This window comes from Pseudactinotalea terrae, from assembly GCF_009733845.1.
Classification (GTDB): Bacteria; Actinomycetota; Actinomycetes; order Actinomycetales; family Beutenbergiaceae; genus Pseudactinotalea; species Pseudactinotalea terrae.
In genome coordinates this window covers 57,672-115,342 of sequence record NZ_WNXZ01000006.1, presented here as the reverse complement: position 1 = coordinate 115,342, position 57,671 = coordinate 57,672, and the positions used below count along the sequence as shown (strand labels likewise).

Here is a 57,671-nt window from a genome sequence, read left to right as displayed (position 1 = left end):
GACCTCGCCATCCAGCGTGATCGCGGAGACCTGGGCCACCCGCTCCGGACCGGTGTCCCACCGATCTAGCGGCATCGGCGCGGCGACGGGCGGCACTCGCTCGCCCGCGTGGAGTGGCGTGAACTGCACGGCCAGCCGCACGTCGGTCACGTCCTGCAAGCGGATCGCCAACTTGCGGATCCCCTGGACCGGCGCCTGCTCTGTGGGGTCAGGCGAGAACCACAGCGGCCGGGCCTCGGCAAGGTAGAACACGGCCGGCCGGGGCTCGACGATGCGTGCCACCAACGACGCCCCGGGCCGGACGAGGGTGGCGCTGCGACCGTCTTCGGCGATGGTGACCTCAGCCGTGGTGTGCATGAACCACCACACCTCCGACGGTTCTGTGGTGACGAACTCGTCCTGGACCACCATCTGGCGCCGGTCGTCGTACAGTCGCCAGCCCCGGCGCCAGGAATCGACGTCGGCGCTGGCCGCAGTGAGGTCGGCGATGGCGTACGCCGCCGTCGGACCTGATTCCCGCGCGATCACCGTTCCCACCGCATCGAGGGACTGATCGTGTGGACCGCCTGGATTGAAGACCAACGTGTTCTGGCCCTCCGCCCGCTTGCGGTAATAGGTCCACCGCGGGCCTGCGTAGTCGAAGTAGCCCGGCAGGCCGTAGTCGTCGGCTCCGAGCTCTACGGCCCACCGCTGTGCCAGCGCGTCCAGGACGAAGCTTCCCAGGTCCAGGTCGCCGTGCTTGGTCGCGTTGTCCCCGCCCTTGCCGGCGACGAAGACAGCACCGCTGCTCTCCCATGCGCTGCGCATGGAGACCACCTCAGAGTGCCTGAAGTAGCCTTCCAGGGGCAGGCTCGCCTCGACGGGGCTGCGGCTGAGTTCGGGCTGGTACCAGAGCAGCGCCGCCGGGGCGTTGTCGGCCTGGTTCATGAGGTCGGTGCTCTGCGCGCCCCACCAGCCGAAGACCGGGTTGTCGTAGGTCCGCGCGAGCCAGAACATCTCGGGTGGTCGGGGCGCTGCCGTCCCGCCGTCGTAATAGTTGAAGCTGTTCCCGGTGGGTCCGGTGAGGTGGATCGGGAACAGACCCGTCGAGTCCAGGCCCGGTGACTGGACCAACCCTCGGTCATCCTCGGTCGCTGTGGTCAGCGCCTCGATCAGCAGCACCAGGTACATGGTGGCGTACTCCCAGTAGGAGCCCACTCCTTCTGGATAGCCTCCGTCAGGACCGTACTCCTCGACCGCTCTCGGCAGAGATCGCAACGCGAGGTCCAGCACGGTGTGAGCGTGATCGGGCTGGGCATCGGCCACGGCCAGTGCGCCGACGATCAGCCCTCCGTTGCACACGATGTTCCAGTTGTTGGTGTTCTCCGGCCAGCCGAGGCCAGCACCCGTACCGTTGCCTTCATGGGCCGCGATCCCAGGCAGCAGCCCGTGCCGCACGATGGCTTCTTCCATGATGGTCCGCTGCGATGGGGACCAGACCTCGTAGAGCCAGTCGTACCCCACCGCGACCGCATGGAGCATCTCTGCGGTATCCAGGAAGTGGCGGGCGTGGTTCCAGTTCGGGAAGGCGCACACCGCTTCCAGCTCCTCCCACATGCGCTGGGCGTAATCGCCCCCGCCTTCGACGCCGTGGGCGAACCCGAGTGAGTAGACCCGCCGCAGGGTCTGGCGACTGGTACTGAGCAGCCTCAGACCATCCGGGATCTCGTAGGTCCCCACCGGCTCTCGCATGATCCTGTCGGCGCCGGTCTTGATATCGGCGTACCACCGTGCGGCGGTCTCGTCACGCGAGACGAGTTCCTTGACGGGGTCGAAGCTGTGAAGGAGCAACCGTGGATGGGGGGCCAGGGCTGGCTGGGCCGCTGCGTTCGTAGCCGAAAGGGTGAAGTGCGCATAGGCCGCCATAAGGGCGGCGGCGCCGCTGCCGGCCAGGAAGGTTCGCCGTCGCATGTGCTCCTCGTCTCGTCGTTGGGACGGGATTCATACAACCAAGTCGGTTCTGTCGAAGCGAGCAGTCCGGACTTTGTTGGACATTTCACCGCATAGGCTGCGGGCTCATGGAGAAGATGCTGGCTCGTGAGCGACGTGAGCAACTGGCACGCAGAGTCGATTCGCTCGGTTCGGTTCGTACCTCGGCTGTCGCGAGCGAGTTGCAGGTGAGTCTGAAGACGGTCCAGAGGGACCTGCAGGTTCTGGCTGAGCGCGGACGGGTGGTGTGCGTGCACGGCGGCGCGGTGAGCCCACACCGTGTCCGGGTGCCGACGCCCGCAGCTCCAGAGGTCCGCACGCTGCGGCTAGGTCTGATCCTGCCGAATGACGACTGCTACTACAACGAGGTGCTCAAGGGCGTCGAGGAGGCTGCTGCATTGGTCAACGCCACCGTCGTGGTCGGCATGCACGGGTACTCCGACGACGTGGAAGAGACCCTCCTGCGCAGGCTGAGCGCACTCGAGCTAGACGGGATACTGATCACGAACCAGCAGTCTCACCGTGGCTACGCAACCCTGATGGGAGTGCAGACACCCATCGTGCTGATCGAACGCCCCATCTTTCCCCACCGGATGCTCGATGGATCAGACCCCATCCTGAGTGACGTTGATCGGGTCTACTCCGACCACTACGCGGGAGCCCTCCTCGGCCTCGATCACCTGTTCGGCCTCGGACACCGCTCGGTGCACTTTCTGATGAAGCAAACCCCTACCGCGATCGGACTTCTGCGAGGAGTACGAGACACACAGGAGGCGGACCAGTCCCCCTCGGACGCGCCTCGCTGGGGTCGGGTCCACGTCCACGATCTCGGACCCCCCACACCACCGATCCCTGAGGAGTTGATCGCCACGACGATGGCCGCCATGGGCGAGGACCTCTACAGCGGGGAGGCGACCGCCTTGTTCGTCCACTCAGACCTCGAGGCGGGCATGCTGCACACAGCACTGACCCAACGGGGTTTTGACGTGCCTGGCACGATTTCCTTGCTCTCCTACGATGACGTGCTCACCCCCGACGAGCTTCTGCCCCTCAGTGCCGTCTCACCACGGCGACGATGGATCGGGCGCATGGCCTGCGAGACGTTGGTCAACCGACTGCGGCGAGACGCCGGACCAGCCCGGGGCTCGCGGCCCGTCAATCACGTCACGCTGATCCCCGAGCTGAGGCTCCGAGGCACCACGGCGCCGCCGCCGTCCGGATCCCTTTCGTCCGAGCGGGTCGAGAGTGGACATTTTACGACACCCGATCTAGGTCCTTTCTGATCCTGCTGACGACCACCTGGAGGCAGCTGTCAAGAGGATGCCGACCGGGAGATTCAGGCCATGGCGGTGTCGCTGCCGGCCAGTGGCAGTCCTCACCGAGCGCGCGGATGGCCCACGTCCAGCGCCGGTCCTTGAGTTACGGTTTCTCCGCCTGAGCGCCCGAGAAAGGGCGCAGCGCTAGAACCTCTCCGACGACGCAAGGGGCCGCACAACTGATGTCCAGACGTGACACTGCGACTTTCGAGCGCAGGCCCTCGCCACGCACAGCGGTTCCGTCAGGGGTCTCAGCGCCAGCCGAGCCCTCGCTGGCGACCCGGCGGAGAACGCGGTGGCGTCGACTGACCCGAGACAAGTTGCTGCTGGGCATCGGTCTTCCAGGCGGGGTCCTCATGATCCTCTTCCAGTGGGTGCCCCTGGCCGGAAACGTGATCGCCTTCCAGGAGTACCGGCCCTACCTGCCGCTCACCGGCCAGACCTGGGTCGGATTCGAGAACTTCGCGTTCATCGTGGATCCGACCTTCCTCAACGCGCTCGAGAACACCCTCGTCCTCACCCTGATCCAGAGCGTCCTCGTCTTCCCGATCCCGCTGGCGCTTGCGCTCGTCCTGAACAGTCTGGCCGGCGAGCAGCTCAAGCGACTCCTGCAGTCGATCTTCTACTTACCCCACTTCCTGTCCTGGGTGATCGTGGTGGCGTTGTTCCAGCAGATGCTGGGTAACGCCGGCATTCTCAATACCTTCCTGCTGCAGAACGACCTCGGTGCGGTCCAGATCGTCGGCGAACCCGATCTGTTCCGCGTCCTGCTAACCAGCCAGGTGATCTGGAAGAGCGCAGGCTGGGGAACCATCATATTTCTGGCCGCTATCAGCAGGATCGATCAGGAGCAGTATGAGGCCGCGGCGGTCGACGGAGCAGGCTCGTGGCGTCGGATGTGGCACATCACGCTACCGTCACTGAAGGGCCTGTTCATCTTGCTCTTCATCCTCCAGCTCGGCGAGAGCCTCACCGTCGGATTCGAGCAGATCATCCTGCAACAGGGTGCCGTTGGCCGTGAAGCCAGCGAGGTGATCGACACCTGGGTTTACAACAACGGCGTGATCGATCAGAACTGGGGCCTGGCCGCTGCGGCGGGCCTCTTCAAGAGCGTCATCGGTGTCTGCCTCGTCATCGGGGCCAACAAGCTTGCCCACGTCTTCGGCGAACGAGGAGTTTACGAGAGATGACGAGCATGCCGACCACACGCGGGTCCTCACCCAGACGCAACCCTGCAGGCCGCTCCAGCCGTCCCGTCTGGATGGAATCACCCAGCCGGTTCGTCCAGGTCGTCAAGTTCGTGGCGTTGGCCGTCTGCGTCGTGCTTGTCCTGCTGCCGTTCTGGGCTGTGATCGCCACCTCACTGGCGGACCAAGCCACGATCAACGCTTCCGGCGGCGGCATGGTTCTGTGGCCAGACGGCTTCAGCTTCGCTGCCTACTCAGCCGTACTCTCCGGCGGCGTCGTCACCCGAGCCCTGACCATCTCCATCCTCATCACGATGGTCGGAACCAGTCTCAGTCTCGCTGCAAGCGCCGGACTCGCCTACTGGCTCTCCCGCCCGGGAGCCTTCGCTGCGCGCCCCGTCCTGCTGCTGCTTCTCGGCGCCATCCTCTTCAGTCCTGGCATCATCCCCAACTACCTGGTCGTCAAAGAACTCGGCCTCCTCGACAGCTATTGGTCGTTGATCCTACCGGTCATGATCAACGCTTTCAACGTGATCGTCATGCGCGCCTTCTTTCAGGAGTTGCCTCGGGAACTCTTCGAGTCCGCAGAGATAGACGGTGCGAATGCTGTCACGGTCCTGGTGCGAATCGTGTTGCCTCTGTCCAAGGCCGTGCTCGCCGTCATCGGCCTCTTCTACGCGGTCGCCTACTGGAACGCCTTCTTCAATGCTTTGCTCTACATCACCTCCAACGACAAGTGGCCGATGTCGCTGGTTCTACGAACCTATGTGGTCAACCAGTCGGCCATCTCCACAGAACAACTCAACGCCGAAGCAGTGCCACCGCAACTGCCGCTACAGATGGCCACGCTGGTCATGGCCATCGTCCCCATCCTCATCGTTTACCCCTTCATCCAGAGGCACTTCGCCAAGGGTGTGCTCATCGGTGCGGTCAAGGGCTGAGACGGGCGCGCAGGAAAGACCATATTCCCGCGCTTCACCACCGACCCGGAACTCACGCCCTGGCACAGGCGGACAGGGTGGGCACCGGTAACGCTGTGATGCACGCGCAGAACCTCGAGTCGCACACGACCAGGACGAAAGGAATCGAAGACGATGAATGACCATCGGACGTCGGGCGGTCCAGACATTGCCGAGCTGCTACTACCGAAGTCGCGTCGCAAGCCGCGGATCGGGCTTGTGGCTGGCGGCTTAGGCACCTACTGGCCGCAATTTCCCGAGCTACTGCCACAACTGCAGGAATCAGCGCGCTACGTTTCTGATCGATTTCAGAACATGGATGCCGACGTGATCGACGCCGGCTTCATCTCCGATGCCCACGACGGCGCGAAGGCAGCCGAGAGGCTACGTGGGGCAGACTGTGATCTGATCGTTCTGTACCTGACGACCTATCTCACTTCATCGATGGTGCTGCCGATCGCGCAGCGCTCCCACGCACCCGTACTGGTGATAGATCTGCAGCCGACGGAAAAGATGGATCATGCCGCTTTCGATACCGGCGCGTGGCTGGCCTACTGCGGGCAGTGCCCGGTGCCCGAGGTGGGTAACGTCTTCCGGCGCGCCGGGATCCCGTTTCGATCAGTCTCGGGATGGCTGCGGCAGGAGTCCGCGTGGCGCCGAATCGGGCGATGGATCAACGCAGCGCACGTGCGGGCAGCACTGCGTCACGCCCGTCACGGCCTGATGGGACACCTCTACCCTGGGATGCTAGACGTCTCCACGGATCTGACGCTGCTATCCACGACCTTTGGATCGCACGTCGAGGTGCTTGAATTCGACGACCTGCGCCAGCGGGTCGAGGCAGTGACCAGCACGGAAGCTGCCGGGCGGATGGATCTGGCCCGCCAGGTCTTCAACATAGACGACTCGGTGATCGACGACGACTTCATCTGGGGTGCGCGCGTGTCAGTCGGCCTCGATCGTCTGGTGCAGGACTTCGAGCTGGATTCGCTGGCCTATTACCATCGCGGCCTCGATGGTGAGCAGCACGAGCGGCTCGCGGCGGGAATGATTCTCGGCGCGTCGTTTCTCACGGCGCGCGGGATCCCCACTACCGGCGAGTACGAGCTGCGGACGACGCTCGCCCAGCTGGTGACGCATGTCGTGGGTGCAGGTGGATCGTTCTGTGAGATCCAGGCGCTGAACTTTGAGGACGGCGTCGTGGAGATGGGACACGACGGCCCGGCTCACTTGGCGGTGTCATCGCGCGAGCCGTTGCTCCGCGGACTTGGTCTCTATCACGGCAAGCGGGGGTGGGGGGTGAGCGTCGAGTTCGATGTGCGGCCGGGACCGGTGACGCTGCTGGGCCTCGGTCAGGACCCGGACGGGTCGCTGGCGTTCGTGGCCTCGGAGGGCACCGTCGTCACGGGCTCGGTCCTCGAGATCGGGAACACCACCAGCCGGGTCGATTTCCAGCGAGACCCGGGGGAATGGGTCGATGACTGGAGTGCTACTGGCGTCGGGCACCACTGGTCATTGTCGCTCGGTCACCGGTCGGACGACTACGAGGCTGCGGCGAGCCTGCTCGGCATCGAGTACCGGAGGGTGTGAAGAGATGGAACACGTGTTCCCACCCGAGGGGAAGCCAGTCGTGGCGCCGAGTTTCGAGGTCAGGGAAGGTGGAAGACCTCGGGGATCGGGTGCCACCACTGGCCGTCGGCGGCCTCGGGGACACGATCCTGCATGGGGTCGGTGACCTTCCACCAGCGCTGCGACTCGGGGTCGGCGGCGATGGCGGCCATGTCGGCCTCGTAGTCCTCCCCCGTGTACTCGAAATAGCTGAACAGCAGGTCGCCGTGCCGGTAGATGCTGTAGTTCGTCACGTGCTGCTGCCGGAGCCGCTCGAGCACGCTCGGCCACACGGCGGAGTGGACCTCCTCGTAGGCCTCCACGTGCTCGGGCCGCACGCGGATCACCTGGGCGACGCGCTTCACGACGAGACCGGCCGCACGCGCAGGGCCTGCATCCCGCCGTCCACCGCCACCGCGGTGCCGACGATCGCGCGTGAGCGGGGAGAGACGAGGTTGGCGACGGCGTAGGCGACCTCGTCGGCCTCGACGAGCCGGCCGGTGGGCTGGCGACCGGCGAGTGCGGCGCGCTCGGCCTCCGGGTCCTCTGCCTTGGACAGCAGACGACCGATCCACGGCGTGCTCACCGTGCCGGGGTTGACGCAGTTGACGCGCACGCCCTCGCGCACGTGGTCGGCGGCCATCGCCTGCGTGAGCGAGAGCACCGCCCCCTTGCTCGCCGAGTACAGCGCACGCTGCGGCAATCCGGCGGTCGCGGCGATCGAGCAGGTGTTGGTGATGCTGGCGTTGTCCGAGCTCCGCAGGTGCGGCAGCGCCGCGCGCGAGACCCGCACCATCCCGACGACGTTGAGGTCGAGCACCTTGTGCCACTCGTCGTCGTCGTTGTCCTCGACAGTGCCCTGGGCACCGATGCCCGCGTTGTTCACCACGGCGTCCAGACCCCCGAGGATCTCGACGGCGGAGCTCACCGCCTGCTCGACGCTCGCGGAGTCGGTGACGTCGCACCGCACGCCCACGAGCGGCTCGGCCACCTCGGGCACGATGTCGAGGCAGACGACCTTCGCGCCGCGGTTCGCGAGCTCGGTCGCGGTGGCGAGCCCGATGCCGCTCGCACCGCCGGTGACGATCGCGCGAACTCCAGCCAGCTCGGGTGTGCTCATCAGTGGGTGTTCTCCTCGTTCTCTTCCGCCCACACGATGCCGTGCGGGAACTCGTGGTCGGCGATCGACGACGCAAGCATCTCAGCACCGCTGCCGGACCGGCTCGGCGCGGCGTACGCGCCGTCCGTGATGCGGACCGGCTCGGTGAAGTGCTCGTGCAGATGATCGACGAACTCCAGGTAGCGGTCCTGCGTGGTACCCGCGAACGCCACGAGGTCGGCCATCGCCAGGTGCTGCACCATCTCGCAGAGCCCTACGCCGCCGGCGTGCGGGCAGACCGGGATGTTGTACCGCGCAGCCAGCAGCAGGACCGCGAGGAGCTCGTTCACGCCGCCCATGCGGGTGGCGTCGAGCTGGAACACGTCGACCGCGCCGGCAGCCATCAGCTGCTTCGCGATCACGCGGTTCTGGCAGTGCTCGCCCGTGGCCACCTTGATCCCGTGGTGCCCGAGCCCGGCCCGGATCGCGGCATGCCCGAGGACGTCGTCGGGCGAGGTGGGCTCCTCGATCCAGTACGGGTTGAACGGTGCCAGTGCCGTCATCCACTCGATCGCGTCGGCCACGTCCCAGCGCTGGTTCGCGTCGACCGAGATCCGGATGTGGGGCCCGACGGCGTTCCTCGCCAGCTCGAGGCGCCGCACGTCGTCGCCGAGGTCGTTGCCCACCTTCAGCTTGATCATGTCGAAACCCTGCTCCACCGCCTCCTTCGAGAGCCGGACGAGCTTGTCGTCGCTGTAGCCGAGCCAACCGGGGGTGGTGGTGTAGGCAGGGAAGCCACGCCCGCGGAGGTCGGCGATGCGCTCCTCCTTGCCCGCCGCACGCTCGGTCAGCAGCGCGAGCGCACCCTCGGGGGTGATCGCGTCGGTGAGGTAGCGGAAGTCGATGCAGGAGACCAGCTCCTCGGGGGTCAGCTCGCCGATCAGCAGCCACAGCGGCTTGTTCGCCTGCCGGGCGAGCAGGTCCCACGCGGCGTCGACCACCCCGCCGATCGCCATGTGCATGACGCCCTTCTCGGGTCCGAGCCAGCGGAGCTGGGAGTCGCCGATCAGCGCACGGGAGAGCTCGTTGACGTCGTCGAGGCCCCCGATCGTGAGGCCCACCACGTGGGTGCGCAGCGCCTCGAGCGCGGCCACCACCACGTCGTTGCCGCGGCCGATCGTGAACACCAGCGAGGCGCCGTGGTGCTCGCCGTCGGTCTCGAGGGTCACGTACGCGGCCGAGTAGTCGGGGTCGGCGTTCATCGCGTCCGACCCGTCGAGGTCGCGCGAGGTGGGGAACCGGACGTCGGCAGATGTCAGGTCGATGATCGTGGGCACGGTCTGTCCTCTCAGGTCTCCGCCGAGGCGGTGATGCGGTCGTGAGCAGCCGTTAGGTGCGCGGTCATCGCGGCCTGGGCGGCACGGCTGTCGCCCGCCTCGATCGCATCGACGATCGCACGGTGCTCGGTGAGCGCGCAGGCGGTCATGCTGGCGCTGAAGGCGTAACGGAACTGGTGCAGGTGAGCGCGGGTCCGCTCGAACGCGGCGAGTGCGACGTCGTTGCCCGCCAGCCGCAGCAGCATCGTGTGGAAGCGCTGGTCGTGCTGGGCGAGGGCGGCGTAGTGCGCGTAGTCCGAGCCCGTCGTGGCGGCGGGGGCCGAGGCGAGCTCGGCGCGCAGCGCGATCACGTCGTCCGCCGTGCGCCGCTCGGCTGCCTGCGCCGCCGCCCAGGGCTCCACCAGGCGGCGGAACTCGAAGACCTGAGCCAGCTCACCCGGGGTGAGCACGGCCGTCGTGCGGTAACCGCGCAGCGGCTCCTTCGCCACGAGGCCGTCGGACTCCAGGCGCGCGAGTGCCTCGCGCACCGGGGTGGGCGAGACCCCGAGATCGCGTGCGAGCGCCTCGATGTTCAGGCGGGTGTCCGGCGCGATCGTGTGATCCATGATCAGCGCGGTCAGCGTGGCGTGGACCTCGTCCCCGAGCACCCGCCGCGGCGCCAGCGGCTTGATCACATCCACGCACCAAACCCTATAGGATCTACGGTTCGCTGATGTGCGTCTGCCCGACCTGCGGCACTCGTCAGCCCGTTCGGCCTCCCGCGCCTGCCCCGCCGCCGAGATCGTAGGTTCGCGGCGAGCTCGTAGCTGCGGATCTACGAACTCGCCGGTTATCCACGATCTCGACGGCGAGCGACGCTCACTTGCCGGCCAGCGAACCTCCGATGCCGCCGACGCTGAAGTACTTGTTCAGCACCCCGAACACGATGATCGGGGGCAGCATCATGACCACGGCGACCGCCATGACCAGTCCCCAGTTGGTCGAGTTCTGCTGGAAGAACGTCTGCACCCCGACCGGCAGCGTGTAGTTGTAGTCCGATCGCAGGAAGACGGTGGCGATCAGGTAGTCGTTCCACGCCAGCAGGAACGCGAAGATCGCCGTGGACAGCACACCCGGCAGGGAGTTGCGCAGCACGATCCGCACGAAGCCGCCGAACACGCTGACGCCATCCATCCAGCCGGCTTCCTCGAGGCTGATCGGGATCGAGTCGTAGTAGGCAGCCATCATCCAGATCGCCACGGACATGGTGGAGCCCACGTAGACGATGGTCACACCGGTCAGGCTGTCCACCAGGTTGAGCCGGGCGAAGAGGATGAACAGTGGGATCACCGCCGTCACGATCGGCAGCGACTGGATCACGAACAGCAGCAGCGAGTAGCCGCCCACGAGCTTGCTGCGGCCGCGGGACAGCACGTACCCGGCCGGTGCCGCCACGGCGACGGCAATCGCCACCGTGATGAGGGTGACGACCATGCTGTTCTGGAGCCAGAGCAGCACATTGGTACCGGCGAACACGTTCGCGAAGTTCTCGAGCGTGAAGGGTGCGGTCACCTGGCTGCCCAGCGCGGGCTGCGTGGACAGGTAGAGCACGGCCGCGATCGGAATGATGGTGATGGCGGTGACCAGGAGCAGCACGGCGAACCGCCACCACTGCCCCTTCAGCTCCGCTTCGGTGGCGGTCAGCCGGCGCGACCTCGCCCTCGGCGACGTGGCCGGCACGGTTGCGGTGCTCATTCGGGGTCCCCGCAGCGTTGTTCGGCGGAGCGAAACGGAGGAGAAGAACTCTGTGTGGTGATCATTCGATGTCCACCTTTCGTACGCGTCGGTAGAGCACGACGGAGATCACCACGAGCACGATCGTCATGAGGAACGCGATGGCGACGCCGGGCCCGGTCTCGAAGTCGAGGAACACGGTTCGGTAGGCCTGCACCACCAGCGTCTGGGTGGCGTTGACCGGTCCGCCGCCGGTCAGCAGGAACACGGTCGGGAAGTCGTTGACGCAGAAGATCGTCATGAGGATCCAGCTGATGTACGTCGACTTCGCCGTGAGCGGCAGCGTCATGGTGCGGAGCAGCTGGGCGCCGCTGGCGCCGTCGACCCGAGCGGCTTCGTAGACGTTGTTGTCGACCGAGGCCAGCGCCGCGCTCATCATCATCATCATGAAGGGAAAGCTGATCCAGACCTTGAACACGCACACGGTGATCTGGGCCAGCAGCGGGTTCGCCAGGAACAGCACCCGCCCGAACCCGAGCGCCTCGGCGAGGATCGGCAACGGGCTCTGCGGTGTGGCCACGAGCCAGTTCCAGGAGGTGGCGGAGACCACCACCGGCACGACCCACGGGAGCAGCAGCAGCACCTTGAAGACGCCGCCGGCAGGGACACGTCGGCGCAGCAGGAGCGCCAGCGACATCCCCATCGCCCAGCTGCCGAACACACCGACCAGCGTGAACACCAGCGTGAACCGTGCGGCCTGCCAGAACACCGGGTCGGTCAGCACCGACTCGTAGTTGGCCAGCCCCACGATGTTGCCGGCGGAGATCAGGTCGCCGTCACGGATCGACTGCACCCCGGCGTACAGAACCGGGTAGGCGTTCAGCAGCAGCACCAGGATGATCGAGGGCAGCACGAGCGCGGCCATCGTGATGGTGCGTGGGGTCCAGAGGCGCCGCGGCCGGGCGTCCGGTGGTCGCCCGGAGCCGGCGACGCCGACTCCCGAGCGTGCGCGGCGCAACGACCGCGCGATCGTTTCGGTTGACATGCCACTCCTTCGTGAGCAGGGTCTGCGGGGCTGGTGCCGCGCCGGCGGTCGGCGCTGCCGGCGCGGCTCGGGCCTGTCAGCCCTCGAGAGCCTGCTGCAGCGTGGTGAGTGCTTCTTCTGCCGTTGCGGCGCCGGAAAGGACCGTCTGCGTGAAGGTGCTCATGGCGGGCGTGCCGTCGACATCGGTGACCCCGAGGAACAGCGCTTCCGATCCGGGCGCCGCCCACGTCTTCGAGATCGGCTGCCACTCGTCGATGATCTTGACGGCGTTGGCGTCGGACTGGAACTCCGGGGTGTCCGCGATCGACTTCAGCGGCGGCAGACCGATGCCGGTGTGCTCGGTCCAGAGCGACGCCATGTTCTGGTAGTAGTACGTGAGGAACGCCTCGGAGCCCTCCTGGCTCGGGGTGTTCGTGTACATCATGATGTTGTTCGGGAAGTGCAGCGCCCCCTGGTCACCGTTCGGTCCGGTGAGCGGGCTGTTGACGGCGAGCTCGGCTGCGACGTCGCCACCCACGTTCGAGGCGAGCCCGGCCCCGTCCCAGCCCATGCCGAACCGGCGGTCCTTCCACTGGGTCTGCACGTTGTCGCTGGTGTAGGTGACCGAGCCCGGGTCCACGTATCCCTTGGCGACCATCTCGAGCACGAACTCCATGGCCTCGATGTTGCGGTCGGTCACGCAGTCCGGCTCGTGGTCGGCGTTGAAGAGACCGCCGCCGTTGTTGATCATGAAGCTCGTCATGATGTGGCTGCCGGTGAAGCTGCCGGAGCCTGCTCCGACGCCGAACGCGTACACGTCGATGGCCTTCAGCTTCTCGGCCGCGGCCAAGTAGCTGGGCCAGTCGGTCGGCAGCTCTGCGCCGGCCTGCTCGAGCAGCGTGGTGTTGTACCACATCACCCGCATGTCGAGGTTGTAGGGGATGGCCGCATAGCCACCCTCGACCTTCATCGTGTCGATCAGTCCGGGCAGGAAGTCGTCGTAGAGGCCGTTCTCCTTCCAGCTCTCCAGGAGGTTGTCGGCGTAGGCGATCTTGCCCTGCGACTCGAACAGGAACGCCTGGGTGCCACCGCCCGAGCTGACGGCGGGGCCGGTGTTGGAGGCGACGGCAGAGGAGAAGGTCTGGGTGAAGTTGGCCCACTGGATCTCTTGGTAGACGGCGGGCGGCAGGCCGTCCGCAGGCTCGTAGGCCTCGGTGATCTCCTTGTCCGAGGGGTTGAACTCGGTGCCGCCCCAGGGCATGTTCCAGAACTTGAGGGAGTCGCCACCGCCACCGCTGCCGCCGTTGCCGCCGCCTCCGGCACCACCGCACGCGGTGAGCGCCGAGACTGCAGCCGCACCCCCGGCGGCTGTGAGGAATCCACGGCGGCTCAGGGTCGCCTTCGAAGCACGCTGTGACATGTCGGGTCCTTTCATGCGGCGGCGCCTTCGCCTACCGCTGGTTCGTCCTTGAACGTGGGGCCACCCTTGCGAGGTGAAGGGTGACCGGTGCCTAGCTGCTTCCCCCCTTCGCGATACGTCGGGATTCGTTGGTGGTCGACGGCGGAGCGGTGCTCCCCCGGACGACGAGTCGCGTCGCGAGCTCTTCCCGTGGGGCAAGACCGTCGCCGACGGATGCGTCGGCTCCGGCCCAGACCCGCAGCAGCATGCGCAGCGCGGCCGCCCCCATCTCGACGACGGGCTGGCGGATGGTGGTGAGCTGGGGTGAGGTCCAGCGCGCCTCGGGTGCGTCGTCGAACCCGAGGACGGAGAGGTCCTCGGGCACGCGGATCCGCAGTCGCCTGGCCGCCTCGAGGGCGCCGAGCGCCATCGGGTCGGAGCAGGCGAAGACGGCGGTGGGCCGGTCGGGCCGGTCCAAGAGTGTCATCGCTGCCGGGAGCGCTCCCACGAAGCCCCAGTCCGCGTGCACGCGGTCGCGGTCCTGCAGCTCGACGCCGTGCTCCCGGAGGACCGACGAGAAGCCGTCCACGCGCGCCTGCCCGTAGAGGTGGTTGGGTTCGCCGTCGATCAGCCCGATGTGGCGATGCCCGAGCGTGAGCAGGTGCTCGGCGGCCGCCCGGCCCCCGGCCCAGTTCCCGGCGCCCACGCTCGCGATGCCCTCGGGCGGTTCGGAGCGGGGGTCGAGGATCACGAGCGGGATCCTGGCCACGGCGAGGGCCGCGTACTGCTCCGCCGTGGGCTCGACGAGCGCGACCACAGCCCCGCTGGACCGGCGTGCGACGAGCCGCTCGGCCCAGTCGCGGTCGGCGGCCGGACGCGACACGGTCACCACGACATCGCGCCCTGCGAGATTCGCGGCCAGCTCCACGCCGGAGAGCGCCCGGTTGGCCCAGGTTCCCTCGACCCCGCTGATCACCAGGTCCACGAGAGCGCTCTCATCGTCGCGCGGAACGGGGGGACGCTTGCCGCGATAGCCGGTCTCGGCGACAGCCGCAAGAACGCGGGCGCGCGTGGCCGGCGAGACATCGGAGCGGCCGTTGATCACCTTCGACGCGGTGGGCACCGTGACGCCGGCGCGCTCGGCGACGTGGGCGAGGGTGACGGAGGACACGAACCGGACGTTAACAGTTGCGCAACCCTCTGCATAGCAAAGCCGGGATATTCATTGATCTACATGGAAATGAACTAAAAAGTCGCGCCCGGGAATCCATGCATCAGACAAATAGTTGCGCAACTTTGGATAACGCTCTCCGAGTCGTTGCTGGACTGAGTGTCATGCCTTCGCCGCAACGACCTTCGGCTTCTTGCGGGCCTTGAGCTCGGCCTGCTCAGCCGCCTTGGTCGCGGCGAACGAGCAGATCGGGCAGGTCGCGAACACGTGCCGCTGCGCAGGGCAGTACTCGCGACCGAAGTAGATGATCTGCAGGTGACGGCGGTTCCAGGTCTCGCGCGGGAACGCCTTCTTGAGGTCGGCCTCGACCTTCTCGACGGTGGTGGCGCGCGACAGGCCCCAGCGGCGCGCGAGCCGGAAGATGTGGGTGTCGACAGGGAACGCCGGCACGTCGAACGCCTGCGCCATCACCACGCTCGCGGTCTTGTGGCCCACACCCGCGAGCCCCTCGAGGAACTCCCAGTCGGGCTTGAGCTCGCCGCCGGCATCGACGATCTGCCCGGCCGCCGTCCACACGTTCCTCGCCTTGGTGGGCGCGAGCCCCACCTCACGGATCAGCTCGAGGATCCGCTCCGCACCCAGGGCGTACATCTCCGCCGGGGTGGACGCCGCCGCGAACAGGGCCGGCGTGATCTCGTTGACCTTCTTGTCGGTGGTCTGCGCCGACAGCGCCACGGCCACCAGCAGCGTGTAGGGGTTCACATGGTCCAGCGGGATCGGCGGCTGCGGGTACAGCTCCTCCACGATCGCGCCGATCCGTTCTACCTTCTCCTCGCGTCGCACGGGCGCCACGCTACTTGGCGCCGCCGACATCGAGATCTCTGACGAGCTCGGCCACGAGCTCGATGAGGCGGGCGCGGCCGGCGTCGTCGCCCAGGTAGGCCACGTGCTGGTAACCGTCAAGGGTGACGGCCCGGACGTCGTCGTCGGCTCCGCATGCCTTGAGGGTGGCGAGCATGAGGTCGGTCTGCTCGCGGCCGCCGGGGACGTCGTCGCCGGCGAGCACCAGGAGGGTGGGCGCCGGGCTCGTCTCCGAACTGATGTGGAACAGCGGCGCGGCCTCGTCGACGATCACGCGGTTGGGGTCGATGCCGCGCTCCCGGAGGATGCTGAAGTGGGTGGTGGGCTGGCCCGCGTCGAACAACCAGCCGTGGACGGCGTCCCTGCCCACCCCGTGCGCGCCCAGCCAGCGCTGGTCGAACCTGAGCATCATCGCGAGGTAGGCGCCTGCAGACGTGCCGCTCACGACGATGCGGCGGCCCGGCAGGTTCTCGATCGCCCAGGCCACGCAGGCGGCGGCGTCCTCGAGGAACTCCGGGTAGCGCGCCTGCGGATAGCGCCGGTAGCTCCCCGACACCACGCCGATGCCCGCGGCCACCAGCTCGGTGAACAGCTTCGGGTTGTCGGCCCGCGTGCCCGACTCGAGCCCACCGCCGTGGAAGTACACCAGCACGGGCGCATCGGGCTCGTCGGGGAGGTGGACGTCGGCGCGGTGCTCTGGCAGCGGGCCGTAGGCGACGGTACTCACTCGGCCATCCTTCCGCAGCCCGGGTCCCCGACCAGGAAGCCGTTCGTCCGGGCCCGGGGTTAGCGTGCTTGCCATGGAGATCACCAGCATGGTTCCGGTCCTCGACGCGGCGAACCTCGCCGAGGTCAGCGCCTTCTGGGCGGGTCTGCTCGGCGGCCGGGTCGACGCGAGCGAGGACTGGCACACAGTGCTTGTCGACGACGTGCCGCGCCTCGACGTCCAGCTGGCACCCGATCACGTCCGACCCGAGTGGCCCGGCGGGCAGCCCCAGCAGATCCACCTCGACATCTCGGTCACGGACATCGAAGCCGCGCACGAGCACGTGATCGGGCTCGGTGCGGTCCCGCTCACCGAGCCGGACCGCACCGCCGCCGAGGGCTTCCAGGTCTACGCCGACCCCGCCGGCCACCCGTTCTGCCTCTGCTGGGGCTGACCTCAGCCGGACTTGCGCGCCACCACGGTGAAGGTCGCAGGTGAGCGGTCTCGCTCACCCTCGGGCCAGGCCCAGTCGCCCTCACCCACGTCGACCATGCGCGGGCTGAACTTCCACGGCAGCCGCCAGCCCTCATCGAGCCGGAGCACCTGAAGGCCCGCCCCGATCAGCGCGTTGACGACCTCGGAGAGCGGATGTGGCCACTCGTAGGTGCGGGCCGCCACCAGCTTTCCCTCGCCCGCGTAGGTGTACTCGCCGTGCCACTGCTGGGCGTAGGAGTTCGGGAAGTAACGGTCTCGCTGACGCAGCTCGCCGGCATCCGGGTCCATCGTCAGCAGGATGGGGTGCGTGTCACGGATGTAGAAGGTGCCGCCCGGCCGCAGCAGCCCGGCGATCTGCGCTGCCCACCTGTCGAGGTCGTCCAGCCAGCAGATGGTGCCGATGCTCGTGTACACGAGATCGAAATCACCCGCGACGGCGTCCCTCGCCTCCAGCACGTCGGTCTCGACCCAGGTCACGTCCAGGCCGAGCTGGTCGGCCAGGCGTGCCGCGCTCGCGAGCGCGGCAGGCGAGAAGTCGACGCCGACCAGACGCGCGCCCGCCCGTGCGAGCGAGATCGTGTCGGTCCCGATGTGGCACTGGAGGTGACAGACATCGAGACCCGAGACACCGCCGTCGGGCAGGAACGGCGCGAGCGCAGCGAGATCGGTCCGCACGACCGGGCTCAGGTGCGCCGAGTCCTCGCGGTACCGGTCGAGGCCGTAGCCGGCCTCGTGGATCGGCACGCGCTCGTCCCAGTTCGCGAGGTTCGTGGCGCGGCCGGTCTCCCAGTCGATCGGGACGTCGGCGCCGTCGGGAGGGTCGGTCGTCATGCCCTCAATCGTCGCCGTGAAGTCCTCGGCTGGCCAGCGATTACCTCGAGACGCGGAAGTCGCGGGAATACCTCCGCCCCCGAGCTCCTTGTACGAGGCGTGCCAGCCCGGTGCATGTCCCCCGGGCTTCAAACTCAGCCGCTACGAGCGGCCTCGCGCCGTGAGGCGACTGCTGGGCTGGTACCCACGACGGCGGCCCTCCCCTAGCGGGGACGGGCCGCCGTGGTGCGTCGGCGCCGGGCACGGACCGCGCTGACCAGCAGCAAGGTCACGGGGACGGCGAGCGTGCTGAAGCCGCTCGGTCCGACGATCCACACGCAGAACGCCGCCCACAGACCGAGCACGATCGGCAGATACAGCGGCGCGGAGCCCCCGCGGCGGCCGGTGCTGATGAGCGAGAGCGCCAGCAGCGCGCCGATCACCACGAAGCTGCCGGGTAGCGCCCAGAACTGCGCAAACGCCTCGAGCGGCGGCTCCTCGGTGCGGAACGGACCTGCGAGCCACACTCCCCACCACGGCTGGGCGGCGAAGACCGCCGTGTGGAGCGCGCAGATCGCCAGCAGCGACCAGCCGCCCACGACGGTGAGGCGGTCGGAGCGGTTGGGAGCGGCGGAGGACCTCTCGGCCGGAACGGAGGTGCGGTCGGACTGCTTGATTGCCATGTCCATCAGCCTTCAGCGGGCCGGGCGACCGCCCATCCCCTGTCGGCGTGAAGCGGGTCCCCCGGGGAGGGGAAGTCGAGGTTGCCCGGCGGACCGTAGGCCTCGCGACGTCGACGAGATCGCACTTCTGGCTCGAGATCGCACTCCCGGGGGTGCGATCTCGAACAGAAAGTGCGATCTCGTAGCCGGTCAGGCCTTGGCGAGGGCTGGATCGTCGTCGGAGGCCTCCTCGACCGACTCGGCGTCGTCGGCGTGCGGCACCGGGTGATCGCGCTCGAGCGCGGCACCCTCGACGTCGACGTTGGGGAGGATGCGATCCAGCCAGCGCGGCAGCCACCAGACCTTGTCGCCGATCAGGTGCATCGCGGCGGAGACCAGCAGCAGCCGGACCACGAAGGCGTCGAACAGCACCCCCACGGCGAGGCCGAAGCCCAGCGGTCGGATCATCGTGAGGTGGGCGAAGGTGAAGCCACCGAACACCGCGATCATGATCGACGCTGCCGCGATCACCACGGCGCGGCTCTGGTGCCGACCGATCGTGACGGCCTGGCGCGCGGGCTTCCCGTGCACGTACGCCTCACGCATCGCCGAGGCCAGGAACAGCTGGTAGTCCATCGCGAGCCCGAACAGCACACCGGTGATGAGGAGCGGTGCGAAGCTCAGCAGCGGACCAGGTGTCTCCACCCCGAACACCCCGCCCAGCCAGCCCCACTGGAACACGGCGGTGATCGCTCCGAGCGCCGCGACCAGCGAGAGGACGAACCCGGCGGTCGCGAGCAACGGCAGCACGAGCGAGCGGAACACCAGCACGAGGATCAGCAACGACAGGCCGACCACGACCAGCAGGTAGAGCGGCAGGGTGTCGGCCAGCCGCTCCGAGATGTCGATGTTGCCCGAGGCGAACCCGGCAACCCCGAGGGTCGCTCCGCCGTCGAGCACCTCGAGATCACGCAAGGTGTGGACGAGCTCCTCGGTGGACACGGCGGAGGGTCCATCCACCGGGACCACCTGGAAGGCGATGAAGTCGGCGTCATCAGAGATCCCGATGGGTGCGACGGCGACCACGTCGTCCAGGTCCATGAGCGTCTGCGCGATCTCGACCTGCGTGGGGAGCTGGTCGATCTCCGCCATGGGGTCGTCGAGGGAAGCGGTGACGAGCAGCGGCCCGTTCTGGCCGGCCCCGAACTTGTCGGCGGTGATGGTGTAGGCCTGGTACTGGGTGCTGTCGGAGCTCTCGGTCGAGCCGTCGGGGAGGCCGAGACGCATGTCGAGCGCGGGCAGTGCGACCACGCCGAGGACCGCGACACCGGCCACGATCGACGCCACCGCGTGGGACGTCTTCATCGGGCCCGGGGCGGTCTGGTGGATCGGGTCCGCGCCACGCTCGGAACGCCGCAGCACCCGGGTACCCATCAGCCCCAGCACCGCCGGGGTGAAGGTGAGCGCCACCAGCACCGCGACCAGCACGCACGCCGCGGCCACGGTGCCCATCAGTCCGAGGAACCCGATGCCGGAGACGTTGAGCGCGAGCAGCGCCACGATCACGGTGGCGCCTGCGAACACGACGGCGTTGCCCGCGGTGCCGTTCGCGAGCCCGACGGACTCCGCCACCTTCATGCCCGCGCGCACCTGCGTGCGGTGCCGGTTGAGGATGAACAGCGAGTAGTCGATGCCGACGGCGAGCCCCAGCATGAGGCCGAGAACCGGGGTCACCGAGGACATCTCCACGGTGTCCGAGAACGCCATCGCGCCCGCCACCCCCACGCCGACCCCGACCAGCGAGGACAGCACCGGCGTGATCGCGGGGAACACCGCTCGGAACATGAGCATGAGGACGATCGCCGCGAGCACGAGACCGCCGATCTCACCGGGGCCGACGATGCCCTCGACCGAGTTGGCGATCTGGCTGGAGAAGTCGACCTCGACCCCTTCGGGGGTCGCATCGGTGAGGGTCTCGATGACCGCGTCCTTGAGCTCCTGCTCGACGGCGACCGCGTCACCGTCGAACATGACGACACCCATGGCGGTGCTGCCGTCGTCGGAGACGGTGCGGATCTCCGCCGCAAAGCCCATCAGCCGCTGCCCGAGCTCGAGCTGCTCCTTCTCGACGCCGAGCCCGGCGAGCTGGCCCTGGAGCTCCTCGATCTGGCCGGTCATCTCGGCGATCTGGTCCTCGGGCGCCCCGCCGGCCTGTGCCTGCTCGAGGCCGGTCTGGAGCTGGGCGATGCTCTCGGTGAGCGCAGCCGTGTTCTCGGCGTTGGTCTCCAGCTGGGTCTGCAGGCCCGCGGCCTGCTCCTGCATCTGCGCCACGGTGGCGTACGGGTCCACGGTGGCCTCGACCCCCTCGAGGCCACCGGTCTGCGCGAGGGCGGCGGCGATCTCGGCCTGCTGGGCCTCGGTGATCGCAGAGCCGTCCTCGGTGTGGAAGACCACGCTGGCGCTCGAACCCGTGGTGCCGAGCTCGTCGATCAGCACGCCGTTGACGCGGTCGGTCTCGGTGCCGGGGATCGAGAACGAGCTGACGAGCGTGCCGCCGAGGGTCAGGAACGCTCCGGCGGCGAGGCCGAGCACCACGACCCAGGCGGCGATCACGAGCCAGGCGCGGCGGGCTGCGCCCACGCCGATCCGGTAGAGCAGATTGGCCACGAGGGGGACCTTTCAGGTGCGAGCGGGAAGGGACGGAAGCCGTCGATCAGTAGACCACGCTTGTTGGATACTCGACAACTGTTGGTTTGGTCACTCCGCATGTGGCACCATCCATGCTCATGGATCCACGCATCGCGAGGACGCGGACGAGCCTGCGTGACGCACTCTTCTCCCTCACACGCGAACGCCCCGTCGACGAGATCTCGATCTCGGACATCGCCGAGCGCGCCGGCATCAACCGCAGCACCTACTACCAGCACTACTCCGACAAGGACACGCTGCTCGCCGAGGCGCTCGACGCCGTCATCGACGACGCCATCGGCCCCGAGCCGCCGCTCACGGAGGAGCACGGCGCGCGGATCCTCGACCAGTACCTGCGGCACGTCGAGGAGAACGCCGCCCTGTACCGCAGACTGCTCGGCGAGGGCGGCTCCGCCACCATCCAGGTCCGCATGAGCCGCAGGCTGCAGCTGATCCTCGTGCAGGCGTTCGAGCGTGGCAGTCCGCACGGTCTCGTGGGCGTGCCCACCGAGGTGGCCGCTGCGGCGATCGCCGGTTCGGCGCTCGCGACCATCCGCGCCTGGCTCGACACCTCACCTCTCCCGCCGGCGCAGGCCGCCTCGGGCTGGATCTGGACCGCGATCACGGCTCACGGCGCGATCCCTGAGGATGAGGCCGACCGGCTGGATCGATTCCGCATCTGACGGCGACCTACTCGTGACAACCGATGGAGGAATCTCATGGCACAGCCCGTCAACGCTCACCTCTTCTACTCCGTCAACGGGGTCGTGGAGTCCCCGGACCAGTGGCAGTTCGACTCGTTCGGCCAGGCCGAGGGCGAGGCCATGGGCGCCGCGCTCGCCGGCGTGACCGACGTGGTCATCGGTCGCACGCTGTGGGAGGAGTGGAAGGAGTACTGGACCGCGACCGCCCACGACGACCCGTTCGGTGCGTTCATCAACCCGGTCCGCAAGCATGTCGTGAGCACGACTCTCACCGGCCCGCTCGAGTGGAACAGCACGCTCGTGGAGGGCGATCCGGTCGCGTACGTGCGCAACCTCGCCGAGACCGCGCAGGGTCGGGTGACCGTGACCGGCGGGATCAAGACCGTGCGGTCCTTGTTCGCCGGCGGCGCGATCGACAACCTGACGCTCACGGTGCACCCGGTGGTCACGCCTGCCGGTGAGCGTCTCTTCGACGAGACCTTCCCGCTGACCCGCCTCCTGCTCGTCGACACGACGACGACGCCGGCCGGGAACGCTTTCCTCACCTACACGCTCCGGCCCGAGGAGGGCTGAGCGGATCGAGCGAGCTGCTCGAACGCGCGCCCACCGTCGTCGGCGCCGAGGCAGAATGGTCATGCCAGTTCCTGAGCAGCGGTGCGAAGGGCCACTTCGTGAACGAGGTGGTGCGGCTGTGCGCGCGCGCTCAGGACCCGCTGGCCCTGTTCGAGCAGGTCGCTGCCGCCGCTCGGCCGGGCACGCACATCCACGGGCGAGTGGGTGATGGCCCGAGGTGTGCGGACGCCGGGTAGCCTCACCGCGTTGGTGCTCGAGCCGGCGCGGCGGTCCGATCTCGCGCCGTTGATGCTGGGGTTGTACCAGCTCACCGACCGCGAGCGTGAGGTGACGCAGCTGTTGTTGCGGGGGATGTCGACGGCGGAGATCTCCGTGAGCTGTGGATCACCGCTGAGAACCTGCGGGGTCACGTGAAGTCGGTGTTCGCGAAGCTGGGGGTCTCGAGCCGGCCCAGCTCGCCGCCGTGCTCTCTCACGAGCCGCGAGTGCGTACGCGACCCGGTGAGCCTGTCGGCCCCGCGCAGCCCGTGATCCCGGGCCTGCGGACGTAGCCCACGAATCGCAGGCCTGGCAACGCCTCACCACCGTCACTGACGTTGGGCCAGGCGCGGCTTTCCAGGACGTCGAGATGACCGAGCAGCGGCCCCAGGCCGCTGTTGAACCCGCCTTCGTGCACGCCGATGACCTCTGGTACCACCTCGAACAGACCCGCCTTGATGGCCCTCGACCACCTCCCGGTCCCCTTGGCGCCTTCGGGGTCTGCCGCCGGTTGGCGAACCTGCCAAGCACGCAGGGGTGTGTCACCTAGCGCACCTTGGGTGGTACACTTCGGGTATGCCTACCGCCCATGACCGGATCCAGGTCACCCGCGACGAACGCGTCGAGGGCATCCTCGCCATGGGAGCCCGCCGATTCCCTGGACGACGGCCGGGCCGGATCCTGGTGGACCTGGCGGCCGAGCGCGCGGATCAGCTCGCACGCGAAGCGGACTACCCGCACGACAGCATCCCCGTCTTCGCCTCACCTGCTGGGGTGGTGGTCACCGACATGATGGTCGCTGAGGCGCTCGACGACGATGCCTAGCCCGGTCGAGATCGCTGACGCCAACGTCCTGATCGCGCTCACCCTGCCAGCGCACGTTCATCACGAACCTGCACGGCGCTGGGTGTCCCAGGTCGCGTTGTTTGCCACCACACCACTCACCGAGACAGCCCTCGTCAGGCTGCTGCTCAACACGACGATCACGGTCGGCAAGAACGGGCAAGCCCTCACGATCGACCACGCCGTCTCTGCGTTGCAGGCGATCAAAGCACTGCCGAACGCCGACTTCATCGCCGACGCGACCTCGCTGGCCGACTCCCGCGCACTCACCAGCCATGTCACCAGGCACCGTCAGGTCACCGACACCCACCTCCTCAACCTTGCTATCGCCCGCGGAGGAGTGCTGGCGACCTTCGACGCCAGGATCCGCGACGCTCTGAAGCCACGCCACAGGCATCACGTCCACACCATCACGACCTGAGTTCACCAACTGGCGAACCCTGATCTGCTCGGCGTTTCTCGGACTGGGTCCGGCCGCCCGCAGCGCCCTCCTGGCTGGGTGGCGGGACGCGCGACCTCGCGGCCGGCCGGGTTCTGCGTTGCGGAACCCGCCTGGCGATCAGTTCCACTACCCCACTCACCCCTGGGCGTTGCGGAGCCCGCCGCTGCGGGCACTTCCGCACCACGGGTCCCGCCCTGACTGTCGCCCCCGCGTGTTGCTGACCCGCGGCTGCGACCAGGCGCAACGCCACTCACCCTGCGCTGCGAACACGGCGCTGCAGGATTCCCGTGGATGCCTCGAGGCGCGGCCCCGACTCCCGGATCCCACCCCGCCGTCCGGGTGCGGAATCGTGTTGAGACCGGCTGCGGAGTGCGGGTCAGGAGATAGCGATCACCACGGCGCTCTCGATCGCGGTCGCACCGGGGAGAGTGACGTCCACATAGTGCGCCGGTATCGGGAAGCTGCCCCGGCCGACCGGGAAGGAACCGGTCGCCACCGATGCCTCGGGGTCGAGGCGCAGCTCGGCACGCGCGCCGTCGGCGAGGATCAGCACCGTGCCGTCCACGACCTCGGGCGGCACCACAGTGATGAACCGCTCGGTCAGGCTCACCGGCGCGCTCGCTTCCATCCGATCGGTCACCCTGACCTCGCTCCCGCGCCTCTCGACGACGCGCACGAGCCTGGTCAGCGCAGGGTGCGGATAGGCGGAGGTGAGGTCGATCTCGAGAACCTCCCAGCCGTCGCCGAGCGCGACGTGGTGCACCTCCGCGCGAGCCGAGGCACCCTCCGACTGGACGACGCCGTCGAGCATCGGGACGCTGTGCCCGTGCGAGCCGGCGGCGGGGTTGTCGTAGCGATTCGGGCCGAAGTACTCGCGGTCGTACACGCCGCGGCCGGCGTCGGCGATGAGCATCTGGCCGGCGCGTGCCACGATGACCGAGCCGAGGTCGTTGTGGTTGTGCGGCTCGCCGTTGTGCCCTGCCCGGGCGGCGAACCCGATCGGGCTGTGCGCGCTCTCGGGCACCACCAGCCACTGTGCGTCGGCGTACCAGCGCGGCCGGTCGGCTCCCGCGGCTGCTGCTGCGACCTCGCCCGCCACAGCCCAGCACAGCGACCGCAGGGCGAGGGCCCACCGGCCGCAGTCGTCGATGATCTCGGCGTCGGTCAGCTCGGGTGCGGGCACACCCACGTCGCCGTACCGGCGGTCGGCGCCGGCGAGCAGCCCGGCATCCGCGGTCCCCGCGAGCCAGGTGTCGGCGAAGGACACGACGGTGCGGCCGGACAAGAACGCACGCAGCGGCCAGCGCGCCGCCTCGGCCGCGCGGCCGGGCTCGGTCTCCGGACCGAAGACGGCGTCCAGCGCCTCGGTGGCGACCAGGTAGTAGCCGAACCCGTAACGCCAGTAGCCGAAGCCCTCGACGCAGACGCCGTCATCGCCGTAGCCGTCGAGCGAACGGCGCAGCGACGCGCGCAGCCGCGGCAGCAGCGCCCGCACCCGCTCCGGCTCGCAGACCTGCATCGCCGCGAGCGCGACCGACCCGGCGCAGACCGCGGCCCAGTTGTTCGGGAAGTCCTCCCACCAGTAGGTGTGCCGCTCGTACGGCTCGATCACGCGGCCGATCACCTCGGCCCGCGCCCGCGTCACCACGTCGCCCGGCAGCCGGTCGGCCAGCAGCGCGGTGATCTCGGCGAGCGCCGAGGCGGTCTCGGCCGCGAACAGGTCGATGACTTGCCGGGGCTCGAGCCCGTCGCGCGCCACGTGCGCGGGCACGGCCCAGTACGGCTCGTCGCAGATCGCGGTGATGAGGTCGGCCAGCGTGTCGGTGTCGCCGTCCGGTTCGAGCAGCGCGGTGATCGCCAGCGCGGCCAGCCCGCGCCGCCGCGCGAAGTAGCGCGACTCGAACGCGCCCCGGTCTCCGGTGCGTTCGTAGTCGCCGTACAGGTCGTCCGGCAGCTCGGGGATCGGCTGCTCGCGGGCTGTCCGCGCGAGCGCCGCGACATGGGCGCGCTGCTCGCTCAGGTGAGGCGCGCTCGCCGAGCGCTGCCAGGTCTCCCGGTCGACGGCGGAGCCCAGCGCCGCTCGCGCGTCGTCGCCCTGGTCGGTGGTGCTCATCGGTGGAGTCCTCCTGCCGCGGGGTCGATCTCGAGAAGCCGGAACCACGGCCCCGTCGGGGCGAGCCGGATCCACGCGGGCAGCCAGTGCGGATCGCTGACGTGCCCGTCCATCTGGATGGCACCCACACCCCTCCCGGCCATCACGTCCAGGCTGCGGCGCAGACAGGACTCGACCAGGCGCTCACCGTCGGGCGCGTCCCGCACGGTCGTCTCACCGCACAGGACCGGGGTCTTATCGTCTGTGAAGGCGACGCACATCGCCGAGACCGAGCCTGCGCCGTCGAGCGTGACCGAGGTGGCCTCGAGGTCGACCTCGTCCTCGAGGCCTTCGAGCAGCGGACCAGCGAAGCCGGGCGCGGTCGGCGACCAGTCCTCGTGTGTCCACTCGTACGCGCCCGCCCATGCGGCGCCGAGCATCTCGATCCCGACGGCGGTGCCCGAGGTGGTCTGCGGCGTCGGCTCCCGGAGCCGGTCGCGGTGTGCGACGTCGACCTCCATCGGCGGCACCACCTGGATCGTGCGGGCCCCGAGGGCATCGGCGAAGGCAAGCTCTGGGGTGCCGACGAAGCCACGGGTCATCAGCGGAAGCGGCTGCGGGCGGAGCCGCGCGAGCTCGCCGACGAGCTGCCGCCCGATCCCCTGCCGCCGCCGCTCCCGATCCACGACGACCGCAAACCAGTACCGATCTCCGTGCACGCGCGAGGTCCACATGCTCCCAACGGCCACGATCTTCTCGCCGTCGCGAATTACGAGCGAGCGCGTGTGCTCGTCCCGCCACCGATCGGCACGCAGCTCGACCTCCGAAAACCAGGAGGGTCCGCCGTCGAGATCCGCCTGGGTCAGTGGCTCGGTCAGCACGAGGCCATCCTGCCCGCTATCCGAGGAGCCGCTCCGCGGGCTCGGGCCGGTGGATGCCGCCGGGGCGGTAGCCGAGGACCTTCTGGACCCCTACGAGGTCGGCGAGGAGCCAGATGATCGCGAGCCACATCTCGGTCCCCTGCAGGCCGGGGGCCTCGGCGACGGGGTCGCGACCGGTCCCCGAGGGCACCGCGAAGCTGAAGCCCTGGCCGGGCTGCCAGTTCGAGATGGCATCGCGCAGGAGGCGGGTGGCGAGGGTCTTGATCTCGTCGCGGCGGTAGTCGATGTCGCGGCCGGCGAGCCAGAGCGGGTGCGCCACGTCGAGGACGTTGCAGGCGTTCTGGCGGTCGGGGGCGAAGTACCGGGCGTCCTGTGCATGCTGCAGCACGGTGTCGATGACACGCTCACGGAAGGGCAGCGGCATGCCGAACTGGGCGTAGCTGCCGCGGGAGGCGCGGTAGAAACCGTTGACGACCTCGAGGGCACCGCTCTCGGGTGCGGGCTTGCCCCACATGCCGGTGGTCGGGTCGACGTTGGTGCTGAGCCACCCGAACAGCGCGGCGGCCGTGGCGGCGTGGCCCGGGGTGCCGTGCTGGCGGTTCCACAGCAGCGCGGTTCCGTACATGTCGACGACGTGCCCGCTGCTCCACGCGCGCCCGTCCCAGGGGAGGGCGTCGATCTTGGCGAGCACGCCGTCGGCGCCGAGGTTCTCGACGGCGGAGATCGGGTAGGTGAACCGCTCACCCAGGAGGTCGAGCGCATAGCCCACGCAGAGCACGTGGTAGTTGGCCTGGTTGTCGTCGACGCCCAGCACCGGGTCCTTCAGTCGGCCGTGCTCGTCGAAGGCGGCGATCATGCCGGACTCGGGGTGCTGCAGCGACGCCAGCCGGCGCACGTGCTCGTCCTTGGGGAGCTGCGAGGGCACGTCGCCGGTCAGGTAGGCGGCGATCTCGATGGCGTCGCAGTGGGCGCGGACCGTCGGGGCGCCGCCGGGAGCCTCGAGATAGCGACCGTCGGCGATCGAGGGGTCCCACGCCCCGGACAAGATCGTCTCGGCGTCGCCGCGCGCGGTCTCGATGAACGCGCGCACCTCGTCCGCCAGGCTCGCATCGGCACCCGCCGCGGGCAACTGCTCCTCGGGTGCCAACGCCGCCACCCGCCACTTCTTGATCTGGGCCGGGTTCCCCGCCACTATCGCACCGGCGGGGACGTCCTTGGTGACCACGGAACCGGCGGCGATCACCGACCTGTCGCCGATCGTGACGCCGTCGAGGATCACCACGTGGGAGCCGATCCACACGTCGTCCCCGATCACGATGCCGCGCTGCGAGATCGGCTGGCGGAACACCGCCCGGTCCGGGTCGATGATCGTGTGGTTGAAGGCGAGCAGCGAGGTGTGCGCGCCGATGCGGACCGAGTGGCCGAGCGTGATGTGACCGCGCACCACGGAGAACGCGTTGACCGTGCAGTGCTCACCCGTGACGAGCGTCCCGGTCACGTAGGCGTGGCCGGCGATGTAGGAGCGGGTGCCGAGCACCAGCTTGTCCATCTGCAGGGCCGCGATGGGCGAGACGAAGCACTTGTCCCCGAAGGTCACGTCGGCCCCGCCGCTCTCGGCGTACCTCTGCTGCAGGTCGAGCTGGGCCTGGTGCTCCTCCTCGGTGCCCTGGCCCCAGAAGAACCAGGGCGAGTAGTCGAAGTGGTGCCGATCGAAGGGGTTGATCGCCGTGGCGGCGTCCTGGGCGAGCGTCATCGGGGTTCCTCGTAGAGCCAGTCGAGCGTGTCGGTCTCAGCGTCTGCCAACAGAACACTACGGCCTGTGAACTCCTGGTCGGCGGCCACGGCCCCCAGGATCACGTACGCGCCCGCGCCCGGCGTGAACGTGTGCCGCCCGGCCGCGTAGGCGAACGCGTGCACGTCCACGATCGGGTGCCACTCGGCCGTGACCGCGCCGATCAGCACCGGCGTGAGGCCACCGCGGTCGTCGGCGTGGGTGTTGGTCTCGAGGTCCGGGACCTGCAGCCAGCGCGGGTGCTTCTCCTTGAAGTACCCCACGAGCAGGTGCCCGTCGACTCCGAGCGAGAAGTCGATCGTCGTCTGACCCTCGGTCGCAACCGACTTGTTGAACCGCACCCCGGTCAGCCCGGTGAGCTCGACGGCGCATCGCGTCACCGGGCTGGTCGCGTCCGGGAACAGCTCGGCGCCCTCGCGCACCTCGAACGTCTCGGCGTCCTCGGAGTGCAGGGTGAGGTCGATAGCGCGGAACGGCTCGGCCTCCAGCGTGCGCTCCACCACCGGGCCGGGCAGCTCGCCGCGCTCGAGGGTCTCCGTGTTCGCGCGCAGGTTGGCGAGCTCGGCCTCGTACATCGGCAGGCACTGCTGCCAGTGGCCGAAGTCCTTGCCGTTCGGGAACGGCACCTTGCGCTGCGGCGTGCGCATGCTGTTGGCGTACAGGTAGGTGCCCGCGGTCAGCTCGGCCAGCTCGCGGTAGACCTCGACGCTCTGCTCCACCAGCGCGATCGCAGCCCGCAGCCGCGGCAGCACCGAGGCGTAGTCGCCGGCGTGCTCCGAACGCGCGTGCACGATCTCGATGGCCGCCCGGACCCGCAGGTCGTAGAACTCAGCGATCAGGGCGATCGCCTGGGCGTCGCTGCGCAGCCGTGCGTACTCGTCGGCGTTCTCGGTCACGGCCGCCAGGCCGTGCTCGACGGCGGTGAGCGCCTTCTGCGCGAAGTGCCGCCCTTCGGCGATCACGTCCAGCGGGGTCTCTCCCACGTGCGGCTCGCCGGCGATCTCGGTCGCGACGAACTCCTCGAGGCGCTCACCGGCAGGTGCGTGCGACTCCCACAGGTCGTCCCAGGAGCGGTGCCGGTGCGGGTTGCCGAGCTGGCTGAGCGTCATGCCGAGGCTGAAGGTCTGCCGGTTGCCCTCGGTGATGCCGACGCGGCGCAGCAACCGGGGTGCGACCTGGCCCATCGCCTCGTACGTCGCGAGCGCAGCGGCACCTGCTTCCTCGGTGCCGAACTGCTCGGCGAGCCGCTGGGTCCAGTAGTGCTGCTCGGCTGCCGGGTCACGGTCGGACTTCCAGGCGTACCGGTGCCACGCGGCGAACCACAGCCAGTCGCGGTCGAGCTGGCGCAGCCGCGGCTCGGCCACGTCGGGCGAGACCGGCCACTCCCAGTAGAACATCGGGTACAGGTGCAGGCCGTTGCTGCTGAGCCGGTGCCGGATCGCCTGCACGCTGCGGCGGATGAAGGTCACGGACCCGTACCTGAAGGGTTCGAGGTCGGACAGGATGTGGATGTTGATGACGTGGATGCCGCCCAGCGAGGCGAGGTACTGGTGCAGGTCCTGCCACTTGCCGCGCGGGTTCCAGGTGGTGAGCGACTCACCGTTGTACTTCGCCTCGGTGTGCAGCGCCGGGTAGCGGTCGCCGGTCGCGTCCATCACCGGCTTCGGGTCCAGCGCGTGCGCGCGCAGCAGCACGGGCGGCACCTCGGTCACCCCCGCGGCGGCCACGCCCGCCTCGATGCCGGGCAGGATCGTCTCGGTGAACCACTCGACGCCGTAGAGGTCGCCCTGCAGCACCTCGCCGAGGCAGATGTACAGCCCCACCTGCGGGAAGTCGGTGACGAAGCGCGTGATCGCCGCCTTGGTGTACAGGCTCACGAGCTCGGTGGGCTGTGGCTGCCGCAACGGGATGCCGTGGTGCTGGGCGAAGGGCAGCGGGATGTGAATGTTGTAGAACTTCAGGAACACACGCACACCGCGGCGGCTCGCCTCGTCGGTGAGCCACGCGAGGGTCTCGCGGTTGAGTGCCAGCTCCTCGGGCGTGACCTCGAGAGCCTCCGGGAACTCCTCCAACTGCATGAAGGAGCTGAACGGGTGCCCGCTCCACAGGTAGAGGGCGTTGGCGCGCTGCTCCAGGAGTGTCTCGAGGACCTCGAGCCAGTGGTCGCGGTCGTAGAACCATGGGAACCGCCCGGGGGTGATCGGGTACTCGTACACCTGCCGGGGCGCCTCGACCTCGGTCAGCTGCAGCCCGATGGCCGGGCCGCGCAGCGCCAGGTCGGGTGTCTCGCCGTGCTCGAGGTCGAGCGGGATCTCGCCGTGACGGGTGACGGCCCGCGCCAGCTCCTGGCACCCGTACAGAACCCCGTTGGCGTCACCCCCTGTGACGACCACGATGCGACCGGGCAGCGCGGCCACGTAATACCCGTTCACCCCCGGCTCGCCGTTGTTGTAGAGCAGCCACTCCTGCTGCTCCAGCGCGGCGATCGCCGGTGTGCTGGTGCGCTCACCCACCACGATCAGCGTCGGGTCTCCCGCTCCCGGCCGCGTGATGCGCTCGGCCAGCGGCGCCGCGGCGCGCTGCACCGAGACCCCCGCTCCGGACATCGCCTCGACGAGAAGGCCGACACCGTGCTCGACCGCTGGACCTGCTCCTGCCGCCACGCTGACGACGTAGGACGGGTGGACTGTCACTGGTGGAACATCTCCCTGACTTGCCGATTGATGGTGGCGAAACTATCAGCGTGCGATACCAGACACAATGTCTTGCGATCTGGTCGACCGCCGCTATGCTGCGGCCATGGATTCCCCCGCCGCGCCACTCTCGCTGGAGCAGGCCGTCTCGCGTGGCGACCGCGTCCGAGACGTGATCCAGGCGGCGATCCTCGACGCCCGACTGCCGCAGGGCAGCCCGCTCGTCGAGCGCGAGCTCTCGGCGATGCTCGGGGTGTCCAAGACCCCGATCCGCGAGGCCCTCAAGCAGCTGCAGTCGAGCGGGCTCGTGGTCGCCACCGCCTACCAGGGCATGCGGGTGCGAGTCCTGGACGCCGCGATCGTGCGCGACGTGACCGACGCACGCATCGCCGTCGAGCCCGAGGCGCTGCGCCTCGCCGTCACGGCGCGTGGGGCGGCGCCCCACGAGGGTGCACGGCGCCTGCTGGAAGAGACCGAGGCCCTCATCCAGGCGGGAGAGGTCGCCCAGCTCGGGCTCAAGAACCGCGAGTTCCACCGCGCGCTGTACACCGAGTGCGGCAACGGACTGCTCATCGACTTCCTCGACAAGCTGCAGGCCCTGTCCACCTTCATCGCGACAGCCGGCTGGCGCGCTCACGCCACATACGCGAGCGAGGCGGCCGAGCACCAGAGCCTCCTGGAGCGCTTCGAGGCCGGCGATCCCGAGGGCGCGCAGCGGCTGCTCCGCGACCACATCACCGCCTCGGCGACCGCGCTGCTCAGCGCGCTCGCCGAAGCCACCGACGAAGCTGGGACCACCACGTGAGCGTCATCACCGCCGTCCGGCTCACCTCGGTCAACACCCCCCGCAGCACGGGCCTGGTCTGCGGGCACGTCATCGTCGAGATCGACACCGACGACGGCCTGGTCGGCGTCGGCGAGATGTCCGACTTCCAGCACCTGCCGCGCTTCCACGTAGACGTCGCGGACCTGCAGCGCAGCCTCACCGCGATGCTCGTGGGCCTGGACATCTGGGCCGCGAACGCCGCCACCCGGGTGCTCGAGGAGGCGTTCCCCTCCGCCGGCTCGCTCTACGACAAGGGCGCCGTGATCCGGTGCGGCATCGACATCGCGCTCTGGGACCTGCGCGGCAAGGTGAGCGGACGCAGCGTCTCCGACCTGCTCGGCGGCCAGGTGCGCCCCTCGCTGCCGGTGGCCTACCCGATCTTCCGGCAGCGCACGCCGGCGGACATCGAGGCGAACCTCGAGGTGGTGGGCGCGAGACTGGCTGAGGGCTTCACGATGTTCCGCGTCTACGTGGGCGGCAGGCTCGACCTCGACGAGGAGTTCCTGCGCGCGCTGCGCGATCGGTTCGGGGAGACGGTCCAGCTCAAGTCGCTCGACTTCTCCAACCTCCTCGACTCGACGCAGGCGATCCGCTTCATCGAGCGCACGATCGAGCTCGACTACGCGCTCGTCGAGGCGCCCGCCCGCGCAGGTGACCTCGCCGGGCTCGGCGAGGTACGCCGTCGAACCCTGATCCCTGTCTCGGAGCACGTCTACGACGGCGCAGCCGGGCTTCGGCTCGCGGCCGCGGGTGCCGTGGACGTGCTCAACGTCGGGCTGTTCGCCCTCGGGGGCCTGACGGCGGCGCTCCGGGTCATCTCGATCGCCGAGGCCGCGGGCCTCGCCTGCCTGATCGGCACCACGCAGGAGCTCGCGATCGGCACCGCTGCGGCCGCCCACCTGGGCGTCACGAGCGCCGCAGCCACGGTCGCCGCGGACCCGGTGGGCCCCCTGCTCTACACGGCCGACGTGGTCAAGGAACAGGTCGAGTACCGCGACGGGTCCGTGCTCGCGCCGTCGGGGCCAGGCTTGGGTGTGGAGATCGACCAGCACCGGCTGGCCGAGGCGGCTGGGCCGCTGCAGTGGGACGTGGGCGCGACGACGAACATCGTCGATCGCGTCGGGAGGCCGTCATGACCGGGCGTTTCGAGGGTGTGCGAGTGCTGGTGACCGGTGGCTCGCGCAACATCGGTCAGGCGCTCGTCGAACGATTCGCGGCTGAGGGTGCCGCGGTCGCCGTCAACGGGATCGTGCCGGGCGAGGCCGAGGCGCTCGCGGAGGCGCTGCGGGGCCAGGGCGTGAGGGCGATCGGCATCGACGCCGACGTCTCCGACGCCGACGCTGTGGTCGCCATGATCGAGCACGTGGTCGCCGAGCTCGGCGGCATCGACGTGCTCGTCAACAACGCAGCGGCGCCGATGCTGGGGCGGGTGCCGTTCTTCGACCTCACCCTGCAGGACTGGGACCGCACGTTCGAGATCGCGGCGCGAGGCACCTACCTGTGCACGCGCGAGGCGGCACTGCGCATGACGGGTGGCGGCTCGATCGTCAACATCTCCTCGATCGGCGCCACCAAGGCCCATCGCGAGGCCGTGGCCTACGACTCGAGCAAGGGCGCGATCGAGGCCTTCACCCGAGCGGCGGCGCTCGAGCTGTCACCGCGCGGGATCCGCGTCAACGCGATCGCCCCTGGCGCGATCTCCAACGACCGCTACCAGAGCCTCGACCCTGCCGTGCAGGCCACCGAGGTGACCCCGATCCCGATGGGACGCGCGGGCAGCGGCGCGGAGGTCGCGGGCGTCGCGGCGTTCCTCGCCTCCGAGGACGCCGCGTACATCACCGGACAGGTCATCACCGTCGACGGCGGGCTGACCGCCCAGGCCCGCCAGGCGTCGTCGGAGATCGTTGCCAACATGAAGGACGGAACACCATGACCATCTCGCTGGAGGGTGTCACCGCCGTCCTCGTCACCGCCTACCGCGACGGCACCGAGCACGTCGACGCCGACACCATCACCGAGGTCGCGGCCCGCACCGCGAGCGGTGGCGTGCCGGTGCTGACGGCGCTCGGCAACACCGCCGAGGTGCAACAGCTCGAGGTCAGCGAACGACACACGGTGCTGCGCGCAGTGGCCGCCGGCGCCCAGGACGCCACCCTGCTCGCGGGCGTGACCGGCTCCATGCGGTCGATCCTTCACGAGGCCGAGACAGCGAAGCACCTCGGCTATCACGCGATCATGGTTCACGAGCCGAGCGACCCGTTCGGGGACGAGGTCGGACTGGTCGACTTCTACACGCAGCTCGCTGAGCGCAGCGTCCTCCCTGTGGTGCTCTACCTCCGCACCACACGGCTCGACGCGAGGCACATCGCCGAGGTGATCGCGCCGTCGAACGTCGTGGCCGTCAAGTACGCGCGCAAGGACCTGCACACGCTCTCGGACGTCATGGGTCGCACCGAGCCGGGCGCGTGTACCTGGATCAACGGGCTCGCCGAGTCGCAGGTGCCCGCGTTCGCCGGGGTGGGCGTGCAGTCCTTCACCTCGGGAATCGCGAACGCGCGACCGGACATGGCGCTCGCCGTGCACCGCGCGGTGCTCGACGGCGATCTCACCACGTTGGCCCAGCTGCTCGCCGACTACGCCGGCCCGGTCGAGGCGGTCCGCGCCGAGCGCGGCGGCCGGTACAACGTGTCCGTGATCAAGCAGCTGCTGCGCTGGCAGGGTGTGGAGACCGGCGGCGTCCGGCCGCCGCACTCTGAGCTCAGCGAGGCCGCCGTCGCGAAACTCGATACGGTCCGTGCCTACGGCCGCGAGTCCGTCACGGCCTGATCAGGAGATGCGATGAGTCCCGCCGCACGTCCGCTCGCCCTCTGCAAGCTCGGGGAGGGCGTCGCCGACGCCGTGCTGAGCGCCGCCGACCGGGCCCGCCTGGAGAGCCTGGTCGAGGTCGAGGGCTACTACAGCGACGTCGCCGAGGCGCTCGCCTCGCCGCGGCTGAGCGAGGTGGAGGTGCTCCTGACCGGGTGGGGCAGCCTGTCCCTGCCGCCAGAGGTGCTGGCCCGGATGACCTCGCTGAAGCTCGTGCTGTACGCAGCAGGCTCCGTACGGCACATGCTCTCGGAGGAGTTCTGGGCACGCGGCATCCGCATCGTCTCGGCCGCTGACGCCAACAACGAGCCGGTCGCCGACTACACCTACGCCGCGATCATCATGGGTCTGAAGGGTGAGCACCGGCACGAGGCCCATTTCCGGGGTGAACGCCGGCACCACGCGGACCAGGCCCACCTCGGGATCTACGGCCGCACGGTCGGGCTCGTCGGGTTCGGGTCGACCGCGCGCAAGGTCGCGACGCGGCTGAAGGCACTCGAGACCCAGATCCTCGTGTTCGACCCGTACCTCACCGAGCTGGACGCGCAGTCCTCCGGCGCGGAACGGGTGGAGACGCTGGGCGACCTGTTCGAGCGCAGCCGCGTGGTGAGCGTGCACGCGCCGTGGATCCCCGGCGTGAACGACGGGATGATCGGGCGGTCCGAGCTCGAGTCGCTGCCGCGCGGTGCCGTGTTTCTCAACACCGCCCGTGGCGCGCTCGTGGACGAGGAGGCGCTGATCGGTGTGCTGCGAGAGCGGCCCGATCTGCTGGCGAACCTCGACGTGACGCATCCCGAGCCGCCGGTGGACGACTCGCCGCTCTGGGAGCTGCCGAACGTCAAGCTGACCGGCCACATCGCCGGCAGCATCGGCACCGAGCGCACGCAGCTGGGCAGGCTGGTGATCGACGAGCTCGAGCGCTGGCTCACCGGCGACCCGCTGCAGCACGAGGTCACCGAAGAGGTCGCGAGGACCAGGGCATGACCGATCGCCAGGTTGCTCGCTGATGTCGACGGACCGGGTCGAGGTCTTCGTCCATCCGCACGGGTCGCGCTACGGCGACGGGTCGCAGGGCTACCCGGTCGGTGACCTGCAGACCGCCATGCGGCTGATCCGAGCGCGGCGCGCTGACGGGCAGCGTGCCGTCGTGTGGCTCGCGGGCGGTCGCTACCCCCATCACGAGACCCTTCAGCTCGGGCCCCTCGACTCCTTCACCTCCTTCGTCGCTCTCGACGGCGAGGCTCTCCCGGTCCTCGACGGTTCCGTCGCGCTGTCGCAGTGGCGCGAGGTCACGGTCAACGGGGTCTCAGCCCTCGCCGCTCGGGCGCCCGCGCACGGCGGGCGAGCGCTCTATGTGAACGGTGAGCGACGCCGTCGGCCCCGCACCCCCCGCACGGGACGGCTCCAGATGGAGTCGGCAGGAGGCTTCGACCCGAGGTCCCACGGCGTGGGCACCATGTTCGAGGGCGGCGACACCTTCACGTACGCCGAGGGTGACGTGCCGGTGCTGTCGCAGCCAGGCCAGGTCGAGGTCGTGGTGCCGCACTACTGGGTGCAGGAGCGGCTGCCGATCGGCACGGTCGACCACGAGACGCGCACGATCACCAGCCCGTACATGAGCCTGTTCGCCCTGCGCGACGATGCTGCGAAGACGTTCGCCACGTACTACCTCGACAACGTCGTGGAGGTACTGGGCGAGGAGCCGGGCGAGTGGTATCTCGACGTCACCGGTGAGGTCTGCGGGCTCGACGGCGCGCACGTGCTGTACGTGCCGCTGCCGGGTGAGGATGCGACCTCGCTCGAGGCGCGGTTGCCGGTGATCGATGCGTTCGTCTCGATCGAGGGCGAGGCCGACTCGGTGGTGCGTGAGGTGCGCTTCGAGAACGTGCGCTTCGAGTACGCCGAGTTCGCGGTGCCGCCCGCCGCGGTGCCGCCGTTCGGAGTACGCGAGGATCCGCTGCTGCCCGTGCGCGAGTACGGCAGCGAGGTGCAGGCAGCGAGCCAGGTGCCCGCGGCGATCCAGCTGCGGCACGCGCGGGCGTGCGCCATGGTCGGGTGCGGGATCGAGCACGTCGGCGGCTACGGCGTCGAGCTGGGTGAAGGCACGCGCGGGGCGCTGATCTCGGGCTGCCGGATGGCCGATCTGGGCGCCGGTGGGGTGCGGGCCGGGGGCGCGGCTGAGGCGTCCTCGCCGGGATTCGTGAGCCACAACGAGATCAGCGACAACGTGCTGGTCTCCGGCGGGCGCACGTACCCGGGGTGCGTGGCGATCCTGCTGCAGCACGCGGCGCACAACGTGATCGCGCACAACGACGTGCACGACTTCTACTACAGCGCCGTGTCGGTCGGGTGGGTGTGGGACTACCACCCGAGCGCGTCGGTGAGCAATCTCATCGAGGGCAACCATCTGCACCATCTCGGGCAGGGCGAGCTCAACGACATGGGCGGCATCTACCTGCTGGGCATCGCGGCCGGCACCGTGGTGCGTGGCAACCACATCCATGACGTGGCCTGCCGCAACTACGGCGGCTGGGGGATCTACCTCGACGAGGCGTCGTCGCACGTGGTGGTCGAGGGCAACACGGTGCACGACACCTCCAGCAACTGCTTCCACCTTCACTACGGCCGCGAGAACATCGTGCGCGACAACCTCTTCGCGTTCGGCGGTGAAGGGCAGGTGGCTGTCAGCCGCCCCGAGGAGCATGTGGGCCTGACCTTCACGGGGAACGTGGTGGTCGGTGAAGGCCGCCCGGCCTTCAGCGGCCACGAGGACAAGCCCGACGACGTCCGATCCTTCAACGTCCGGAGCGACCTCAACCTGTTCTGGGACTACGCACCGATCGGCGGTGGTGTGGTGGCCGCGAACGGCGCGGGCCGGCCCGACGAGACCGGTCGGCGGGTGTGGGCCGCCACGGCGGCGCGAGACGAGGACTGGCGCGCCGCGGGGCGTGACCGGCACTCGGCTGTCGCCGACCCGGGATTCGCCGACGTCGGCGCTCGCGACTTCTCGATCCTTCCCGGATCGCCGCTGGACGAGCTGGGGTTCCGGGCCCCGAGCACGGCCGACGTCGGACCTCGCCCTGTCGCAGAGCGCCGGCACCCGCTCGCTGCCCCCACGGCGCCCGACCAGTACCCGCCCACGCGCGCGCGGTCGGTGTTCTGAGAGGGCTGCGGTCGCCCGTCAGCGCAGGGCTGCACGCATGAGGATGCCGATGCCACCGGTGAACTCGACACCGGTCAGGCGTTCAGCACGCAGCACCTCCTCGAAGCCCCAGCGGCGGTGCAGGTCGATCGAGGCACGGTTGGTCGGGTTCACCACGTAGAACGCTTCGTCGGCGCGGTCGGCGACCCACCGCAGCCGTGTCTCGGTCAGCGCGACGGCCACGCCGCCGCGGCGCCATGCCGGCTCGACGGTCACCCCGCCCAGGTAGTGGCCCGCCGGTGCAGCATCCTGCGGGTCGGTGTGGTGGTGCGTCTGCGCCCAGCCGACCACAGTGGTGCTGGTGGGGGCCTCGGCCACCAGGAGGCAGCACTCGGGGTTCGTGACGGCTCGGCGCCAGGCGTCACGGTGGGCGAGGCGGCCCGCTGCTTCCTGGACGCGGGCGATCGCGTCGATGTCCGCAGTCGTGGCGGCACGTACGGCGACGGCGGCATCGCCCGCGGTGCCGACTCGGCGCTCACGCGGCTCGTACTCGGCGAACTGATCCATCCGACCCAGACTACGACTGACGTCTTGAGCCGCTTCGCACTCCGGAACTCGGCGCCTGCCTTCCATTCCGAACGGTGCCTGCGCCCCGCCCGCATCCGCGCGAGCTCGCCGACTCGAGTACGCCCCATCTCCGCCTCGCGTCTCTCCCGGCTATCCGCCAGATCCGCAGTCACGCTCCTCGCCGGCTTGCTGCCAGCATCCGCGTCTTTCGGCGGTTGGGGTGGTTTGTCGGTGGTGGGTGGTCTAGTTCTCGTATGGATGTTCTACCTCTGGGTCTGACCGGTGACGGGGCGTTGCGCGCTGCCGTTGCGGCTGATCGTGAGGTGACTCGGATGGAGGGGGTGCGGCTGGCGCACCTGGCCGAGTACCTCGGGGAGGTCGCCGCCGACTGGGAGCCGCCGGCCTGGCAACGCCCCGGGGCCGAGCAGGCGATCCGGCTCGGTGGCCCGGGCACCCCGCAGGTTCCCGAGTTCGCGGTGTGCGAGGTCGCCGCCGCGCTGGGGCTGACGCAGCCGGCCGCGACCGGGCTGTGCGCCGATGTGCTGGACCTGACCTACCGGTTGCGGGGCATCGCGACCTCGGTGCGGGCCGGGGCGCTGTCCTTCGCGCGGGCCCGGGTGATCGCCCGCCGCACCCGGGACCTGACCGCCGAGCAGGCCCAGCTCGTGGAGGCGCGGCTGTGCCGGCCCCGGGACACCGGCCGCGGCCCGCAGCCGATGGCCGCGCTGGTGCCGATGAGCCGGCTGCGGACCGTGATCGACCAGGCCGTGATCACCGTGCGGGGACCGGACAGCGAGGCAGAAGCCGAAGCCCGGGTCGCCGCCTCGCTGTATGTCGAGGTCGTGCACCAGGCCGGCGCCGCCACCGAGCTGGCCGCCCGGCTCGCCACCGCCGACGCCGCCCGGCTGGACCAGCGGCTGGACCAGATCGCCGGCTGGCTGACCGACCTGGGCGATACCCGCCCCACCAAGATCCTGCGCGCCGTGGCGCTGGGCCTGCTCGCCGACCCCGCCCTGCTGAGCGCCCTGCAAGACCTGCACACCCAAGACCACGCAGACCCCGCACCCACACCCGCACCCGCACCCGCACCCGCGATGAACCCTGCTGCGACGGCCCCGCCGCCGAACCAGGTGCCCGAGGATCGCGACGCGGTGACCGCGCGCGCCGTGCTGGACGTGGAACCCGAACCCGGGCCCTCCGAGATCGGTACCCCCGGGGCCGCACCCGAGATCCCCGGTGCGCCCGTGCCGGCGGGTGCGCTCGTGCCTGCGGGTGTGGCCGGGCTGCCCGCGGGGCTGCTGGACAAGCTCGGCACCCTCGGCTCCACCGTGCTGTACGTGCACCTGGACCGCGGCACCGGCACCTGGTGCGAGGAGAACGCCGGCGTCCTGACCCCCGAGGAAGCCCACCAGATCCTGGGCCACACCCACGTCACCATCCGACCCGTGCTCGACCTCGCCGAAGACCTCACCTACACCGGCTACGTCGCACCACCCCGACTCAAAGAACAGCTCGCCCTGCTCAACTCCGGCTACTGCACCTTCCCCCACTGCCACCGCCGCGCCCGCACCAGCGACGTCGACCACCAACACCCCGCCGGCCGCGGCGGCGCCACCCGATCGGCCAACACCCACCGGCTGTGCCGCAAACACCACCGCGCCAAGGACAAAGGCCACTGGCACGTCGCCCAACCCGCACCCGGCATCTGGATCTGGGCCTCCCCCGCCAACGCCACCTACCTCGTCACCAACGGCACCACCACACCACTGAACGGCATCCTCACCCGAGCCGAGCACCACCCCGAACCAGCAACCCACCCCGACCCCACGACCGCGACCGCGTCCGCGACCGCCCCAACAGCCGAGCGTGACCCCGCAACCCGCCTCAACGCCTCCGACCCCCGCACCCTCGAAGTCCCCACCGACAGCCACTCCTGGAAACCCGCCTGGGACCCCTGGAACGACTGGGATCCCCTCACCCAGACCGAACACGAGTACACCTACGGCTTCATCAACGCCGGCTGACGCCACGGCTGGTGGCGGCGAGGCAGGACACCGTCCGGACCACGCGATCCGAGCAACGCGCTGCCGCCCGGGCGCGGCTGGGCTCGAGCGCTACCGTCTCCGAGGCGTACTCGGCCTCGGCCGCGGAACTGGTCACTCCGAGCAGACGTCGTGATCTGCCAGTTCGTGGTGCTCCGGTACGGCCAGTTCTACGGGCCTGGCACCTTCCACGCCGATCGAAGGGTGGACCCAATGATCCCGACCCGCCGATGCAGCGGCGGCGCGCGCCGTCGACCTGCTCACCTCCGGCAGCGCCATCATGATCGTGGCGGAGGACGTCACCGGCAGCTCCGCGGCACCTGTCTAGACGTGCGCGGCGAGGAACTCGTCGATCTCGGCAGCCGTCGGTGCGGTGCCGGGCCCCCGGCGGGTCACCTTGATCGCACCGGCGACGTTCGCGCGAGTGGCGGCCGTCGCCCAGTCGGTGCCCTTGGCGATCTCGGCGACAAGCACGCCGGTGTGGGCGTCGCCGGCGCCGTTCGTGTCGACGGCTTGCTGCCGGAACCCGGGCAACACCGTGGTCTCGCCGGCGCGATGAACCACACAGCCCTCGGGACCGTCCCGCACGACGACGACCGCACCCTGGGGAAGTACCGACGCCACCGCAGCGGCGGACTCCCCGATCGGCAGCGCCGCCCCACCACCCGAAGCGATCCGAGCCAGCCTGTCGGCCTCGTCGGCGTTCCCGGTCCACACCTCGCACAAGGCGAGCATCCGCCCGCGCGTCACCTCGTCGAGGTCAGCGAAAGGTGCGCCGGGATCAAGAACGACGACGACGCCGTCGGGAAGGGACTCCAACCAGGTCAGCAACGGCTCACAGGTCGGCCCGACCAACGTGTACCCGCTCACGCACACCACATCGCCCGCACCAGGCGACGATGTCGCAAGGCTCGGCGCGCTGATCTGCCGCTCAGCACCCTGCACCGTGATGAAGGTGCGCTCGGCGCTGGGCTCGAGGAGCACGATGCAGGTCCCGGTGTCGAGATCAGGCACGGGCGGCGAGCTCACCGTCACCCCTCCCTCAGCCAGCGCGTCGCGGATCAGGTCACCGTTCACCCCGGTGCCCACACTGCCCGCGTGTACGCACGCCACGCCGGAGCGAGCCGCCGCGAGCAGCACGTTGACCGCGCTCGCGGCGTACCGCTGAGTGCCCGTCGGCACCACATTCCCACCTCGCGGCGGGAGCGACGGCACCTCGAGCACCTCGTCGACCAGTGCTTGCGCGGTGTGGATCACGCGCGGTGCGGTGCCCGCCATCTCGCCCAACCGTAGGGGACGAAGCGGCCAGGGCACGGCGGCGTGCCCGCGGCCCGGCCCCCGCTGCGGGGGCCGGGCCTGGCGACTGGTGCTAGCTCAGTCGGTTGTGCTGGGTGTTCTCGGTGTCGAGAAGCCCCTGCGGGTCACCGCTGATGCCGTCCAGGACGAACCCGGGGCGGGTCACCGAGTGGTTCTCGGTGGTCCGCTCGTCGGTCCAGGCGCCGTTCTCGTCGGTCACCTGGCGGGCCGTGTGCGTGCCCGACGCGTCGGCGAGCTCGGAGGCGAAGCCCGAGTCAGCGATCGCGAACGGGAACGCGTAGCCGAGCGACTGCGCCGAGGCGCTGTCCGCACGGTCGGCGTCGCCGGCCGAGGCCGAGGAGTCGGTGCGGGCGTCGGTCAGCGCGAGCCAGGGCTGGCCCGTGACGTCACCGGTCTGACCGAGGAACGCGGTGCGGGTGGCGTCCCACACGTGCTCGGTCGAGGTCGCGGTGCCGTCCTCGTCGGTGACGCTCGAGGTGGTGAGCCGCTCACTGGTGGTCGCGGACTCGCCCGAGGTGGTCAGACCACCGATGTGGAACGGCGCCATGGCCTCGAGGCCGGTCTCGGACCCCGATGCGGACTCCTCGACGCCGTCGACCCCGCCTGCCTGGGTGGCAGCCGAGTCAGTGCTGTTCCACAGGCCTGCCGCCGGGTCGGCGGCCAGGTCCAGGCCCTGCACGCCTACGGCGTTCGAGGACGACTCCGAGAGGCTCTCGGAGGTGGTGGCGGTGCCCTCGTCATCGGTCACCGTGGTCTCGGTCTCACGCTCCGAAGAACGCTCGTCCGCGACCGCTGCCGTGATCCCCTCGAAGGAGATCGGCGAGGAGGCCTGCACCGAGGTCTCCGAGGAGGCCTCGGTGCTCTCGGCACCGTCCTCGTCACCGGTGGAGGTGGACTCCGACTCGCGGTCGTCGCTCAGCGCGGCGGCCGGGTCGATGTCGAGCTGCCCCACGTCGAGCACGCCACCGGTGGTGGAGGACTCGGACGTGGACTCCGACGTCGTGGTGCTGTCCTCGTCCGTGGTGGTCGTCGCCGACTCCTCCGAGCTGCTCTCGGAGGACTGGGTCCCGGTGACGCTCACGCCACCGACACTGACCGGTGCCTCCACCCCGGCGTCGGTGCTCTGCGAGCTCTCCGCCGCCTCGCTGTCGCCGGCTTCCTCCGAGGAGGTCCAGCTCTCCGTGTCGAGGAGAGCGGCCGGGTCGGCCGTGATCTCCCCGACGTCGATACCGAGGTCGCTCTGCGAGGACGACTCCTCCGCGCTCTCGGTCTCCGTGACGTCACCGTTGTCGTCGGTGTGCGACGTGGACTGCTGCTCCGAGGAGGAGCTCTCCGTCTCCACACCCAACGACAGGCCGCCAAGCTCCAGCGGCGCCCCGAACGAGGACTCCGTGGAGCTGTCCTGCTCCACGCTCTCGGTGTCATCGGCGTACGCCGCCATCGAGCCTGCGAGCCACAGCCCGCTGGCCAGCCCGGCCATGCCGAGGCTTCTCTTCATCCAGATCTTCATGGTCTCTCTTCCGAATCGGTGGGCAGCCGGCAACGGCCGGTCCGCCCGGGATGGTGCGCGACAGCTGCCGGGCACCGGGGTCGGAGCGAGAGACGATCAGTCGGGCGCGAAACCCGGGCGTGCGTTGAGAGGGTCGGCGACGAGGTCGTCCTCGCCACCCCCACCGGCTCCCGAGAGAGCGGGGAAGAGTGCAGGCACCACCGGCAGCGCGAGCTGCTCAGCAGCATGGTGAGCAGCACCGCCGGAGGCCATCGCCGGGGCTGGGGCCGGCGGGCCACGCACCGGCTCGCGCTGGCTGTGACCGGGACGGTCGTCCGACGCCGACGGCAGCGCAACGACCTGGCTGTTGTCTTCATCCGGGGCCGGAGCACCAGAAGTGACCACGACCGCTGGGATCGACGGGCTCGCGGTGGTGGGGCCGATGAAGGACGGGGCCGCGACATCGTCGATCTCGGCCTGAGCAGGCGCCTGGCGCGAAGAAGATCCAGCAGGAGCGATCGGCTCGGCGGGCACGGCCGGAACGCTCGACGCCGGCGAGACCGGGTCCAGCACGCCCGTCACCGGGGACAGCACACCGGTGACGGGCGCGAGTACCTCCGTGACCGGCGCGAGCGCAGCAGTCACGGGAGCCAAGGAATCGGTGATGGGCGCGAGCGCGTCGGTCACGGGTGCGAGCGAGCTCGTCACGGGTGCGAGTGAGCTCGTCACGGGTGCGAGCGTGTCGGCCGCCAGAGCCACTGCGCCCGTGACCGGAAGCACGCTCTCGGTGATCGGCTCGAGCGTCTCGGTCACTGGCTCGACGACCTCCGCCACCGGCTCGACAACCTCCACGACCGGCTCCGCCACCGGCTCGACGACCTCCGCGACCGGCTCTGCCACCGGCTCCGCGACATCCTCGATAACCTCCGCCACCGGCTCCGCCACCGGCTCGACAACCTCCGCCACCGGCTCCGCCACCGGCTCGACAACCTCCGCCACCGGCTCCGCCACCGGCTCGACAACCTCCACGACCGGGTCGGTCACCGGCTCGACAACGTCCTCGACGAGGCCACCCAGCAGGCCGCCGTCGTCGGGCTCGTCGTCATCGGCTGCTGCCGGACCGGCCAGCAGCAGCGCCACGACGAGAAGCCCGCCGACCAGCAGGAACGACTGGAGCAGCAGGCGAACAAGGCGAACGACGGAGCCGCTCTCGCGGCAGGGGGACGACGACGGCTCGGGCATCGTCACCGAGACCATCGGACCACCTCCTGCCGGGACTGCCACGGGCGCTCGTCCGAGCGCCGTCTCATTCCACCCTCACACAGTCTTCGGAGACGTGCCACCTTCGGATGGGTCCGATCTCGAGGTGATCTGCATGCCACTCCGTGCAGGTGTCGCACCCTCGTTCTCGACCACCGGGCGCGGGCCAGCTGAACACCTGGTCGCGACGTAGACTCCCGTGGTCCGCCGGGCCGCCTGGCCCGGCTGCTCCACGGCTCGATCGCCGACACCCGAGGCCCCTGTGACCAGCACCTTCGTACGCCCCGACGCCACCGACGCGCTCGCCGCGCTGCTGCGCGAGCGAGTCCTCGTGCTCGACGGGGCGATGGGCACGATGATCCAGCAGCACGGGCTCGGCGAGGCCGACTACCGCGGCGACCGGTTCGCCGACTGGCCCAGCGACGTCAAAGGCAACAACGACCTGCTGGTCCTCACCCAGCCCGACATCATCAAGGAGATCCACCGCTCCTACCTCGACGCCGGCGCCGATCTGGTCGAGACGAACACCTTCAACGCGCAGCGCATCTCGATGGCCGACTACGGCATGGAGGAGCTCGCGCTCGAGATGAACGTCGCGGCCGCACGGCTCGCCCGCGAGGCCGCCGACGAGGCCGAGGCGGCCGACGGCCGGCGCCGCTTCGTGGCCGGTGCGCTCGGCCCCACCAACCGGACCGCCTCGATCTCACCGGACGTCAACGACCCCGGTGCCAGGAACGTCTCCTTCGACGAGCTCGTGTCCGCGTACCTCGAGCAGGCGGGCGGCCTGGTCGACGGCGGAGCCGACCTCCTCCTCGTCGAGACCATCTTCGACACTCTCAACGCCAAGGCCGCGATCTTCGCGCTCGAGACCCTCTTCGAGCAGCGCGAACGGCGCTGGCCGATCATCATCTCCGGCACGATCACGGATGCCTCCGGCAGAACCCTGTCGGGCCAGGTGACCGAGGCGTTCTGGAACTCGGTCCGCCACGCCCGTCCTCTCGCCGTCGGGCTGAACTGCGCCCTCGGCGCCGACGAGATGCGGCCCTACCTCGCCGAGCTCGGCCGGGTCGCCGACACCTTCGTGTCCTGCTACCCGAACGCCGGGCTGCCCAACGCGTTCGGCGAGTACGACGTGACACCGGAGGCGATGGCGGCCACCGTGGGCGAGTTCGGCGACGCCGGCCTGGTCAACATCCTCGGCGGCTGCTGCGGCACCACTCCCGACCACATCGCCGCGTTCGCCGCCGCGGTCGAGGAGGCGACGCCGCGGGTGCCTGCCGAGCCCGGTCCGGCGCTGCGCCTCTCAGGGCTCGAGCCTCTCACGGTGACCGAGGACTCGCTGTTCCTCAACGTCGGCGAGCGCACCAACATCACCGGCTCCGCGCGGTTCCGCCGGCTGATCCGTGACGGCGACTACCCGGCCGCGCTCGCCGTCGCCCGGCAGCAGGTGGAGTCGGGCGCACAGGTCATCGACATCAACATGGACGAGGGCATGATCGACGGCGTCGCGGCCATGGACCGCTTCACCAAGCTGATCGCCTCCGAGCCCGACATCTCCCGCGTGCCCGTCATGGTCGACTCCTCCAAGTGGGAGGTCATCGAGGCCGGCCTGAAATGCGTGCAGGGCAAGCCGATCGTCAACTCGATCTCCATGAAGGAGGGCGAGGCGACGTTCATCGAGCAGGCGCTGCTGTGCCTCAAGTACGGTGCAGCCGCCGTCGTGATGGCCTTCGACGAGCAGGGCCAGGCCGACAACCTCGAACGGCGCAAGGAGATCTGCGCACGTGCGTACCGGATCCTCACCGAGCAGGTGGGCTTCCCGGCCGAGGACATCATCTTCGACCCCAACGTGTTCGCGGTCGCGACAGGCATCGAGGAGCACGCCCGTTACGGTCTCGACTTCATCGAGGCCACCCGCTGGATCAAGGAGAACCTGCCGGGCGCGCTCGTCTCGGGCGGCGTGTCCAACGTGTCGTTCTCCTTCCGCGGCAACAACGTGGTGCGCGAAGCCATCCACGCGGTGTTCCTCTTCCACGCGATCGCGGCCGGCATGGACATGGGCATCGTCAACGCCGGCGCGCTCGCCGTCTACGACGAGGTCGACCCGCCGCTGCGCGAGCGCATCGAGGACGTCATCCTCGACCGCCGCCCCGACGCGGCCGAGCGGCTCCTGGAGATCGCCGGCGAGTACTCCGACAGCGGCGAGGTCGCCGAGGCCGCCGTCGAGCAGTGGCGCGGTCTCCCGGTCGCCGAGCGGATCACGCACGCGCTGGTCAAGGGCATCGACGACCATGTGGTCGCAGACACCGAGGAGCTCCGGCTCGAGCTCGCCGACCAGGGCAGGCGACCGCTCGAGGTGATCGAGGGCCCGCTGATGGACGGCATGGGCGTGGTCGGCGACCTCTTCGGCGCGGGGAAGATGTTCCTGCCGCAGGTCGTGAAGTCCGCCCGTGTGATGAAGAAGGCCGTGGCGCACCTGATCCCCTTCATCGAGGCCGAGAAGGCGGGTACCGCGTCGGGCGCCTCGGACTCGCAGGGCAAGATCGTGATGGCGACCGTGAAGGGCGACGTCCACGACATCGGCAAGAACATCGTGGGCGTGGTGCTGCAGTGCAACAACTACGAGGTCATCGACCTCGGCGTCATGGTGCCCGCGCAGAAGATCCTCGACACCGCACGCGAGGTGAAGGCCGACATCATCGGTCTCTCGGGGCTGATCACACCCTCGCTCGACGAGATGGTCAACGTCGCCTCCGAGATGCAACGACAGGGCTTCACGATCCCGCTGCTCATCGGTGGTGCGACCACCTCCCGCGCGCACACCGCCGTCAAGATCTCACCGCAGTACGAGCACCCCGTGGTCTGGGTGAAGGATGCCTCGCGCTCGGTGCCGGTGGTGGCCTCCCTCCTCTCGGACGAGCGGCGCGGCCCCCTGATGGCCGAGGTCGAACGCGACTACGAGGCGCTGCGCACGCGGCACGCGGCCAAGAAGGACGACCGACCGATCGTGCCGCTGGAGGTGGCGCGCGAGCGCCGCACCCCGATCACCTGGGAGGGTTACCAGCCGCCCCGGCCGCACCAGCTCGGCCGGCAGGTGTTCGTGGACTACCCGCTCGCCGAGCTGCGCGAGTACATCGACTGGAGCCCTTTCTTCTCCTCGTGGGAGCTACGCGGCCGGTTCCCGGACATCCTCAACAACCCCGCGACCGCCGAGGCTGCCCGCAAGCTCTGGGAGGACGCCCAGATCATGCTGGACAGGATCATCGACGAGGGCTGGATCCGTGCGAACGGGACGATCGGGCTCTTCCCCGCAGCCACGGTCGGCGCAGGCAGCGACGACATCGTCGTCTACACCGACGAGAGCCGCACCGAGGTGCTGCACACGCTGCACCACCTGCGCCAGCAGGGCGAGCACCGCGAGGGCATCCCGAACCGCTCGCTCGCGGACTACGTGGCGCCGGTCGAGACCGGGATCCCCGACTACGTGGGGGCGTTCGCGGTGACCGCCGGGCTCGGCGCCGGCGACAAGGTCGCGGAGTTCCGCGCCGCCCTCGACGACTTCTCAGCGATCCTGCTCGAGTCGCTCGCGGACCGGCTCGCCGAGGCGTTCGCGGAGCGGCTGCACCAGCGGGTGCGCACCGAGTTCTGGGGCTACGCCGCCGACGAGACGCTGGACAACGACTCGCTCATCGCCGAGTCCTACCAGGGCATCCGCCCCGCGCCCGGCTACCCCGCGTGCCCCGAGCACACGGAGAAGCAGGCGATCTGGGACCTCCTCGACGTGCAGGCCACCACCGGCATCAAGCTCACCGAGTCGATGGCGATGTGGCCCGGTGCGTCGGTGAGCGGCTTCTACTTCTCGCACCCGGACTCCCGCTACTTCGTCGTCGGCCGCCTCGGCCGCGACCAGGTGGCCGAGTACGCCGACCGCAAGGGCTGGCCGTTGTCCGTGGCCGAGAAGTGGCTCACGCCGAACCTCGGGTACGAGCCGGAGGACTGACCGCCGGCCGCGTTGACCGCGGCCCCCTTTCCCTCACTTGGAGAACTCATGGGCACCCACCCACCCGTCGTCGCACTGCTCGGGGCGGGCGGCATCGCCGCTCCGCACGCGCTGGGCTGGGCGGCGCTCGGTGCACAGCTCCGCATCCACTCCGTGAACGGCGCCGAGGCGCTGGCGGCCGCGACCCCTGGCGCGGTGGCCGTGGGGTCGCTCGAGGAGGCTCTCGACGGCGCCGACGTCGTCGACATCTGCACGCCCACCACCGTGCACCCGGCGCACGTACGGGCCGCCGTCGCCGCCGGGGTCGACACGTTCTGCGAGAAGCCGCTCGCGCGCACGGCAGCGGAGGCGCAGGAGCTGGTCGACCTCGCCGATGCCGCCGGCGTGAAGCTCCTGCCCGGCCATGTGGTGCGGTGGTTCCCGGCCTACGAGCGGCTCCATGCCGCCGTCGAGAACGGCGACCTCGGGGACCTCGCGGTGCTGCGGTTCTCGCGCACGGGCTCGCGACCGGACCGACCGTGGTTCCACGACGTCGAGCTCTCGGGGGGGATCGTGCTCGACCAGATGATCCACGACCTCGACCAGGCACTCTGGCTCGCCGGCGACGTCACCGAGGTCACGGCCCAGCAGAGTCGCGGCACCGAGGATCACGTCGTCACCGCCCAGGCGGTGCTCACCCACGTCAGCGGCGCGCTCAGCTACGTCACGGGCACCTGGGGCCCGGTCGGCACCACGTTCCGGACCACCTTCGAGATCGCGGGCACCGGCGGTCTGCTGCAGCACGACTCCACCGCGCAGCCCGAGGTCACCATCGATGCACGCGACGTCGGCGGCTCCACCGGACTGCTGCCTCCCACCGGTGCCGTCAGCCCCTACCAGCTGATCCTCGCGGACTTCCTCGCCTGGACGCAGGGCGGTCCCCGACCGCGGCTCACGGCCGCCGACGGCGTGAGCGCCGTCCGGGTCGCGGAGGCAGCCCTGGAATCGATCACCACGGGCCGGACCGTCCGGCTGGCCGAGCAGAACGAGGTGTCGGCATGACACGGATCGGGATCATCTCCCTCGCGCACGGGCACGCGTTCTCCTACCTCCGTTCCCTGGCGGCCACTGCGGGGGTCGAGATCCGGGTGGCCGACCCCGACGCGGCGCCGGGCGAGGCAGGCAGGGGCGCGGCTGCGCTCGAGGGCACCGGCGCGACCTGGGCCGACTCGCTCGAGGACCTGCTCGGCTGGGAGCCGGACGGCGTGATCGTGTGCTCGGAGAACAGCCGGCACCGCGGCTACACCGAAGCGGCCCTCGCCGTCGGGGCGCACGTCCTGTGCGAGAAGCCGATCGCCACCTCGGTCGCCGACGCGCAGGCGATGATCGCCGCAGCCGAGACCGTCGACCGGCGCCTGATGATCGCGCACCCGGTGCGCTACTCCGACGCGTTCGTGCGTCTGCGCAGCGCGATCGAACGCGGCGACGTGGGTGAGCTCCTCGCCGTCACCGGCACCAACAACGGCAAGATCCCTGGCGATCGCGCCTGGTTCACCGACCCCGATCTCGCCGGCGGCGGCGCGGTGACCGACCACACCGTGCACGTCGCCGACCTCATGGATGCCCTGCTCGACGGCGATGCTCCCGTCGCCGTGTCGGCGCGCTCCCATCGGCTGCTGCACCCGGAGGCCGCGGTCGAGACCGCCGGCCTGGTGCAGGTGCGGTACGCCGGCGGCGTGGTCGTCACGATCGACTGCAGCTGGTCCCGGCCGCCGGACTACCCCACCTGGGGCGGCCTCACGCTCGAGGTGGTCGGCTCCGCCGGGCTCGCTCGCATGGATGCGTTCGGCACCCGGCTCGACGGCCACCTCACCGGCCGGGGGCAGGCGTGGTTCGCCTACGGGCCGGACATGGACGCCGCGCTGATCGCCGAGTTCCTCGATGTCGTCCGCACCGGCCGCCGGCCCCACCCCGACGGCCACGCCGGACTCCGCGGCGCCGCGATCGTGGCGGCGGCGTACGAGTCGGTCCGCACGGGCGATGTCGTCACGATCGAGCAGGTGCTCGAGGCGAGCCGACCGACGTAGTATCTGCGTATGAGCGCAGATACGCAGACGTGCACATTCGACGAGGAGAGTCCGTATGTGGACCTCGCCGTCGAGGTCTTCTCGCTGCTGGCCGACGCCACCCGCGTGCGCATCGTGCTGCTGCTGCGCGGTGACGAACGATCGGTCAACGACCTGGCGGAGGCGGTCGGGAAGTCGCCCACCGCGGTCTCGCAGCATCTCGCCAAGCTGCGCCTGGGCCGGATCGTGCGCGCCCGGCAGGAGGCGAACCGGGTCTACTACTCCTTGGTCGACGAGCACGCTCGCACCCTCGTGACCCAGGCCGTCTTCCAGGCCCAGCACGCCCTCGGCGAGCACTCCGCGCACCACCCGAGCACCCGATGACGCACGAGCACGACCACGACCACGACCACGACCACGACCACGACCACGACCATGGCCACCACCACGGCATCGGGGCACGCATCAAGCACGCGCTCGTGCCGCACTCCCACGACATCGCGGACTCGATCGACGACGCGCTGACGGCGAGCAACCAGGGCATTCGCGCCGTCAAGATCAGCCTGGTGGTGCTGGGGGCGACGGCGCTGGCGCAGCTCGTGATCGTCGGCATCAGCCAGTCCGTGGCGCTGCTCGCGGACACCATCCACAACCTCTCGGACGCCCTCACGGCAGTGCCGCTGTGGATCGCGTTCGTGCTCGGACGCCGGGCCGCGACCAAGCGGTTCACCTATGGCTACGGGCGTGCCGAGGACCTGGCTGGGCTGTTCATCGTGGCGATGATCGCGCTGTCCGCTGTGATCGCCGGGGTGGAGTCGGTCAAGCGGCTGGCCGAGCCGCAGCAGCTCGACAACCTCGGCTGGGTGGCAGCCGCGGGGTTCGTCGGCTTCCTCGGGAACGAGGCGGTGGCGATCTACCGGATCCGCATCGGTCGACGCATCGGGTCCGCGGCGCTGGTGGCCGACGGCGTGCACGCCCGCACCGACGGGTTCACCTCGCTGGCGGTGCTGCTCGGAGCGATCGGCGTGTGGCTCGGGTTCCCGTTGGCCGACCCGCTCGTCGGCCTGCTGATCACGGCCGCGATCGTGGTTCTGCTCATCGGCACCGCGCGTGACATCGGCCGCCGTCTGCTCGATGGCGTCGAACCCGCGCTCACCGAACGAGCCGAGGAGACGCTGCGGGCCGCCGCCGGCGTCGTGGCGGTCGACCACGTGCGGCTGCGCTGGCTCGGTCACCGCCTCGCGGTGCAGGCGAGCGTGACCGTCGACCCGCTCAGCAGCGTCGCAGAAGCCGACCAGGTGACCACAGCAGCAGGCGACGCGGTCCGCGGAGCCCTTCCCGCCGTCGGGCTCGTCGACATCGGAGCCGCCCCCGCACGGTGACCCGATGTCACGCGGCACGCCGCTGTCTCGTCACGTGTGCAGGAGGCGGGTGCACCGGGTACCCGCGAGAACGCGAGGGAGACGGGATGTCCACGAGCCGAGTCATCGTTGTCGGGGGCGGCTACGCAGGTGTGATGGCGGCGAACCGGCTGCTGACGGGCAAGGACGTCGAGGTCGCGCTGGTCAACCCGCGGCCCACGTTCGTGGACCGGATCCGGCTGCACCAGCTTGTGGGCGGGTCGGCCCCAGCGGTGCGCCCCTACGCCGAGGTGCTGAACGAGCGCGTGCGGCTCGTGGTGGACACCGTCGAGAGCATCGACGCCGGTGCGCGCACCGTCACGCTGGGCACCGGCGTCGAGCAGGGCTACGACTACCTGATCTATGCGGTCGGGAGCAGGAGCGCGCACCTGGGCGTGCCAGGCGCCAGCGAGCACACGTTCCCCCTCGCTGAGCTGGAGCAGGCGGAGCGGCTCCGCACGCGGCTGGCCGAGCTGCCGATGGATGCTCCCGTCACGGTGGTCGGTGGCGGACCGACGGGGATCGAGATCAGCGGCGAGCTCGCCGAGGCCGAGCGCCGGGTCACCCTGGTCACCGGCCGCCTCGGCGCGGTTCTGAGCGAGCGGGGGCGGCGATCGACGGCGAGCGCCCTCCGGTCGCTGGGCGTCACCCTGCTCGACGGCGCGACGGTCGCCGAGGTCGAGGAGAGGGCGGTCCGGCTCGGTGACGGCACCCGCCTGAGCTCCGCCGTGACGATCTGGACCACGGGGTTTGCGACCCCCGACCTGGCGGCGACGAGCGGGCTGGCGACCGACGCCGCCGGTCGCCTGCTCACGGACGAGACGCTCACGAGCATCTCCGACCCGCGCATCCTCGCCGCAGGAGACGCGGCCGACCCCTCGGCGCAGCCGCTGCGCATGAGCTGCCAGGCGGCGATCCCGCTGGGGCTGCAGGCGGCCGAGACCGTGCTGAGCAGGCTCGCCGACCGCAGACCGCGTGCGATCGACTCGGGCTTCAACGCGGTGTGCCTGAGCGTGGGCCGCACACGCGGGATCTTCCAGCCGACGCACGCCGACGACTCCGCACGCAGCTGGGACGTGCCCGGCCGCCCCGGTGCCTGGGTGAAGGAGTCGATCTGCCGCGCGGTGGCCTGGGGGCTGACCGTCGAGGCGCGGCACCCCGGCAGGATGATGTGGACCCACGACCGGTCGCGGGCGGACCGCGTGGTGCAGGCCAGAGCGGATCAGACGGAGGCCGCGTGAGCAAGGTGGAGGAGTTCGAGGAGCTGCGATCGCTGCTGTTCGCGATCGCCTACCGCGTGCTGGGCAGCGTCACCGAGGCGGAGGACGCGGTGCAGGAGACGTGGCTGCGCTGGGAGGCGACCACCACCAGACCCGCCTCCGTGAAGTCCTTCCTCTCCGCCGTCGTCACCCGCATCTCGATCGACGTGCTCCGCTCGGCGCGGGTGCGCCGCGAGGAGTACCCCGGCACCTGGTTCCCGGAGCCGCTGGTCACCGACCCGTACGAGGACCCGGCGCGGTCCGCCGAGCTCGCCGACTCGGTCTCGATGGCGGCTCTGGTGCTGCTGGAGCGGCTGAGCCCGCTCGAGCGGGCGGCGTTCGTGCTGCACGAGGTGTTCGGCTACTCCTTCGCCGAGATCGCGACGACGCTCGAGCGCAACGAGGCCACCTGCCGTCAGCTGGCCGCCCGCGCGCGGGCGCACATGTCCGCCGGCAGGCCCCGCTTCGAGGCGGACCGGCGGGTGGCCGAGGAGCTCGCCTCCCGCTTCTTCGACGCCCTCCGCGAGGGCGACGTCGCGAGCGTGCGCGACCTGCTCGCGGCCGATGTCCAGATGGTCGCTGACGGCGGCGGCAAGGCCCCGTTGTGGGGCTCGGGTGTGTTCGTGGGCGAGAACCTCGTCAAGCTGCTCACCGCCGTGGCGCCGGGCTTCCTGGCGGTCGGGCTGACGGTGGAGTCCCATGACGTCAACGGCCAGCCCGGCGCGATCTTCCGCGACCGGGAGGGCCTCGTCCTCGCCACCTGGGCGCTCGAGGTTCTCGACGGCAGCATCCAGATGATCCGGGTCGTGCTCAACCCCGACAAGCTCGGTCACCTCGGACCGGTGACCGACGCATGGGCGGTCGTGGCGGAGGCGCGGCGCGCCCAGCGTCGGCCGTAAACCCTGTCGCAGCGCCATACGGCCCCCGTAGACTTCGCCCCGATGGGCGTCGTGGCCAGTGCCGGAGCCCTGGTCACCGGGCGCACCGCCCTCGGCCGGGGTGACTGGAGCGCGGCCCGTGCCAGCTTCGAGGAGGCCGCCACCGCCACCGATTCCGCCGAGGCCTGGGAGGGCGTGGGCCGGTCCGCGTGGTGGCAGGGCGACCAGGAGGTCACCTTCGCCGCACGGGAGCGGGCCTACCGCAGCTACCGGGCGGCGGGCGACCGCCAGGGGGCGGCGCGGGTGGCCCTGTGGATCGCCTCCGACCACCTCGACTTCCGCGGCGACGACGTGGTCGCGGCCGCGTGGTTGGTGCGGGGCCGCTCGCTGCTGCAGGACCTGCCGCCCGGTGCCGAGCTGGGCTTCATCACGCTCCTCGAGGCCGACATCGCCCTGCTCGCCAACAACGACCTCGATACGGCGGCGCGCGGCGCCCGCGAGGCGCTCGCGATAGCGCGGGCGTGCGGCGAGCTCGACGTCGAGGTGGTCGCCCTGGGGATCCTGGGCTCGGCACTGATCAGGTCGGGCGCCGTCGCGGAGGGGCTGCAGCGCCTCGACGAGTGCGCCACGCTCGCGGTGGCGGAGGAGTTCACCGAACAGGCCGCCCCGGGCTGGGCGCTGTGCCACACCGTCACGGGCTGTGCCCACGCGGGAGACCTCGCCCGCGCCGAGCAGTGGTGCCGGGAGCTGCACCGGTGGTCCACCACCTGGCACGCGCGCCACTTCTTCGGCATCTGCCGCACGGCGTACGGGGGTGTCCTCACCACCCGGGGCGACTGGCAGCTCGCGGACGAAGAGCTCAGCACCGCCATGAACGATCTCCAGCAGGTGCGGCCCGCGCTCGCGGCGCCCACCGCCGTCCGGCTCGGTGAGCTGCGCGCCCGGCAGGGCCGGCACGCCGAGGCACGGACCCTGCTCGAGTCCGCCCTGCCGTTCCCCGACGCCGTGATCGCGCTCGGCGCGCTCGACCTCGAGGAGGGCGACATCACCGCCGCCGTCCAGTCGGCCGAACGCGTCCTCCGGCGGCTCGAGGTGACCAGCATGCTCGACCGCTTCCCGGCGATCGAGCTGCTCGCCCGGGCGCACGGTGCCGCAGGCGAGGTGGCCAAGGCCCGCGCCGCCCTCGCCCAGCTCGAGGAGTCCGGCCTCGGGACGCCGTACCTGCGTGCTCGCGTCTGCCTGGTCAAGGCAGAGGTGCTCGCCTGCGCCGGGAGCTGGGACGACGCCCGGCAGGCTGCGGAGGACGCCGTCGACCTGTTCACCGGGTGCTCAGCGCCGTACGAGTGCGCTCGCGCCCGGCTCGTGCTCGCCCGAGCGCTCGACGGCGTCGGGCGCGGCGAGCACGCCGAGGTCGAGCGGCGGGCGGCCAACCAGTCGCTCCGGAGGCTCGGCGCACGGGTCGAGGAGAAGCCGCCCGCCGACCCTGCCGGCGGCCTGAGCCCCCGTGAGGTGGACATCCTCCGGCTCGTCGCGCAGGGCATGAGCGACACGGACGTCGCCGAGCGCCTCTTCCTCAGCCCGCACACGGTTCATCGCCACATGGCGAACCTCCGGACCAAGCTGGGCACCCGGTCGAGGGCTGCCGCCGTCGCGCGAGCAGCCAAGCTCAGCCTGATCTGAGGCCTGGCCCGAACGGGCCATGCATGAGGATGGCCCGTCCCAGCGATGCGCCGGCGACCGCGCCCGACCGACACTCGTGCCATGACCTCCATGACTGATGACACCGGCGTCGACGAGCTCCGGTTCCGCCTCCACGGCGGCCTGCACGAGCCCGGCGACCCCTCCTACGACGACACCTGCACGCTCTTCAACACGATGATCGAGCGACGGCCGCGCTACGTGGCCACGTGCGTGAGCGTCGACGACGTCGTCGCGGCACTCGCGTTCGCCCGCAGCCACGACCTCCCGGTCGCCGTGCGCGCCGGTGGCCACTCGGTGGCCGGCCTCTCGCTCTGCGACGACGGGCTGGTCCTCGACGTGCGCGGCATGGCCGACATCGAGGTCGATCCGGAACGACGGATCGCCCGCATCGGTGGTGGGGCGATCTGGGCCGACGTCGACCGCGCGACCCAGGAGCACGGCCTGGCCACCACCGGTGGCCGGGTCTCCACGACTGGGGTCGCGGGCCTCACCCTCGGCGGTGGCTCCGGCTGGCTCGAGCGCAAGCACGGACTGGCGTGCGACAACCTCGTGGCGGCCGACGTCGTGACGGCCGACGGCGAGGTGCTGCGGGCCAGCGAGGACGAGAACCCGGACCTGCTGTGGGCGCTGCGCGGTGGTGGCGGCAGCTTCGGCGTGGTCACCGCGGTCGAGATGAGGCTGCATCCGCTCGGACCGGAGGTCTTCAGCGGCATCGCGCTGTTCACCGCCGACCGCGCGCACGAGGTGCTGCGAACGTTCCGAGACGTGATGAACGGCGCCCCCGAGGAGCTCTCCCTGGCCTGCGCGTTCCTTCACCCGCCGGCGGGCGCCGAGGGTTTCCCGCCGCACCTGGTGGGCCAGGAGCTGGTGGCCGTGCTCGGGATGTGGGCCGGTTCCCTCGCCGACGGCGAGCGGGCGCTCGAGCCCATCCGCGCGCTCGGTCCCGATGCCGACCTGTTCGGCCCCACGCCGTATGCCGACTTCCAGTGCTCGCTCGACGACCCGCCCGGGTTCCGGAACTACTGGACCGCCGAGAGCGTCACCGACCTGCCCGAGGAGGCGATCGAGCTGATCGTCACGCGGGCGCACGAGCTGTCCCCGGGAGCATCGATGCTGTTCATCGTCGCGTGGGGCGGCGCCCTTGCTGAGGTCGGCGCCGATACCTCACCGCTGGCCGGCCGGGAGGCACGATTCCTCGTCCATCCGCTGCTGCTGTGGGAGCAGCCTGCCGACGACGAGCGCAACATCGCCCTCGGCCGCGCCTTCCGCAGCGACATGGAGCCGTTCTCGGTGGGCGCGACGTACCCGAACTTCCTCGGTGCGGAGGGCGGCCGACGGATGCGGGCGGCGTTCGGGGACAGCGCCGAGCGCCTGGCGGCGATCAAGGCGGCGTACGACCCCACCGATGTCTTCCGCACCCACCAGGCGATCGCCGCGATCTGACCTGTGAGATCGTCCGTGGTGACCGGCGGCATCCCGCCGCCGGGCGGACGAGGCGGACGTGGGGCAGAGACGAGACGGCGCGCAGGCGGCGAGCCGGTGGACGCCGGCGCTGGTGGCGCTCGTGTTCCTCGTGGCGCTCAACCTGCGCCCGGCCGTC

Annotated in this window: 49 protein-coding genes (2 of these 49 cut by a window edge); 26 read left to right on the top strand and 23 right to left on the bottom strand. The window is 70.1% G+C overall.

Going from position 1 to position 57,671, the window contains the following annotated elements; all coding sequences use genetic code 11:
- Window positions 1–1,950, bottom strand: partial view of a CBM96 family carbohydrate-binding protein gene (locus tag GPA03_RS17565; protein WP_156253357.1) — the 5' portion only. 1,389 nt of this gene lie to the left of the window's left edge; 1,950 of the gene's 3,339 nt are visible here — the first part of the coding sequence; its start codon is at window positions 1,948–1,950; its stop codon lies off the left edge, out of view.
- Window positions 1,951–2,057: 107 nt separating this feature from the next.
- On the opposite strand from GPA03_RS17565, the gene GPA03_RS17560 reads away from it, so the two are divergent.
- The 4 genes from GPA03_RS17560 to GPA03_RS17545 all read left to right on the top strand — a co-directional run bounded on the left by GPA03_RS17560 (window position 2,058) and on the right by GPA03_RS17545 (window position 7,020).
- Window positions 2,058–3,251, top strand: coding sequence for a LacI family DNA-binding transcriptional regulator (locus GPA03_RS17560; protein ID WP_156253356.1), 1,194 nt, complete (start codon window positions 2,058–2,060; stop codon window positions 3,249–3,251).
- Window positions 3,252–3,640: 389 nt separating this feature from the next.
- Entirely contained in the window at window positions 3,641–4,474 is an 834-nt protein-coding gene (locus GPA03_RS17555) for an ABC transporter permease (RefSeq protein ID WP_241681364.1), read from the top strand.
- Complete coding sequence (locus GPA03_RS17550) at window positions 4,471–5,412, top strand: ABC transporter permease subunit (RefSeq protein ID WP_156253354.1); 942 nt, start codon at window positions 4,471–4,473, stop codon at window positions 5,410–5,412. Before GPA03_RS17555 ends, GPA03_RS17550 begins: the two co-directional genes overlap by 4 nt.
- A 153-nt stretch (window positions 5,413–5,565) precedes the next feature.
- Window positions 5,566–7,020 (top strand): L-fucose/L-arabinose isomerase family protein, encoded by a 1,455-nt coding sequence (locus GPA03_RS17545; RefSeq protein WP_156253353.1) that lies wholly within the window; start codon window positions 5,566–5,568, stop codon window positions 7,018–7,020.
- 59 nt (window positions 7,021–7,079) lie between these two features.
- On the opposite strand, the gene GPA03_RS17540 is transcribed toward GPA03_RS17545, so the two are convergent.
- The 10 genes from GPA03_RS17540 to GPA03_RS17495 form a co-directional block, all read right to left on the bottom strand.
- Window positions 7,080–7,403, bottom strand: coding sequence for an L-rhamnose mutarotase (locus GPA03_RS17540; RefSeq protein ID WP_156253352.1), 324 nt, complete (start codon window positions 7,401–7,403; stop codon window positions 7,080–7,082).
- Window positions 7,400–8,158 (bottom strand): SDR family NAD(P)-dependent oxidoreductase, encoded by a 759-nt coding sequence (locus GPA03_RS17535; protein WP_156253351.1) that lies wholly within the window; start codon window positions 8,156–8,158, stop codon window positions 7,400–7,402. The genes GPA03_RS17540 and GPA03_RS17535 overlap by 4 nt, the downstream gene beginning before the upstream one ends.
- Window positions 8,158–9,474, bottom strand: coding sequence for an enolase C-terminal domain-like protein (locus tag GPA03_RS17530; RefSeq protein ID WP_241681363.1), 1,317 nt, complete (start codon window positions 9,472–9,474; stop codon window positions 8,158–8,160). The genes GPA03_RS17535 and GPA03_RS17530 overlap by 1 nt, the downstream gene beginning before the upstream one ends.
- Before the next feature lie 11 nt (window positions 9,475–9,485).
- Window positions 9,486–10,154, bottom strand: a complete 669-nt coding sequence (locus tag GPA03_RS17525; protein ID WP_206673621.1) for a GntR family transcriptional regulator — start codon at window positions 10,152–10,154, stop codon at window positions 9,486–9,488.
- 178 nt (window positions 10,155–10,332) lie between these two features.
- Complete coding sequence (locus GPA03_RS17520) at window positions 10,333–11,208, bottom strand: carbohydrate ABC transporter permease (protein ID WP_156253350.1); 876 nt, start codon at window positions 11,206–11,208, stop codon at window positions 10,333–10,335.
- 61 nt (window positions 11,209–11,269) lie between these two features.
- Window positions 11,270–12,232 (bottom strand): carbohydrate ABC transporter permease, encoded by a 963-nt coding sequence (locus tag GPA03_RS17515; protein ID WP_156253349.1) that lies wholly within the window; start codon window positions 12,230–12,232, stop codon window positions 11,270–11,272.
- Window positions 12,233–12,308: 76 nt separating this feature from the next.
- Entirely contained in the window at window positions 12,309–13,631 is a 1,323-nt protein-coding gene (locus GPA03_RS17510; RefSeq protein ID WP_156253348.1) for an ABC transporter substrate-binding protein, read from the bottom strand.
- Window positions 13,632–13,722: 91 nt separating this feature from the next.
- Entirely contained in the window at window positions 13,723–14,781 is a 1,059-nt protein-coding gene (locus GPA03_RS17505) for a LacI family DNA-binding transcriptional regulator (protein ID WP_156253347.1), read from the bottom strand.
- Between the two features lie 162 nt (window positions 14,782–14,943).
- Entirely contained in the window at window positions 14,944–15,624 is a 681-nt protein-coding gene (locus tag GPA03_RS17500; protein WP_156253346.1) for an endonuclease III domain-containing protein, read from the bottom strand.
- 10 nt (window positions 15,625–15,634) lie between these two features.
- Window positions 15,635–16,369, bottom strand: coding sequence for an alpha/beta hydrolase (locus tag GPA03_RS17495; RefSeq protein WP_162458414.1), 735 nt, complete (start codon window positions 16,367–16,369; stop codon window positions 15,635–15,637).
- Between the two features lie 73 nt (window positions 16,370–16,442).
- Here GPA03_RS17495 and GPA03_RS17490 point away from each other — a divergent pair, with 73 nt between their 5' ends.
- Window positions 16,443–16,802, top strand: a complete 360-nt coding sequence (locus GPA03_RS17490) for a VOC family protein (protein WP_156253344.1) — start codon at window positions 16,443–16,445, stop codon at window positions 16,800–16,802.
- Between the two features lie 2 nt (window positions 16,803–16,804).
- Here the strand turns inward: GPA03_RS17490 and GPA03_RS17485 are convergent, their stop codons facing one another.
- The 3 genes from GPA03_RS17485 to GPA03_RS17475 all read right to left on the bottom strand — a co-directional run bounded on the left by GPA03_RS17485 (window position 16,805) and on the right by GPA03_RS17475 (window position 20,982).
- The gene (locus GPA03_RS17485; protein WP_156253343.1) at window positions 16,805–17,674 is read right to left on the bottom strand and encodes a class I SAM-dependent methyltransferase; all 870 of its coding nucleotides are present in this window, start codon (window positions 17,672–17,674) and stop codon (window positions 16,805–16,807) included.
- Window positions 17,675–17,877: 203 nt separating this feature from the next.
- On the bottom strand, window positions 17,878–18,336 hold the full coding sequence (locus GPA03_RS17480; protein ID WP_156253342.1) for a hypothetical protein: 459 nt from the start codon (window positions 18,334–18,336) through the stop codon (window positions 17,878–17,880).
- A gap of 189 nt (window positions 18,337–18,525) precedes the next feature.
- Window positions 18,526–20,982, bottom strand: a complete 2,457-nt coding sequence (locus GPA03_RS17475) for an MMPL family transporter (RefSeq protein ID WP_156253341.1) — start codon at window positions 20,980–20,982, stop codon at window positions 18,526–18,528.
- A gap of 119 nt (window positions 20,983–21,101) precedes the next feature.
- Between GPA03_RS17475 and GPA03_RS17470 the strand changes: the two genes are divergently transcribed.
- Both GPA03_RS17470 and GPA03_RS17465 read left to right on the top strand, forming a co-directional pair.
- Window positions 21,102–21,686 carry a TetR/AcrR family transcriptional regulator gene (locus tag GPA03_RS17470; RefSeq protein WP_162458413.1) on the top strand — a complete coding sequence of 195 codons (585 nt, stop codon included), beginning with the start codon at window positions 21,102–21,104 and terminating at the stop codon, window positions 21,684–21,686.
- A 36-nt stretch (window positions 21,687–21,722) separates the two neighbouring features.
- Window positions 21,723–22,280, top strand: coding sequence for a dihydrofolate reductase family protein (locus GPA03_RS17465; protein ID WP_156253339.1), 558 nt, complete (start codon window positions 21,723–21,725; stop codon window positions 22,278–22,280).
- 59 nt (window positions 22,281–22,339) lie between these two features.
- Here the strand turns inward: GPA03_RS17465 and GPA03_RS17460 are convergent, their stop codons facing one another.
- Complete coding sequence (locus GPA03_RS17460; protein ID WP_156253338.1) at window positions 22,340–22,690, bottom strand: hypothetical protein; 351 nt, start codon at window positions 22,688–22,690, stop codon at window positions 22,340–22,342.
- A gap of 423 nt (window positions 22,691–23,113) precedes the next feature.
- Between GPA03_RS17460 and GPA03_RS17455 the strand changes: the two genes are divergently transcribed.
- Together GPA03_RS17455 and GPA03_RS17450 are read left to right on the top strand one after the other, a co-directional pair.
- Entirely contained in the window at window positions 23,114–23,362 is a 249-nt protein-coding gene (locus GPA03_RS17455; protein WP_156253337.1) for a hypothetical protein, read from the top strand.
- Window positions 23,355–23,801, top strand: coding sequence for a TA system VapC family ribonuclease toxin (locus GPA03_RS17450; protein ID WP_156253336.1), 447 nt, complete (start codon window positions 23,355–23,357; stop codon window positions 23,799–23,801). Before GPA03_RS17455 ends, GPA03_RS17450 begins: the two co-directional genes overlap by 8 nt.
- A gap of 397 nt (window positions 23,802–24,198) precedes the next feature.
- Here the strand turns inward: GPA03_RS17450 and GPA03_RS17445 are convergent, their stop codons facing one another.
- Genes GPA03_RS17445 through GPA03_RS17430 form a run of 4 tightly spaced genes read right to left on the bottom strand, consistent with a single transcriptional unit; the run spans window position 24,199 to window position 31,280 of the window.
- On the bottom strand, window positions 24,199–25,935 hold the full coding sequence (locus tag GPA03_RS17445) for a heparinase II/III domain-containing protein (protein WP_156253335.1): 1,737 nt from the start codon (window positions 25,933–25,935) through the stop codon (window positions 24,199–24,201).
- The gene (locus tag GPA03_RS17440) at window positions 25,932–26,795 is read right to left on the bottom strand and encodes a GNAT family N-acetyltransferase (RefSeq protein ID WP_156253334.1); all 864 of its coding nucleotides are present in this window, start codon (window positions 26,793–26,795) and stop codon (window positions 25,932–25,934) included. The genes GPA03_RS17445 and GPA03_RS17440 overlap by 4 nt, the downstream gene beginning before the upstream one ends.
- Before the next feature lie 16 nt (window positions 26,796–26,811).
- Window positions 26,812–28,548, bottom strand: a complete 1,737-nt coding sequence (locus GPA03_RS17435; RefSeq protein WP_156253333.1) for an acyltransferase — start codon at window positions 28,546–28,548, stop codon at window positions 26,812–26,814.
- On the bottom strand, window positions 28,545–31,280 hold the full coding sequence (locus GPA03_RS17430; protein ID WP_156253332.1) for a hypothetical protein: 2,736 nt from the start codon (window positions 31,278–31,280) through the stop codon (window positions 28,545–28,547). Before GPA03_RS17430 ends, GPA03_RS17435 begins: the two co-directional genes overlap by 4 nt.
- A gap of 106 nt (window positions 31,281–31,386) precedes the next feature.
- Here GPA03_RS17430 and GPA03_RS17425 point away from each other — a divergent pair, with 106 nt between their 5' ends.
- The 6 genes from GPA03_RS17425 to GPA03_RS17400 are packed head-to-tail and all read left to right on the top strand — an operon-like array spanning window position 31,387 to window position 38,134.
- Window positions 31,387–32,085, top strand: a complete 699-nt coding sequence (locus tag GPA03_RS17425; protein WP_206673619.1) for a GntR family transcriptional regulator — start codon at window positions 31,387–31,389, stop codon at window positions 32,083–32,085.
- Window positions 32,082–33,242, top strand: coding sequence for a mandelate racemase/muconate lactonizing enzyme family protein (locus GPA03_RS17420; protein ID WP_156253330.1), 1,161 nt, complete (start codon window positions 32,082–32,084; stop codon window positions 33,240–33,242). Before GPA03_RS17425 ends, GPA03_RS17420 begins: the two co-directional genes overlap by 4 nt.
- On the top strand, window positions 33,239–34,039 hold the full coding sequence (locus GPA03_RS17415) for an SDR family NAD(P)-dependent oxidoreductase (RefSeq protein WP_156253329.1): 801 nt from the start codon (window positions 33,239–33,241) through the stop codon (window positions 34,037–34,039). Before GPA03_RS17420 ends, GPA03_RS17415 begins: the two co-directional genes overlap by 4 nt.
- Entirely contained in the window at window positions 34,036–34,932 is an 897-nt protein-coding gene (locus GPA03_RS17410; RefSeq protein ID WP_156253328.1) for a dihydrodipicolinate synthase family protein, read from the top strand. The genes GPA03_RS17415 and GPA03_RS17410 overlap by 4 nt, the downstream gene beginning before the upstream one ends.
- 12 nt (window positions 34,933–34,944) lie before the next feature.
- On the top strand, window positions 34,945–35,955 hold the full coding sequence (locus GPA03_RS17405; RefSeq protein WP_156253327.1) for a hydroxyacid dehydrogenase: 1,011 nt from the start codon (window positions 34,945–34,947) through the stop codon (window positions 35,953–35,955).
- A 22-nt stretch (window positions 35,956–35,977) separates the two neighbouring features.
- Window positions 35,978–38,134 carry a right-handed parallel beta-helix repeat-containing protein gene (locus GPA03_RS17400; RefSeq protein WP_156253326.1) on the top strand — a complete coding sequence of 719 codons (2,157 nt, stop codon included), beginning with the start codon at window positions 35,978–35,980 and terminating at the stop codon, window positions 38,132–38,134.
- 18 nt (window positions 38,135–38,152) lie between these two features.
- Here GPA03_RS17400 and GPA03_RS17395 read toward each other — a convergent pair whose 3' ends face one another.
- Entirely contained in the window at window positions 38,153–38,680 is a 528-nt protein-coding gene (locus GPA03_RS17395) for a GNAT family N-acetyltransferase (protein ID WP_162458412.1), read from the bottom strand.
- A 254-nt stretch (window positions 38,681–38,934) separates the two neighbouring features.
- Between GPA03_RS17395 and GPA03_RS17390 the strand changes: the two genes are divergently transcribed.
- Window positions 38,935–40,704 (top strand): HNH endonuclease, encoded by a 1,770-nt coding sequence (locus tag GPA03_RS17390; RefSeq protein WP_156253324.1) that lies wholly within the window; start codon window positions 38,935–38,937, stop codon window positions 40,702–40,704.
- A 342-nt stretch (window positions 40,705–41,046) separates the two neighbouring features.
- On the opposite strand, the gene GPA03_RS17385 is transcribed toward GPA03_RS17390, so the two are convergent.
- The 3 genes from GPA03_RS17385 to GPA03_RS22595 form a co-directional block, all read right to left on the bottom strand.
- Window positions 41,047–42,000, bottom strand: a complete 954-nt coding sequence (locus tag GPA03_RS17385) for a PfkB family carbohydrate kinase (protein WP_156253323.1) — start codon at window positions 41,998–42,000, stop codon at window positions 41,047–41,049.
- A gap of 91 nt (window positions 42,001–42,091) precedes the next feature.
- On the bottom strand, window positions 42,092–43,549 hold the full coding sequence (locus GPA03_RS17380; RefSeq protein WP_156253322.1) for a hypothetical protein: 1,458 nt from the start codon (window positions 43,547–43,549) through the stop codon (window positions 42,092–42,094).
- A gap of 96 nt (window positions 43,550–43,645) precedes the next feature.
- A complete protein-coding gene (locus GPA03_RS22595; RefSeq protein ID WP_194239539.1) occupies window positions 43,646–44,785 on the bottom strand; it encodes a ribosomal eL19 family protein in 1,140 nt (379 codons plus the stop codon).
- A 265-nt stretch (window positions 44,786–45,050) separates the two neighbouring features.
- Here GPA03_RS22595 and metH point away from each other — a divergent pair, with 265 nt between their 5' ends.
- From metH to GPA03_RS17325, 10 genes are all read left to right on the top strand, one after another.
- Window positions 45,051–48,788 carry a methionine synthase gene (metH, locus tag GPA03_RS17370; RefSeq protein WP_156253321.1) on the top strand — a complete coding sequence of 1,246 codons (3,738 nt, stop codon included), beginning with the start codon at window positions 45,051–45,053 and terminating at the stop codon, window positions 48,786–48,788.
- Window positions 48,789–48,836: 48 nt separating this feature from the next.
- Window positions 48,837–49,829, top strand: coding sequence for a Gfo/Idh/MocA family protein (locus GPA03_RS17365; protein ID WP_156253320.1), 993 nt, complete (start codon window positions 48,837–48,839; stop codon window positions 49,827–49,829).
- A complete protein-coding gene (locus GPA03_RS17360) occupies window positions 49,826–50,854 on the top strand; it encodes a Gfo/Idh/MocA family protein (RefSeq protein ID WP_156253319.1) in 1,029 nt (342 codons plus the stop codon). Before GPA03_RS17365 ends, GPA03_RS17360 begins: the two co-directional genes overlap by 4 nt.
- Window positions 50,855–50,863: 9 nt before the next feature.
- Complete coding sequence (locus GPA03_RS17355; RefSeq protein WP_156253318.1) at window positions 50,864–51,217, top strand: ArsR/SmtB family transcription factor; 354 nt, start codon at window positions 50,864–50,866, stop codon at window positions 51,215–51,217.
- A complete protein-coding gene (locus tag GPA03_RS17350) occupies window positions 51,214–52,215 on the top strand; it encodes a cation diffusion facilitator family transporter (protein ID WP_156253317.1) in 1,002 nt (333 codons plus the stop codon). Before GPA03_RS17355 ends, GPA03_RS17350 begins: the two co-directional genes overlap by 4 nt.
- Before the next feature lie 86 nt (window positions 52,216–52,301).
- The gene (locus GPA03_RS17345) at window positions 52,302–53,474 is read left to right on the top strand and encodes an NAD(P)/FAD-dependent oxidoreductase (RefSeq protein WP_156253316.1); all 1,173 of its coding nucleotides are present in this window, start codon (window positions 52,302–52,304) and stop codon (window positions 53,472–53,474) included.
- Entirely contained in the window at window positions 53,471–54,391 is a 921-nt protein-coding gene (locus tag GPA03_RS17340) for an RNA polymerase sigma-70 factor (protein WP_156253315.1), read from the top strand. The genes GPA03_RS17345 and GPA03_RS17340 overlap by 4 nt, the downstream gene beginning before the upstream one ends.
- A gap of 42 nt (window positions 54,392–54,433) precedes the next feature.
- Entirely contained in the window at window positions 54,434–56,050 is a 1,617-nt protein-coding gene (locus GPA03_RS17335; RefSeq protein ID WP_156253314.1) for a LuxR C-terminal-related transcriptional regulator, read from the top strand.
- Between the two features lie 81 nt (window positions 56,051–56,131).
- Window positions 56,132–57,514 (top strand): FAD-binding oxidoreductase, encoded by a 1,383-nt coding sequence (locus tag GPA03_RS17330; RefSeq protein WP_156253313.1) that lies wholly within the window; start codon window positions 56,132–56,134, stop codon window positions 57,512–57,514.
- A gap of 58 nt (window positions 57,515–57,572) precedes the next feature.
- Window positions 57,573–57,671, top strand: partial view of an MFS transporter gene (locus tag GPA03_RS17325; RefSeq protein ID WP_156253312.1) — the 5' end (the start) only. 1,101 nt of this gene lie beyond the right edge of the window; 99 of the gene's 1,200 nt are visible here — the first part of the coding sequence; it begins with the start codon at window positions 57,573–57,575; its stop codon lies beyond the right edge, outside the window.

Excerpts from the sequence above, each read along its gene's own strand:
- GPA03_RS17560 (WP_156253356.1), top strand. The coding sequence starts at position 2,058 with ATGGAGAAGATGCTGGCTCGTGAGCGACGTGAGCAACTGGCACGCAGA.
- GPA03_RS17555 (WP_241681364.1), top strand. The coding sequence starts at position 3,641 with ATGATCCTCTTCCAGTGGGTGCCCCTGGCCGGAAACGTGATCGCCTTC.
- GPA03_RS17550 (WP_156253354.1), top strand. The coding sequence starts at position 4,471 with ATGACGAGCATGCCGACCACACGCGGGTCCTCACCCAGACGCAACCCT.
- GPA03_RS17545 (WP_156253353.1), top strand. The coding sequence starts at position 5,566 with ATGAATGACCATCGGACGTCGGGCGGTCCAGACATTGCCGAGCTGCTA.
- GPA03_RS17535 (WP_156253351.1), bottom strand. The coding sequence starts at position 8,158 with ATGAGCACACCCGAGCTGGCTGGAGTTCGCGCGATCGTCACCGGCGGT.
- GPA03_RS17520 (WP_156253350.1), bottom strand. The coding sequence starts at position 11,208 with ATGAGCACCGCAACCGTGCCGGCCACGTCGCCGAGGGCGAGGTCGCGC.
- GPA03_RS17515 (WP_156253349.1), bottom strand. The coding sequence starts at position 12,232 with ATGTCAACCGAAACGATCGCGCGGTCGTTGCGCCGCGCACGCTCGGGA.
- GPA03_RS17510 (WP_156253348.1), bottom strand. The coding sequence starts at position 13,631 with ATGTCACAGCGTGCTTCGAAGGCGACCCTGAGCCGCCGTGGATTCCTC.
- GPA03_RS17490 (WP_156253344.1), top strand. The coding sequence starts at position 16,443 with ATGGAGATCACCAGCATGGTTCCGGTCCTCGACGCGGCGAACCTCGCC.
- GPA03_RS17485 (WP_156253343.1), bottom strand. The coding sequence starts at position 17,674 with ATGACGACCGACCCTCCCGACGGCGCCGACGTCCCGATCGACTGGGAG.
- GPA03_RS17480 (WP_156253342.1), bottom strand. The coding sequence starts at position 18,336 with ATGGCAATCAAGCAGTCCGACCGCACCTCCGTTCCGGCCGAGAGGTCC.
- GPA03_RS17470 (WP_162458413.1), top strand. The coding sequence starts at position 21,102 with ATGGATCCACGCATCGCGAGGACGCGGACGAGCCTGCGTGACGCACTC.
- GPA03_RS17465 (WP_156253339.1), top strand. The coding sequence starts at position 21,723 with ATGGCACAGCCCGTCAACGCTCACCTCTTCTACTCCGTCAACGGGGTC.
- GPA03_RS17455 (WP_156253337.1), top strand. The coding sequence starts at position 23,114 with ATGCCTACCGCCCATGACCGGATCCAGGTCACCCGCGACGAACGCGTC.
- GPA03_RS17450 (WP_156253336.1), top strand. The coding sequence starts at position 23,355 with ATGCCTAGCCCGGTCGAGATCGCTGACGCCAACGTCCTGATCGCGCTC.
- GPA03_RS17445 (WP_156253335.1), bottom strand. The coding sequence starts at position 25,935 with ATGAGCACCACCGACCAGGGCGACGACGCGCGAGCGGCGCTGGGCTCC.
- GPA03_RS17435 (WP_156253333.1), bottom strand. The coding sequence starts at position 28,548 with ATGACGCTCGCCCAGGACGCCGCCACGGCGATCAACCCCTTCGATCGG.
- GPA03_RS17425 (WP_206673619.1), top strand. The coding sequence starts at position 31,387 with ATGGATTCCCCCGCCGCGCCACTCTCGCTGGAGCAGGCCGTCTCGCGT.
- GPA03_RS17415 (WP_156253329.1), top strand. The coding sequence starts at position 33,239 with ATGACCGGGCGTTTCGAGGGTGTGCGAGTGCTGGTGACCGGTGGCTCG.
- GPA03_RS17410 (WP_156253328.1), top strand. The coding sequence starts at position 34,036 with ATGACCATCTCGCTGGAGGGTGTCACCGCCGTCCTCGTCACCGCCTAC.
- GPA03_RS17405 (WP_156253327.1), top strand. The coding sequence starts at position 34,945 with ATGAGTCCCGCCGCACGTCCGCTCGCCCTCTGCAAGCTCGGGGAGGGC.
- GPA03_RS17400 (WP_156253326.1), top strand. The coding sequence starts at position 35,978 with ATGTCGACGGACCGGGTCGAGGTCTTCGTCCATCCGCACGGGTCGCGC.
- GPA03_RS17395 (WP_162458412.1), bottom strand. The coding sequence starts at position 38,680 with ATGGATCAGTTCGCCGAGTACGAGCCGCGTGAGCGCCGAGTCGGCACC.
- GPA03_RS17390 (WP_156253324.1), top strand. The coding sequence starts at position 38,935 with ATGGATGTTCTACCTCTGGGTCTGACCGGTGACGGGGCGTTGCGCGCT.
- GPA03_RS17385 (WP_156253323.1), bottom strand. The coding sequence starts at position 42,000 with ATGGCGGGCACCGCACCGCGCGTGATCCACACCGCGCAAGCACTGGTC.
- GPA03_RS17380 (WP_156253322.1), bottom strand. The coding sequence starts at position 43,549 with ATGAAGATCTGGATGAAGAGAAGCCTCGGCATGGCCGGGCTGGCCAGC.
- GPA03_RS22595 (WP_194239539.1), bottom strand. The coding sequence starts at position 44,785 with ATGGTCTCGGTGACGATGCCCGAGCCGTCGTCGTCCCCCTGCCGCGAG.
- GPA03_RS17365 (WP_156253320.1), top strand. The coding sequence starts at position 48,837 with ATGGGCACCCACCCACCCGTCGTCGCACTGCTCGGGGCGGGCGGCATC.
- GPA03_RS17360 (WP_156253319.1), top strand. The coding sequence starts at position 49,826 with ATGACACGGATCGGGATCATCTCCCTCGCGCACGGGCACGCGTTCTCC.
- GPA03_RS17355 (WP_156253318.1), top strand. The coding sequence starts at position 50,864 with ATGAGCGCAGATACGCAGACGTGCACATTCGACGAGGAGAGTCCGTAT.
- GPA03_RS17350 (WP_156253317.1), top strand. The coding sequence starts at position 51,214 with ATGACGCACGAGCACGACCACGACCACGACCACGACCACGACCACGAC.
- GPA03_RS17345 (WP_156253316.1), top strand. The coding sequence starts at position 52,302 with ATGTCCACGAGCCGAGTCATCGTTGTCGGGGGCGGCTACGCAGGTGTG.
- GPA03_RS17335 (WP_156253314.1), top strand. The coding sequence starts at position 54,434 with ATGGGCGTCGTGGCCAGTGCCGGAGCCCTGGTCACCGGGCGCACCGCC.
- GPA03_RS17330 (WP_156253313.1), top strand. The coding sequence starts at position 56,132 with ATGACCTCCATGACTGATGACACCGGCGTCGACGAGCTCCGGTTCCGC.